Raw genomic sequence first — 44993 nt, 5'->3', positions numbered from 1 at the left:
GGGGGGGGGGGGGGGGTTGGGGGGGTTTGGGGGCGGGGGTCGGGGGGGCCCCGCGGCCGGCCCCCCCCGGGGGGGGGCCCCGCCCCGCGGGCGCGCGGGCCGGGACCGCCTGGCCGGGCCCGGCGGTCCAGCGCGCCGGGCCCGGTGCCCGTGTCCGCCCCCGAGCGGCCACGGACGTGTGCATCCAGGCCCGGCTGGAACCCCCCAGCTCGTGCCGGGCCTGGACGTGAAGGGCCTGCCCCGCCCTGACCCCCCGGAGAGAGCGAGGCAGGCCGCCGGACGGCTGGTCAGGGCCGTCCGGCCTGGCCCACGCAGCCGGATCCCCGGCCGGCCGGTGGGCGTCGCCGCAGGAGCGGTGCTCGACCGCGGCGAGTCTGGTGGTAGTGGTGGTCATCGCGCGGCCTTCACGGCGTCGAGGGCGCGCCGCATGGCGATGGCCGTCGCGCTCCCGGGCCCGCGCCGTCCGTTCTCGACGTCGGTGATGGCGGCCCTGGGGACGCGGGCGAGCCGCGCGAGGCTGCGCTGGCTGAGTCCGAGCTGGTTGCGCCGCTGGTTGAGCATGCGTCCTTCGGCGATGGCTTGGGCGCGGGCGGCGGACACGATCTCGGGCTCGTCGGTGGCGGTGGCCCGGATCCGCTTGGGCCGGGGCAGCCGCTCGTCCTCGCTGTTGAGTTCGCCGGCGGCCCATCGTTCGGCCAGGGCGGCGGCCCGCTCGGCGGTGAGGCCGGGCGGGATCTCCCAGGTGATGGTGAGGATCATCGCCGCCCCCTCAGGAGTGCGCCGAGCAGGCTGGGCCGGCGTGCGGGCTGGGTGGCGCGCACGAGCGCCTCCATCTCGTCGGCGGGGATCTTGCGCTCGGGCGCGGGCACGCCCGCGGTGGCGCTCTCCTCGATTTCTCGGGCGAGACGGAGCAGCTCGTGCGTGATGTAGGTGGGCTCGCGGTCGGCGATGTCGCGGATGCGGCGGACGATCTCCGTGTGGGTCATGGCCGGTCTCCGTTGACGGCGCGGGCGATGGCGAGGGCGTGCTGGAGGTCGTCGGGCAGCGGGCCGCTCTCGGTGAAGGGCACGCCGCTCCAGGACTCCAGCCAGTCGGCGAGCGGCCGGTCCATGGGCCGGTTGGGCTGTTCGCGGAGCTTGGCGGCGGCCTGGGCGATCTCCTGCTCGGGGCTCACGACTCGCTCCGGGTGTATCCGGCGGCCAGAACGGCGCGGGCGTTGGCCTCGACGGTCGCCCATGGGTCGAGCAGCGCGACGAGCTGCTTGAGCTGCTCAGGATCGGGCTCAACCTGGGCCACGTCGGCAGCGGCGGCAAGGCAGGCGGCGAGCTCACGCGCCACGCCAGGCGTGGTCGTTCCGGCGACGCGGCCCGCGTCAGCGTTGACGCGGTTGCCGTCGATCCAGCCGTGAGCGCGGAGGTCCTCCGTGCTCGGGCGCGGCAGGATGATGGGCGCTTCCTGCCCGGCCGCCTGATACAGCGCGGCGACCAGCTCTGGCAGGTCCTCGGGGGCGAAGTGCCAGCCGGAGAAGTCCGGCTCGCCGAGCCACACGCCCGTGAAGTGTTTGCCGGAGGCGGCGATCATCAGCTTCCGGTCATTGAGACTGGTCATGGTGTGGCTCACGCTGCCTCCCGAGGCAGGATGCGGGCGGTGTGGGTGGCGCTGACCGGGAGGCCCCAGTCGCCCGAGCAGGCGACGCGGGCGTGCTCGCCGAGAACGGCGTCCAGCGACCCCTCGTAGGGCTCGAACCGGTCGATCGGGTAGTGCCTGCCGAGGTGGACGATGACGTCGCCCACGGTGAGCTCGGGGCCGGTGACGCGCACGCCCCAGGCCGGGTCCTCCCAGCCGATCGGGTGCGGGCTGTACGGCCGCGTGTACATGCGCGGCATCGGCTCACCCGGAGCCTGCCTGCGGGCGCGCTGCCTCTGGTGGGCGTCCGCCATCTCGTCAGGGCTCATCGTGCCGCCGTACCAGGCCGCCTGAGCGTCGGACCGGAAGCGGGCGCCCGGGATCACTGGAGGCTTGCCACGGCGGCGGGCCTGGTCTTCCCGCTTCGCCCCCTTGCACGGCTCGCACGCCTCGACCTGCCGGTACTTGTGCTGCCGGTAGCCGCGGATGGTGCCGTGCTCGATACCTTCGGCCTGGCCGTGGACGCTCATCGCTCACCTCGCCGGGACTGCTCGTCGAGGTCGGCCGCGCTCTTCGCCTCGTGGGCGCGGACCTTCCGACGGAAGCGCCACACCGTGAAGTCCTCGCGGGCCTCGCGCACGGCGCGGGCGAACGCCTTCGCCATGGCGATCTCCAGCAGGCCGATCGCGCTCGACACGAACAGGAAGGCGATCATGCGGGGCAGTTCCTCACGCATCGGCCACCCCCGCAGCCTCACGCCACGCGCGGATCTCCGGGTCGTCGAGGTAGCCGGCCCCGTGCCCGGTCAGCGCCGTGGCGGCGGCCTGGGCGGCGGTGAAGTGCGCCAGGGCGTGCGTCGCCTGTGCCTGGTAGACGGCGCATGCCTCACGCCGCTCCTCCAGTGACAGGTTCGTGTCCAGCGCCGCTTCCCACGGGATGTCCAGCGAGGCGAGCAGGCGCTCGCCCACGCGGTAGTGAGCCGGGCCGTTCACTTCTTGCCTCCCTTCGGATCCTTCGGCATGGGGGTGGTGCGGACGGTGCGGCCGGTCCGGATGGCCTCGCGCCGCACGTCGGCCGCGAGCTGCTCCGCCAGGCGGGCCGCCGCCTCGATCAGGTCGTTGCGGTCGCTCATCGCTTCCCCGGCTTCCTGGCCAGCGAGGGATGGCCGGTCACGAGCTGCACGGCCGCGACGTGGGCGCACTCGGCAGGCCGACGGCAGGTACACGACCACGTGTTGTCGACCAGGTGCACGAGGTAGGTCGAGGAGTGACCGTCGACGTGAGCTCGAACGACGTCGGCGCGGCGCTGGCCGTCGTGTTCGGTGGCCGCCGCCGCAGTGACCGTGACCCTGCCAGCCCGGAGGTAGGAGCACGCCTGGGCACGCACGTCCATCGCCATCAGGACGCACCGCCCTTGCACTCGTCCTCGAAGTGGTCGCCGCGGACTCCGCACGTCTCGCACAGGTAGTCCGCCGCCGGCCGCTCCGGCGCGGCCGGGTCCTCAGCCGTCGCGGGGGCCGGGCCGCTCCCCGCCTTGGCCTTCTCCTTCGACTTCGCGGCCTTGCCGACCACTTCGTCGACGCTCACCCGCGGCGGCGGGAACTCCTCCTCGATGGAGAGCTCGCCCCGGCGCAGGCTGTTGAACGTGATGCCGAGCTGGGCGACGTCGTACTCGGTCCACTTCGCCGCCGGTCGGCCGACCTTGTCGGCGAGCTGGTCGGTGGTGATGCCGAGGCTCTCGAACATGGCGACGGCGTCGGCGATGCGCTGCGGGAGGGGCTTGCCGCCCCCGTCCGCCAGTGTCTTGTGCGCGATCTCCTTGGCTTCCTCGACGAACCACGGCGGGAGGATGGAGAAGATGACCTCGCGCAGGCGGCGGGCACCCATGTTGGCGTTGTTCTCGTAGATGTCGCGCATGTCCGTGAGCGCCTTCGGGCCGCCGGCCACGTCGCGCTTGTGCGGCACGATGAACGTCGTCGACGACCGCGAGTTGGTCTGGACGTCCCAGGCCCACGCCTGCATCTCGGACTGGTGGTAGTCGTCGTCGCGGCGCAGCTCGACGATCCCGTACTGGACGTTGCCCCAGCAGCGGGCCAGCTCGCGCGCCATGTGCACGCTCGGGCCGTTCACGGTGGTGCCGCCCCGCTTGTAGCTGTAGAACGCCCGGGCTGCCAGCCCCTTCTGCTTGCAGGACTGCCGCATCTCGAACTGCGCGGCCTGAATATCGCGCGGGCACTGCTGGGCGACGATCACGGCCGCCTGGACTTCGGCGACGGCGCGGGACTGCTCGACCGCGGTGCCCTGCCCGACACGGCCGGGCGCGGCCGTGCGGGTGATGGCGGGCTCGATGTCGCGGCGCGTGGTCACGAAGCCTCCTGGAGGTAGTCGTTCTCCACCCATGCGGGCAGGGAGATGAGCTCGATTTCGTCGCTGTGCGCGGGCCAGTGGCAGGTGGCCACGCACTCCGCGTAGACCTCCAGCGCCTGGCGGTTGCGCTCCCGGCCGACGCGCAGCGCGGTGCGCCTCAGCTCGACGACGGTGATCAGGTAGGGGGCGTCCTTGGACTGGACGACGAACAGGAACGCGAGGTCCTCGCCGAGCCCGAGCGCCTCGGCGCCGTCGAGGTACCAGGCGGCCTGCTGGTAGTAGCCGTACTGGTAGACGGTGCGGGCGATGGCGCCCGGGTCGGCGGAGTGGCTGGTCTTGTAGTCGGGGATGATGAGCCGCCCCTCGGTGACGTCGGGCAGCCAGTCGAAGCGGGCGCGCCGCCACACCTTGGTCGGCCCGTCCTGCCAGATGAGGCTCTGCTCGGGCTGGCCGTGCTCGGGGTCGAACAGGGCGCCGGCGATCCGGTGCTTGCGGATCGCGTCGGCCATGTCGTGCACCTGCTGGTACTCGCCCGGCTTGAGCGGGATGGCGCCGTCGGCGCGGACGGCGGCCACCTCGGCCTTGACCTTGTTGGTGTCCCAGCGTTCGGCGTCGATGCGCACGAGCTCGGGGCCGCTGCCGAGCACGAGCTTGTGCGCGGCGTGCCCGATGTCGAAGTGCTTCTTCGGTGCGGGCGGGTTGTCGCGCTCGTGCTTGTAGATGGCGGGGCAGTGCGGTGGGAGGAGCTTGCGGGCGCCGCTGGAGGACAGGGAGCCGCCTTCAACGGGGTCGAGGTGGTAGAGCTCGTCGGGCATGTCGTAGACGCCGGGCTCGCTGATCTTCTCCGCCCATTCGGGCCAGGTGGCGATCTCGCTCATGCCGCACCGCCGAACAGGTGACTGGCCAGCGCCGTCTTGAACTCCATCTCGGTGGCCGGGCGGATCGTCGGCTGATGCTCCGCGTACTCGTCGGCGGCGCTGAGCGTCAGGAACAGATCAGCCGCCTCCTCCGCGTCCAGCAGGCCGGACGGAACCTTCGAGGCGAAGAACGGGGCGCGCTGCCCGTCCACCTCGACCACCCACTTGCCGTGGCCGGTCGAGCGGGGCATCAGGGCCAGGCCCTCGTCCAGGAGGCAGTCCTCCAGCGCCGTGGCATCGCCCAGCTCGTGGCCGGAGTCGCTGCCGTCGCCCTGCTGCCAGGTCCTGAGGGCGCGGGCGATGGCCTCTCGGCGGGCCTTGTACGGGTTCTTCTTCTGGGGAGCGTTCTCGCTCATCGACGGCCGCCCTTCGCGAGGGCGGCGCGCAGCCGCTTGGCCTGGTCGCTGACCCGCCTGGCGAGCAGCTGGCCGCGCTCGCGCATGGTGGCGCGCATCCGCCGCTCGGTGCGCGTGCCGCCGTGGCGGAGCGGCTCCAGCCACTCCTCGGGGCTCATCGCCTTGCGGCGCTGCTCCCACTCGGCCACGTCGGCCGCCGTGATCTTCAGCATGCTGGCCGTCTTCGGCGCCGGGTCGATCGGCGGCGACAGCTCCTGCCGCACAATCTGGATGGGCTCGGTGACGGCGCCGGGAGCGGCGCGGTGGCGGCCGGCCATCACTTCCCCTTCCCGGGTGTCCGGCGGGCGGGAGCGCGGCGCGTCTCCGGCAGGGTGGCGACCTTCTCCACGGCCTTGTCGAGCGCCGGGTCGTCGCCGCCGTACGGCTCGTCGACGGCGACGGGGGGCTCCGGAGCCGCAGGGAGGTCCGGCTCCGGAGCGCTCGTGGGGGCCAGCACCTCTTCGAGCGCGGCCAGCTCCTTGTCCCACATAGCGGCCTGGCCGGCCAGCGTTTGGGCGAACTGGCGGCGGGCGCGGATGCCGTCCAGGTCACCGCGGTGCACGCCGTACTGCCGGAGGCCGATGTGGAAGGTGGACCAGTTTTCGTCGAGGGTGTGGCGGATCTGGTCGATCGGGATCTCGCCCCAGTCGGTGAACGGCACGCTGGTCATCGGGTCTCCTGGCATGTGGTCGAGTGGGGGCCGTCGGGGGTGGGACACGAGCAGAGCGAGACGCCGCGGCGGGCGAGCTCGGCGCGGATCGCGGGCTCGAACACCTCCTCGTGCAGCTGCACGGCGCTGCCGAGGGCGGCGTAGCGGCGGATCTCGCGGTACCTGGCGAGCAGCTCGGGCGTCTGCTGGGTGCGGATCGCGGCGCGGGTCGGCTCCCATGGGTCAGGAGCGGGCTCGTCCTCCGGCAGGAGGAGCACGCCCGTGACCACCCCGGCCAGGATGACGGCGGCGATGATGACGCCGCCGAGTGCGCGATCGACGTCGGCGAGCAGGACGCCAGCCATGGTGACGCAGGCTGGCACGATCATGATGGCGAGCGCGAGCCAGTTGCGGCCGGTGATCATGTGCGCCTCCTTCGGCCCGGCACCGGCAGGTCCTGCGGCCGGTACAGGCGGCGGCCGCCGCGCACGAGGTACGGAAGGCGGCCGGCTCGCACCGCGCGGCGGAAGCCCTGCCACGACAGCCCGGCCTCGCGCATCGCTTCCTTGCGCGTGAGGAGGGGCATCACGCACCCCCGTCCACGGCGGCCAGGAGCGTGGCCAGCTCCGGCGAGTCCCAGCCCGCGTAGCGCTGCTCGCGCTGCGCGCGGGACACCGCCGCCTCCAGGTCCTGGTCGCGCCCGGCCAGCGGCCGCCACACGCCCTGGTCGCGCCGGAACGCGATGTAGGCCATCGCGCGGTGGTCGTGCGGGGTGGCCGACACGACCACGTCGAGGTCGCCGCCGGGCCTGTGACCGACGTGCTCGACGGCGTACGTCTCGTGCTCGCCGGCGACGATGCGCCAGTGCGGCAGCGCCAGCGGCACGACGCGCTCGTCGAAGCTGATGCCCTTCGGCAGCTCGTAGAAGTGGGCGGGCTGCGGCTTGTAGACCCGGAGCCGCCGCTGCTTGTCGCGGATGACCTCGACCGCCTCGCCGCGCCGGAGCGCGGCCGTCGCCTCTTTGAGGACGCTCACGCCGCCTCCTCGATCAGCTCGCTGACGATGAGGTGGATGAGGGGCAGGTCGTTGCCGGGCAGGAACAGCCGCTCCGCCTGCGCCTCGCTCAGGCCCAGGACGCGGGCCGCGCGGGCGGCGACGGGCACGCCGCGCACCTGCCGCCCGTCGACGTCGGCCACGACCACGCTGGCCGCCGCGTCGCCGCTGTCCGGCTTGAGAAGGAAGTCCACCGGGCCGCCGGGCTCGGTCGCCCACCGGCCGCCCGCCAGGAGCGCGGCGTGCGCGGCGAAGCACATCCGCCAGTTGCTCTGCCGCCACTCGGCGCGGTTGGCGTCGATGTGCGCGAGCGTGTCGCGCAGCAGCTCGGTGTTCACGCCGCCACCTCGCACAGGTCGTGGATGGTCTGGCGGAGCTCGTCGAGCGTGTTCGTGGGCGCGAACAGCTGCCGCCCCTGGCGGTCGGTGATGCCCAGCAGACGGCACGCCCGCTCCCACACCCACACGCCCTCGACGACGTGGCCGGACGGCAGGCGCAGGTAGTGCGCCTGGCACACCTCGCGCTCGTCGGCGGTGGCGACGACGGCGAGCGACGGCTCCTCGGTGACGTCGTCGGTGACCCACCGGCCGCCGGCCTGGGTGACGACGTGGGCGGCGAGGCAGCGCCGCCAGTCGCCCTGGTCCCACTGCTCGGGGTGGGCGGCGACGTGGTGGAACGCGGACTTGAGCAGGGGGACGTTCGGCATCACGCGGCCTCCGCCCTGGTCAGGCGCTCCATGGCGGCGGGGTCGATCGGGTCGATGTACGGGACGCCGAGCCGGTCGGCGACGTCGCGGGCGTGGTCGCGCAGGCGGTGGGCGGGGATGCCGCGCTCGCCGCCGTGGAACATCGGCTGGTCGTCGGGCCGGTGCTCGACGATCTCCAGCGGGGAGCGGCCGTCGGGCATCCGCTCGCCCAGGACCAGCTCGGAGTCCGGCACGATCCGGACCGTCACGTGGTGGACCTCGGCGGCCAGCTCGGTCACGGCGTCGCGGATGTCGGAGAGGTCGTTGCCGCCGTGGAACAGGCTGTCGGCCTGCCGCATGTCCAGGCCCAGCACCCGCTTGGCACGGTCCTCCACGTCGACGACGGAACCGATCTCGTCACGCTCGACGACGTCGTCGGGGCGGTCGTCCGCCTCGGGGGTCAGGTAGCGGGACAGCCAGTGGTCGGCGTCGGTCGCCCACCGGCCGCCGGACAGGTCGGCGGCCCAGCCGGCGAAGCACATGCCGGTGCGGCAGCGCCACTCCTTCTGCACCCACGTCTTGGGGTGCTGCTCGATGTGCGCGAGGACCTGGCGCAGCAAGACCACGTTGGTCGTGGGGTGCGTCGTGGCCGCCTCGGCGGTGATCGTCTGGTGGCCCATCACGCACTCGCCTTCTGGTCGCCGTCGATGAGGGCGCGGATGCCGTCCTCGGGGAAGCGCCAGTGGCCGCCCGGCGTGCGGATCGCGGGGACCTTGCCCGCCTTGGCCCAGGACGCCGCGGTGCCGGGGTTGACGCGGAACATCGCCGCGACCTCCGCCGTGGTGAACGGCTGCTTCTGAGTCATCGGTTGTCCTTCCGGTTGCAGGTGGAGCGGTAGGGTTGGGATCGCCGGTGTCCTTCCGGCGCGGCCTGGCCAGTTGCACCTGGCCAGGTCTTTTGCTTGCTCGGCGTGCTACGGCTCAGTGGCCGTAGACGTGGTAGCCGCCGTTCCAGTCCCAGCTCTTCTTGGCGAGCTCGACGCCAGCGGCCGTGGTCACCCAGGCCGTGTCGGCGTCGTTGTTGTAGAACTGGCCGGCGGTGCCGCAGTCGACGTCCGAGTCGGCGTACAGCCGGTACTCGCTGCCGGCCTTGTGGTCGCCGCCCGCGCGGACGCCGTTGAAGACGGTCACGTACTCGCCGGCCGCCAGCTCGGTGGTGCTGTTGTCCGGCAGGTCGGTGATCTTGTACGTGTTGCAGGAGTGCGATCTGTTGGCCAGCGTGCGGCCGTGCGCCCAGTTGTCCTCGACCAGGACGTTCGCGATGTCGACGGCGTGGTCGGAGACGTTCTTGAACGTGACGTACTCCCGGTTCCTGTTGCTGTAGGAGTCCGCGCCCATGGCGTCGGTGCCGACGCGAACGATCCGCAGGTCGTCGCTGTCGGGAGCCACCGCAGCGGCGGACGTGGCGGCGGACGCCGGCGAGGCGGCCAGGCCGCTGAACGCCAGCGCGAACGCGGCGAGCGAGATGAGGATCTTCTTCATCGTGATCTTTCTGTGAGGTTGGGGCCGGTGACCCGGCCTTGTGCCGCCCCAGTCCGGAGCGGACGCGGTGAGCCCTAAGCGGGCAGGGGGTCGTGGCGTCGACGGCGGGCCGCGAGGGCGAAGAGGCGGTCCCGCGCGACGCTGTCGCGACGGTTCTGCGCCTCGACCGACCGGTGGCGGAGCTTCCTGTTCACCCGCCGACGCTGCGCGGGGGTGAGCGTGGCCCGGCCGGTCTGGGTCAGGTAGCGGGACGCACGCTGGTCGGAGTCGAGCATCGGGGAGTCCTCTCGGGGTCAGGCCGCAAGCTGGCGGGAGGTCGTGCCGCCGAAGATCCGCCGGATCTTGACGATCTGCTCGGCGGTGAGCGGGGGCGCGGCGGCGACGATCGCGGCGACGGCCGCGATGCGCTCGGGGTCGCACTGGTCGATGCCGGCAGCGGTCTGGCAGTTGCGGCAGATGCGCCGCCACGCCTCGTTGCGGGTGCCGCACTCGTCGCACGTCCACATCGGCCGGGCCGGCGGCTGGGGCTGGCGCTGAGGTTTCATGCCGCCGCCTCCGGCATCAGGTCGGCGACCGTGCAGTCCAGGACGGTGGCGAGCTTGTGAAGGACCTCCGGCGACGCCCCGTACTTGCCGCTCTCGATGTGCGACATGTGCTGAGGCGAGATGCCCGCGAGGTGTGCCAGCTCGCCCTGCTTCAGGCGCTTCTCGATGCGGCGTTTGTAGATGCGATCACCGTCCTGGGGGACCTTCTTCGACGGCGGTCGGCTCCCTTCCCGTTGCGGGCCGGGTCGCCGACGCCACGGTTTGGGCGTTTCATCCGTCTTCACATCCACGAGAGTACGACTGAGTGTGAGAGAGTACAAGTTTTTCTTGGACTTTTACGGACATGAAGGTGACGAGGACCGAACCTGACTAGCGCTCTATTGCAAAATCTCGTATTCTCTGACTGGTCTATCGAGAGGTCAGACAGGTGATGAGTGAAGCGCCGGAGCCACCACCGGAGGCAAAGCTCATCCGCCTCGCACGCAAGGCGAAGGGCCTGAGCCCCGAAGAAGCAGCCCCGCTCACCAGAGGCTTGATCGGCGCCAGCCGGTGGAGGCAGATCGAGAACGGCTACGCCGTGCGCAGCGGCGAGCGCATCCCCACCACCGCAACACCCAAAGTCCTGGCCCGCATGGCGTTCGTAGTCGACGTGACACCCGACCGGCTCAGGGGCATCCAATGCGACGAAGCCGCAGAGATCCTGGACGAGATCATCTACCAGGAGCGGGGACAGAAGCCGGCACAGCCCGCGCCCGAGCCGGCACCTGAGCCGGCCGACGCCCAACTGCGCCACCTTCTCGACCTATGGATGCAGCTGAGCCCCGTCGAGCGGCGTGCCGCGATCGGCGTGCTGGAAGAGATGGTCAGCGAATCCACAGAAACGGTCAGTAAACCCGATCAAGGGCTAGAACGTCGCACGGGGTGACGCGAGATAACGAATCCGCCACAAGCGCCGCAATTAGTTGAAAGTTTCCTTCGTTGAGCGTGCTATTGGTGACGACGCCTGGGACGCACATCGCACCTCAACGGGGAGGTCCCCTGTCTCATGCACCAAGCGCACCACGAGCCCGATGGGGACGGGCCGGACTCAAGCTTGATCAACACCCTCCAGGTCCGCACCCGGCGGATCACCACCATGGCGCGCTGGGCCGCCCGCTCAGCCGAGATCATCGCCCAGCTGCGCGCCGAAATCGCCCAGCTGCGCGCTGAGGGTGCCCAGTCGATCATCGAGCGCGCCGAGCTTCACGAGGAGGTCGTCTACTGGCGGCGGCGCGCCGCGCGCCGCGAAGGCCTCAACCCTGACGAGACGCCGCCAGCGCAGTACGTGGAGGCGCTGCGCACCACCCAGTGGGAGCCGACCCGCGAGCTACTGGTCGACGTCGACGGCATGCCCGCGTGGATCCAGATCGACCGCCACCCTGCCGCCGCCCCGGACCCGCTCGGAGAGATGCGGGCCTGGCAGCTCGTCGTGGCCGCCGTGCGGCAGGCCCGCGGGACCCGGGCGGTGCTCGCATGATCCGCTTACCACGCATCACGTACGCACGCCTGCCCGAGGGGCAACGGTGGATCTTCCAGAAGGACGGCGACGACGAGCAAGCCATCATCGTCATCAACGAGGCACTCGACGAGCGCCGCCGCCGCGCCGCCCGCAGGGAGGCGCTGGCCCGCTACTTCCGGGAGACCCAGCCGGCGTTCCTGCCGATCGTGTTAGTTCTCGCCGTGCTCGACTGGCTCCGGATGGGTGCCCGCCATCCGCTGGGGGCGGCAACGATGGGAAGCGCCCTCACCGTGGCAGGCCTCGCTCTCCTGACGGGCGACCCTCCGCGGATCGCCGCCCCGCCGCCGCCTGTCATCACCGTCACGCCTTCGCCGCCGCCAGCCACGAGCCCTACCGCGGCGAGCACCACCAGCGCACCCCCGGGATGGGAGCGCTCCACGCGGCGGCCCGGGCCCGCCGACACGGTGCGAGCCGTACGTCCGACCCGGACCCGGCCGCCGCACACGCCGGCGCCCCGCACCCGCACCGCCAGGCCCACACCCCGGGCCAGCGCCGCCGAGCGGGAACCCACCATCGCCGCGATCAACGGCCCCGCCACACCACCGCCCGGTCCGGCCGACACCGCGCCGCCCGGTCCGGAGACCACCTCGGCGCCCAGCCCGGACGATCCGGGCCCAGTACCGGAGGGGCCCGAGATCGTTGATGAGCAGGCGGCCGCAGGGCCGGTGTGCGACGGCCTCGTACACGTCGACGTTGGGCTCGACCCGCTACTCGGCATCGACGCCTGTCTGCTCGGCTGACTGGCCGCGCCAGATGATGCGGGTGTACTCCCAGTCGGCGTAGTTCTTACGGCCTGGGCCGACCGGGAGTACCTCGATCCGCTCGCACATGGCGCGCAGCAGTTCGCGCTGCTGGGGCATCGTCAGCGCCATCCAGCGATCCACGACGACCTGGAAGTCGGGGTCGGCGACGGCGTGCACCAGCGGCGCGGACCGCATCGAGCGGGCCCGTGCTTCCAGCCGGTCGATGCGCGGCTGGATCTCCTTCTCCATGTGCGCCACCGCCATCGGCGACAGATCCCCGGACGCGCCCTGGGAGTAGATCACCAGGAGCCGGTCCCGGAGAGTCGCGATCTCTGCGAGCACACCGGACAGCTCAGGATCGTCGTCACCAGCCTGCGCGAGACTCTTCTGCATCTCGTCGCTCGCCAGTCGGCTCAGGACGACCTCGACAACGAATTCCTCCAGGCGGTCCTTGCCCCGTCCGACATGGCCCATACCGCTCGCTCCGGCCTGCCGGGGCCGGCAGATGTAGGTCAGCCGGCCCCGGGAGGGCTGCACGCGCAGGTCGGAGCCGCACACGCCGCAGAGCGCGATCCCGGACAGTAGATGTTTGATGGCTACGTCCCGGCTCGTGCGCCGTTCCGGCGCGGTCAGCAGTGCTACGAGGGAGTAGTGCTGCTCGGGCCTGATGATCGGGTCCCAGTCCGCCGGTCCCACGATCGCGCCCTGGTGCACGCGTAGCGCCGCGTAGCCGGGGTTCAGAAGAAGGTCACGCACCTGCGAGTGCGACCATCCAGTTAGCGAGCGGCGCGGCGTGGGGATGCCACGCTGGTTGAGCTCGGCGGCCAGGGCGTGCGGTGCGACGCTCTTCAGCGCCCGCGTGGCAAGGCTGTCGACCAGGCCTGCCCGGGTGTACACCTCGACCGGCATCGGCGGCGTGCTGCGCACCAGGCACGCTGAGCGGATGGCGAACTGGCGGCGGACGTCGAGCACCTGGCGCACGAGCTGACCGGTGCGCACGTCGTACTCGCGGCGATAGCCGTACAGGACGCGGCCGTGAGGCTTGCCCTCGATGGCCATCGCCGCCTTGTCCCGGAGCACGCGCAGGCTCGTCTCCTCCGACGCGTAGGCGGCCGCCACCCCCTCATCTGCGAGCGCCTTCCAGTCGCGTGGTTTACGGACGTCGTAGGTGTGGTCGTGGCTGGTGATGTGGATCAGGGTGCCGCGGCGGCGGCAGGCGTTGAGCAGCCGGGCCCACATCTCCAGCTCGCGATTGCCGCGGCTGGGCTCCCACATGACCAGGACGTCGATGCGGCGGGGCTCCAGGTCGGCGAGGAGGCGTTCCCAGTCGGGGCGGTCTCCTCGCGCGAATCGCGACGCGCTGAGGTCGTTGTCCTCGTAGACTCCGGCCACGACCCAGCCGTTGGCGGAGCAGGCCGCCCGGTTGGCGGTGTTCTGCTGGCCGACGGATCGGCGCTCCCGCGTGCGGTCGTCGCTGACTCGGTCGTAGATCGCAGCCTCAAGCGCCTTGCTCATAGCCGGATCGTAATCTACTTTCATGTGTATAGCGAAGGTTGTTCGTGCTCAACCTGTTCATGGCGGTCGTGGTGAGCGCCATGGACGAGGAGTCGGCCGCCGAGCTGGCCGAGCTGGAGGACGTCTCGGCGGCCTCCACGCAGCGCATCCTGGACGAGCTGACGGCGCTGCGCCAGGAGGTGGCCGAGCTGCGCGGCCGGCTCACGCCGGACCGCGGCTAGACCGGCCCGGCGCGGCAGGCGCGTCAGCGGGAGTAGAACTCGACGACGAGCTGCTCGTCGACCGGGACGGCGATCTGCTCACGTTCGGGGCGGGAGACCAGCGTGAACGTGAGGTTCGCCAGGTCCGCCGACAGGTAGGCGGCGGTCCGCTCGTCGGCGTGCACGCCCTCGGCGGCGGCGACGAACGGCTGCATCCGGCGCGAGCGCTCGCGCACCGAGACGACCTGGCCCGGCTTGACCAGGTAGCTGGGGATGTCGACCTTGCGGCCGTCGACGGCGATGTGGCCGTGCGCGATGTACTGGCGGGCGGCGTAGATCGACGGCGCGAGCCCGGACCGCAGCACGAGCGAGGCCAGCCTGGTCTCCAGGATCGTGACCAGCTCGGCGCCCGAGGCGCCCGGCTTGCGGACGGCCAGATCCCAGTAGCGGCGCAGCTGCCGCTCCGACACGTCGTAGTACCAGCGCAGCTTCTGCTTCTCCATCAGCCGCAGCCCGTAGTCGCCGCTGCTGCGGCGGTTGGTCTTGCGGCCGTGCTCGCCCGGCGGGTAGGGGCGCTGCTCGAAGTAGCGGACGGCTTTCCTGGTCAGCGGCACGCCCGCACGACGTGACAGTCGCACCTTGGGACCGGTGTAGCGCACGTTCACCTCAATGTGGTTAGGTAGTCCTTACTTAGGTGAGCCTAACCTACTATTCAGTGTGATCTCAAGGAGGCGTCATGCTCCCGATCCCGGAGCGGATCCGCACCCTCGCCGCGACCGCCAGCGTCGCCCGGCTGTCCGTCGACGGCGCCCCCTCCCCCGCCCGCGGCGGCGTGGACGAGCGTGGCCGCCCGGTGCTCCTGGTCCGCCCCGGCGAGGCGCTGCACGGGCTGCGCGACGACGCCGTGGTGGCCGTGAACCTGACCTCGATGCGCCGCCTGGGCGACGTCGAGCACCCGCGCGGCCTGCTGGAGGTGCAGGGATGGGCGCAGCCCGTGCCCGAGCGCGAGGCCCGCGCGGCGGCGGTCGCGGTGGCGGCCGCCGACCCGGACGAGGCCCTGTTCGACGCCCTTGAGCAGTACGGCAGGCCCGGCGCGCCCCGGCTGCTGCGGCTGGACGTGGGCCAGGTCGTCTACCTGACGGGCCAGGAGTCGGGCGTGCTCGACGCCGACGAGTACCTGGACGCCCGGCCCGACCCGCTGGCGGAGACGGCCGAGCGGGTGCTCGCGCACGTCAACGCCTGCCACCGGCCGCAGCTCGCCAGCGGCGTGTCACGGCAGCTCGGCGAGCCGGCCGCCGACGTGTGGCTGTGGGAGCTCGACGCCTTCGGCGCCACCGTACGGGCCGACGGGGCGCTCATCCGCTTCCCCTGGCCCGCCCCGGCGTCCGGCGTCCGCGCCCTGGAGACGGCGCTGAACGGGCTGCTGTGCGCCTGCTGATCGAGTGCGTACTTGATCACGATTGTCACGTACGGGCACTGCCGGCCCCCAGGCGTGACTATCATCTGCCCCTGTGGGACAGACGGAACGGCGCGGGCGAGCCCTGCAGATCGCCGCGGCGCTGACCGGGACGGTCATGGTCGCGCTCGCGGGCGTCCTGGCGGGCGGCGGGCTGACCGGCGCCTCGCTCACCCAGGCGGGCATGCCCGACCTCGGCGGCGACGTCCCGGCGCACCGGAGCGGGATGCTCGTGTCGGTGCCCACGCGGGTCCCGGCGGCGCAGCCGACGCGGCGCGCCCCGGCCGGCAGCACGCCGCCCCACGCCCGCGTGGCGGCCACGCCCGCCTCGCCCGACGCCGGCCCCACCGAGCGGGTCCCGGCGCGGGTGCGCCGCTCCGGCGAGCCGACCCGGCGGCCGTCCGTCCGCCCCACGGCCGTGGCCCCGGCGCCGGACCGCTCCGGCCCGGTCACCGAGGCCGACCGCTCCGGCTTCCCGGCGGCCCAGCCGCCGACCGGCGTCACGACCCCGCGGCCCGGCCGCCGCACCCGCACGCCCGCTCCCCCGCAGCCGCCCCAGGACCGCGGCGACATGCGGTTGCGCGGTCACCGCTAGCGACCCGCCCCGGACGGGCACGGTCCATTGACCATTACGGTCAAAATTCGTTATTTCGGTCAGCCAGAAATACCGGTAAAGCGCCACTTGTGCCCTCTGCGGCGTGGGAGGGTGATCGCGATCTTCCACCCCCTCCGAGGAGAGCCCTTGCCATCCCATCGACGGGCGGCGCTCGCCGCCTTCGTGGCGGTCGCCTGCGCCGCCACGACCGGCGTGGCCACAGCGTCGGTCGCGCCGGTGAACATCACGGCGCCCGCGACCGGCGACGTGTTCATCAGCCAGGCCGCGCCCGCCACCGTTTACGGCGACGCCGAATGGATGTCCGTGTGCGTGAAGACGTGCAACGGCAAGACGGACGGCGAACGCCGGGCGCTCACCGCGTTCAAGGTGTCCGGCATTCCGGAGAACGCCAGGAATGTCACCATGACCCTCCAGGTGCGCGCCACCCGGACGACCAACACCACGGTCTCGGCGCACCGGGTCACCGGCGACTGGGCCGAGACCCGCACCACCTGGGACACCCGGCCCACGTTCGGCCCGGCCCTGGCCACGCGTACGGGCTTCACCGCCGGTCAGGTCGCCACGCTGGACGTCTCGAAGGCGTTCACCGGCAACGGCGCCTACTCCTTCGGGCTGACGGCCTCCGAGGGGCCGGTGGCGGTCCTGTACTCGTCCAGGACCACGGGCAAGGGCCCGACGCTCAAGATCACCTACATCCCGGCGGCGGCCACACCGTCCCCCTCACCGACGAGCAGCCCCACGGGCAGCCCGGCGCCCACCACGCCGCCCACGTCGCCGGACGGCGTGTGCCTGCCGTTCGACAAGCCGGCGGCCTCGGCGCTGCGCTCGTACGACCGGAAGGTCTTCGCCTTCTACTTCCCGCCCTACCCGCTGTCGATCGACGACAAGGACCCGTCGAAGGACCAGTACGCCTCCTGGCTGAACCCGCTCGGCTCCAACGGCATGTACGCCGCGCAGGGCGGCCACTCGCGCGACCGGCCGCTGACCCGCCCCGTGCGCGGCGGCGACTGGCGCACGGCCGACTTCGAGGTGGAGGTGCGTCAGGCCATCGCGGCCGGGCTGGACGGCTTCGTCTACGAGCACCACACCTCGGCTTCCGACCAGCGCTTCAACCAGTTCCCCAAGCTGCTGGCCGCGGCCAGGAACGTGGACCCCGGCTTCCGGATCATGCTGAGCCCGGACTTCCCCACGGCCAAGGACGCCCCGCACGACAAGGTCATCGCCGACATCCTGATGGCCAAGGGGCACCCGTCGCTCTATCACCTGCCCGACGGCACGATCCCGCTCGCCCCGTTCTACCCCGAGCGTCAGCCCCCGGCCTGGTGGGACGAGCTGCGCGCGAAACTGGCCGGCAAGGGCATGAAGACCGTCCTGGTGCCGATCTTCCTGGACTGGCAGGGCACCGGCAAGACCGAGTGGAACGACCACGTCGCCGGCTACTCCTCCTGGGGCGTGCGCTGGCAGAGCTCGACCGAGGGCTACAAGCGGGCGGGCCTCGAAGCGGCCGAGCGCGGCAGGTTCTACATGGCCCCCGCCTCGCTGGAGGACGTGCGCCCGCGCGACAAGCGCTACTGGGAGCCGTCCAACAGCGGCACGCTCCGGCAGTCGTTCGTCAAGGCCGACGAGGGCGGCGCGGCCATGATCTCGCTCATGACCTGGAACGACTACGCCGAGTCCTGGGTGGCGCCGTCGGTCGAGCGCGGCTACGCGCCGATGGACCTGATCGCGTACTACACGACCTGGTTCAAGACCGGCAAGTGGCCGGCGGTGAAGCGTGACGCGCTGTACTACTTCCACCGCAGCCACCACACCGACGCGCCGTTCGACAAGACGAAGCAGACGATCGGCCCGATCACGGTCCCGTACGGCGACGCGCCCAGGAACGAGGTGGAGCTGGTCGCCTTCCTCAAGGAGCCCGGCGTCGTCAGCATCAGGCAGGGCTCGGACGTGCGGACCAAGGAGGTGACCTCGGCCGGCATGGTGTCGTTCAAGGCGCCGCTGAAGCCGGGCACGACGCCGGTGTTCGAGCTGAAGCGGGGCGGCAGGCTGGTGCAGACGGTCAAGAGCCACACGCCGATCAAGGAGAGCGTGGTCTACCAGGACCTGATCAACCACGCGGGTGGCGGCCTGTCCTGCGAGCGGCCCCTGTGAGACGCCCGGTCAGCGGACCGCGAGGCTCTCGTCGACCGCTTCCGGCGACAGGACGTGGTCGAGGACCATCACCGCGCAGCCGCTGATGCCGGCGCTCGCGCCGAGGCGGCTGGGCTCGATGCGCAGCCGCCGGGTGGCCAGCGCGGTGGAGCGGCGGTAGACGACCTCGCGGATGCTCGACACGAGCGGCCCGAACGCCTCGGCCATGTCGCCGCCGAGCACCACGACCGACGGGTTGAGGATGTTGACCGCCCCCGCGAGCACCTCGCCGATGCGCCGCCCGGCCTCGCGCACGATGGCCATCGTCTCGGCGTCCCCGGCCCGGACCAGGGCCGTGACGTCGGCGATGGCCTTGACGTCCTTCCCGGCCGCGCGCAGCTCGCGCAGCAGCGCGGTGCCGCTGGCCACCGAGTCGACGCAGTCGATGTTGCCGCACCGGCACAGCACGCCGCCGCCGTCGCGGACCGGGATGTGGCCGATCTCGCCGGCGGCGCCGAGCGCGCCGCGCAGGATGCCGCCGCCCGCGATGACGCCGGCGCCGATGCGGGTGGAGATCTTGACGAACATGAGGTCGCCGAGCTCGGGGTAGACGCCCCGGTGCTCGCCGATGGCCAGCACGTTCACGTCGTTGTCGACCAGCACCGGGACCGGGAAGCGGGCCCGTACCAGGGGCGGGATGACCACGCCTGTCCACGACGCCATGACCCGCGCGCTCTCGGTGCGGCCCTGGGCGAACTCGACCGTGGCGGGCATGCCCATGCCGACGCCCCGGACGCACTCGCGCGGCCGGTCGCCGAGCAGGTCGTCCCAGGTGTCCATGACCAGCGGCAGCACCACGTCGGGGCCCTGCTCGACGTCGATGGCGAAGTCCTGTCCGGCCAGCTCGCGGCCGGCCAGGTCGCAGACGGCGACGCGGGTGCGGCTCGCGCCGAGCGCGGCGGCCAGCACGACGCCGCCGGAGGCGTTGAACTCCAGCCGCACGGGCGGCCGCCCGCCGGTGGAGGGGGCGTCGGTGCGCTCGACGACCAGGCCGCGTTCGAGCAGCTCGCCGACGCGGAGCTGCACCGCGGGCCGGGACAGGCCGGTCACCCGGCCGAGGTCGGCCCGGGTGACGGCCTCACCGGTGCGGATGAGGCGCAGCACCTCGCCACTCGTGGCGAGGCTAGCGGCGGTACGTCGTGCCATCGGCCAAGTGAACCACAGAGCCTTGTGTCATGAAAAGTCACGACTTTTTCATCTCGAATACCAAAACTACGGTTGTGCACGACCCAAACTCTGGCTAGTGTCCGTTCTGTCCATTGCTTGGTAGATCATCGGAGTTCTCCTCGTGTCCCCCCTTGCGTCCTCCCCGGCCTCTTCTGCCTCCCACACGGCCGATCTCGTCGTGTTCGGCGGCACCGGCGACCTGTCCATGCGCAAGCTGCTGCCCGCGCTCTACCACAGCGACCGGGACGGCCGGCTCTCCCCCGAGACCCGCATCATCGCCCTGTCCCGGGGCGGGCTGACCGACGCCGACTTCCGCGGCAAGGTGGACGCCGAGGTACGTGACCAGGTGCCGGCCGACGACGACGCCGGGTGGCAGCGCTTTCTCGGCCGGTTGCACCACCTGACGGTCGACGTGGGCGGTGACGACCGGTCCGGCTGGGCCGCGCTGGGCGCCATGCTGGCCGGGTTCGAGGGCCGTGACCGGGTGTTCTACCTGGCCAGCCCGCCGATGACGTTCGGCCCCTTCTGCCGGGAGCTGGAGCGCGAGGGCCTGGTCACGCCGCAGTCGCGGGTGGTGCTGGAGAAGCCGCTGGGCCGCGACCTGCCGAGCGCGCAGCGGATCAACGACGAGGTCGGCGCGATCTTCGACGAGCGGCAGATTTACCGCATCGACCACTACCTGGGCAAGGAGACCGTGCAGAACCTGCTCGTGCTCCGCTTCGCCAACGCCTTCCTGGAGCCGATCTGGAACTCGCTGTGGATCGACCACGTCCAGATCACGGCCGCCGAGACCGTCGGCACGCCGGGCCGGCGCGGCTACTACGACCAGGCCGGCGCGCTGCGTGACATGGTGCAGAACCACCTGCTGCAGCTCCTGACGCTGACCGCGATGGAGCCGCCCGCCCGCAACGACCGCGAGGCGATCCGCGACGAGAAGGTCAAGGTGCTGCAGTCGCTGCGCCCGATCGCGGGCACCGAGGTCGACCGCTTCACCGTGCGCGGCCAGTACACCGAGGCCGCCGGCATGCCCGGCTACCTGGACGAGCCCGGCTCCACCCCGCCCACCGAGGCGTCGGCCCGGGTCGAGACGTTCACCGCGATCCGCGCCGAGGTGAAGAACTGGCGCTGGGCCGGGGTGCCGTTCTACCTGCGCACCGGCAAGCGGATGCCGCAGCGGCGCTCGGAGATCGTGGTGCAGTTCAAGGACGTGCCGCACTCCATCTTCCCCGGCGGCACGCCGAACCGGCTGGTGCTGCGGCTGCAGCCGGAAGAGGGCATCGAGCTGCACATCATGGCCAAGGAGCCCGGCGCGGGCGAGGTCATGCTGAAGCCGGTGCCGCTCAGCCTCAGCTTCGGCAAGACGTTCACCGCGCGCGTGCCCGAGGCGTACGAGCGGCTGCTCACCGACGTGCTGGCCGGTAACCCGACGCTGTTCATGCGCCGGGACGAGGTGGAGGCCGCCTGGCGCTTCATCGACCCGATCCTGCAGGCGTGGGAGGCGTCCGCCGCCCTGCCCGAGCCCTACCCCGCCGGGTCCACCGGACCCGCGGGCGCCCACGAACTGCTCGGCCGCAGCGGTCGCGCCTGGCACGAGGAGGAAGCGTGAACACCGTCATCCAGGAGATCACCGACCGGATAGCGGCGCGGAGCGCCCGCAGCCGCGCCACGTACCTCGAGCGCATCCGCCGCGACGGCGAGGCCGCCCGCGCCAAGGGCCCGGCCCGCGCCCACCTGGGGTGCGCGAACCTGGCGCACGGCTTCGCCGCCGCGCCCGCCGAGGACAAGCCCGCCCTGATGGGCTCGGCCAAGCCCGGCGTCGCGATCGTGACGAGCTACAACGACATGCTGTCGGCTCATCAGCCGTACGAGACGTACCCGCAGGAGCTGAAGGCGGCGGTGCGCCGGGCGGGCGGCGTGGCGCAGGTGGCGGGCGGCGTGCCGGCCATGTGCGACGGCATCACGCAGGGCCGTGCCGGCATGGAGCTGTCGCTCTACAGCCGTGACGTGATCGCCATGTCGACGGCGATCGCGCTGTCGCACGACATGTTCGACTCGACGCTGCTGCTGGGCGTCTGCGACAAGATCGTGCCGGGCCTGTTCATCGGCGCGCTGCACTTCGGCCACCTGCCGGCGATCTTCGTGCCGGCCGGGCCGATGACCTCCGGGCTGCCGAACAAGGCCAAGGCGCGCACCCGCCAGCTGTTCGCCGAGGGCAAGGTGGGCCGGGTGGAGCTGCTGGAGTCGGAGTCGAAGTCCTACCACTCCCCCGGCACCTGCACCTTCTACGGCACCGCGAACTCCAACCAGGCGCTGATGGAGGTCATGGGCCTGCACCTGCCCGGCTCGACGTTCGTCAACCCGCACACCGAGCTGCGCCACGCGCTGACGGAGGCGGCGGGCCGCCGCGCCGTGGAGATCACCGCGCACGGCTCGGAGTACACGCCGATCGGCGAGCTCGTCGACGAGAAGGCCGTGGTGAACGCCTGCGTCGCGCTGCTGGCCACCGGCGGCTCCACCAACCACACCATGCACCTGGTGGCCATGGCCGCCGCCGCGGGCATCGTGCTGACCTGGGACGACCTGGCCGACCTGTCGAAGGTGGTGCCGTCGCTGACCAAGGTCTACCCCAACGGCCAGGCGGACGTGAACCACTTCCGCGACGCGGGCGGCATGCAGGTGCTCATCGGCGAGCTGCTGGACGCGGGGCTGCTGCACGCCGACGTGCTGACCGTGGCCGGGCCCGGCCTGGACCGCTACCGCTCGGCGCCCGCGCTGGAGGACGGCGAGCTGGTCTGGTCGGAGCTGACCGAGAGCACCGACCTGGACGTGCTGCGGCCGGTGTCGGCGCCGTTCTCCTCCGACGGCGGCATCCACATGGTCTGCGGCAACCTGGGCAGGGCCGTGAGCAAGGTGTCGGCGGTCAAGCCCGAGCACCTGGTGATCGAGGCGCCCGCCAAGGTCTTCGACGACCAGCTCGACCTGCTGCGCGCCTTCGAGGCGGGCGAGCTGGACGGGCAGGACTTCGTCGCCGTCATCCGCTACCAGGGGCCGAGCGCCAACGGCATGCCGGAGCTGCACAAGCTGACACCGCCGATGGCGGTGCTGCTGGACCGGGGGCAGCGGGTGGCGATCGTCACCGACGGCCGCATGTCGGGCGCGTCCGGCAAGGTGCCGGCGGCGATCCACCTGTCGCCGGAGGCGGCGGACGGCGGGCCGATCGCGCTGGTGCGCGACGGCGACGTCATCCGGCTCGACTCGGCGGCGGGCACGCTGGAGCTGCAGGTCCCGGCCGAGGAGCTGGCGCGGCGGACGCCCGGCGGCCGCCCGCTGAGCGACGCGCAGTGGGTCGGCACCGGCCGCGAGCTGTTCGCCGCGTTCCGGCGCATGGCCGGGCACGCCGAGCAAGGCGCGGGGATCTTCGGCGTCAGCGGCGCCGAGTCCCCCGACCACGGCCCCGGCCTGGGCTTCCCGGCCGGGTCCGGCAACTCGCACCTGGAGTCCGGCGTGGCGACGTGGCCCGCGGCGGCCGGCCGGTGAAGGCGTTCGACCTGCCCTGGCTGGTCGCCGACATCGGCGGGACCAACGCCAGGTTCGGCCTGGTGACCGAGGTGGGCGCGCCGCCGTCGCGGGTCGCTGTGCTGCCCGGGTCCGCGTACGCCACGCTGCCCGAGGCCGTGGACGCCTATCTCGCCGAGCACGGCGAGGGCCTGCGGCCGGGGGCGGCGTGCCTGGCCGTGGCGGGCCCGATCGACGGGGACCGCTACCGGCTGACGAACTCGCCGTGGGCCGGTTCCGTACGCGATCTGGGGGTGCCGTTCGCGGCGCTGCTCAACGACTTCGAGGCGCTGGCCGTGTCGCTGCCCCGCCTGGGCGGCGCCGACCTGGTGCCGCTCGGCGGGCCGGAGCCCGCGCACGGGGTCAAGGCGGTGCTCGGCCCGGGGACGGGCCTGGGCGTCGGCGCCCTCGTGCCGTCGGGCGACGGGTGGATCCCGCTGCCGGGCGAGGGCGGGCACGTGACGGTGCCGGTGTCCGGCGAGCGGGAGCTGGAGATCGTCCGCGTGCTGCGCGCCGAGGGGCTGGAGCAGGTGGTCGCCGAGCACGTGCTGTCGGGGCCCGGCCTGGTCCGGCTGCACCGGGCGCTGGCCCGGGTGAACGGGGTGCCCGCCGTGGAGGCGACGGCGTCCGGGATCGTGGCGCGGCTCGACGACCCGCTGTGCGCGGAGACGGTCGAGGTGTTCTGCGGGATGCTGGGCAGCTTCGCCGCCAACACGGCGCTGACGCTCGGCGCCCGGGGCGGGGTCTACCTGGGCGGCGGAGTGCTGCCCCGTATCGTGGAACGGGTGTGCGCCAGCAGCTTCCGCACCCGGTTCACGACGAATCCTGACATGTCCGCATATCTGGAAGCCATCGCGACCACGCTCATCGTCGCGCCGCAACCGGCGCTGACCGGCGCGGCCGCCTGGCTCGCCCAGCGCGCCGCCGTCGACCTGGCCGCGTGAACGACAGGCCCGCGTGCGGGCCGTGAGCCCGGGGCCGCCGCCCCGGGGAGGGGAAACCAATCCAATGAGCCTGCTCGATCTCGCCCCCGTGATCCCCGTCGTGGTGATCGACGACGCGGACACGGCCGTGCCGATGGCCCGGGCGCTCGTCGCCGGCGGCCTGCCGGTCATCGAGGTGACGCTGCGTACGGCTCCCGCGCTGGAGGCCATCGCCCGGATCGCCGCCGAGGTGCCCGAGGCCCGCGTCGGCGCCGGCACGATCCGCACGTCCGACGACATCGCGGCGTCGCTGGAGGCCGGGGCGAAGTTCCTGGTCTCGCCCGGCACGACGCTCACCCTGGTGGAGGCCCTGGACGCCAGCGGCCTGCCGTACCTGCCGGGTGCGGCCACCGCCACCGAGGCGATGGCGCTGGCCGAGCGCGGCCTCAAGGAGCTGAAGTTCTTCCCGGCCGAGGCCGCGGGCGGCGTGCCGTACCTGAAGTCGCTGGCCGGGCCGCTGCCGGACGTCCGGTTCTGCCCGACGGGCGGCATCCAGCCGTCGACCGCCGCCGCCTACCTGGCGCTGCCGAACGTCGGCTGCGTCGGCGGCAGCTGGCTCACCCCGGCCGACGCCCTCGCCTCGGGTGACTGGGCGCGCGTCGAGAAGCTCGCCGCCGAGGCCGCGGCCCTGCGATAACGGGCCCCGTTTCCTGTCGGTGGCGGCTGGGAGGATCGCGGTCATGACCCGACTCATAACCGCGATCACCGGCTACTGGGACGCCGCCGCCGGGGCGTTCGACGACGAGCCCGACCACGGCCTGCGCGCCGGCCGCACGCGGGCGGCCTGGGACCGGCTGCTGCGCGCCTGGACGCCCGCCGCGCCGGGAGGCGCGCTCGACGTGCTGGACGTGGGCTGCGGGACCGGCTCGCTGTCGGCCCTGCTGGCGGCGGCCGGGCACCGGGTGACCGGCGTGGACGTGGCGCCGCGGATGGTCGAGCTGGCCCGCGCCAAGCTGGCCGCCGCCGGGCTCACCGGCCGGTTCGTGGTGGGCGACGCGGCGTCGCCGCCGACCGGCGACGAGCGCTTCGACCTGGTGCTCTGCCGCCATCTGGTGTGGACGCTGCCCGACCCGCACGCGGCGCTGCGCGCCTGGGCCGGCCGGCTGCGGCCGGGCGGGCGGCTGCTCCTGATCGAGGGCCGCTGGGGCGGCGGCGGCGACGGCTACGTGGGCGGCGCCGAGGCACTCCCCTGGAACGGCGGGGTCACCGCCGCCGACCTGGCCGCCGCCGTACGACCGCTGGCCGGCGACGTGCACGTGGTGCCGCTCAGCGGTGACCCCGACCTGTGGGGCGGACCGGTGAGCGACGAGCGCTACGCCCTCGTCGCCGACATCCGGGGCGACGACGAAGACAGCGTGTGAGAGGGCCGGGCGGGTCATAATGTCCGGGTGGCCCTGGAAACAGCCGCCCTCGGGCTGGGCAAGGCGGTCGGCACCCGCGCTCTGCACACCTGGCTCACCTCCCGGGCCGGCGCCGAGAGCCGGGGCAAGGACCTGGTCGAGCTCATGCGGTCGCGCTTCCCCGACCAGCTCGTCCGCCGCAAGGCCGAGCGCCAGATCGAGGACGTCGCCGACGCGGTGACCGCCCGGGTGCTCAAGGTGTGCGCGCACGAGTTCGCGGGGCTGGGCGACGACGACCGCGTGCTCGTGCTCGCCGAGGTCACCGCCACCCTGGCCCGCGCCGACCTGTTCCCCTGATGGATCTGCCCCAGCTGCGCCGCTTGTCGCTGGTGGAAGCCGCCCCGGCTCGGACCTCGCGCCCCTGGCCCGACTCAGGCACCTGACCGTCTACGTCTGCTCGACCACTACGGCATCCGGCGTCCCCAGCCGTAGGTCCGCTGCCTGCGAGAAGCCCCCGATGCGTCGGGGGCTTCCGCTGTGCCGTGCCACGCGACCTGGCTACGCTCACCGATCGGACTGCGACCCTTCCTCGCCTCACTGACGCGGCCACGTCGCCGTCGCACGACCCGGCCATGGCTCGATCCCACTACTGCGGGTGGCTTCCCTCCCCGACCTGATCCGACCGTCTCTCCCTCTCCCCGATCCGGCAAGGCCGTTCCGTGGGCAGGCGGCCAACAGGGCGACGATCGGCGGAGCCGCGCCCAGGGAAGGCGACCGAGCGGAGCGAGGGCCTTGGCGGGGTCGGGCGGGGCCCGCTGAGGGGGAACGGCCGGGCGGCGGTGAGGCCCTTCGGCGCGGGGAAGCGCCCGAGCCTGGCGGAGGAGGCGACAGCCCCGGCGAGGTGGGCGTTTTCGTGTACGCGCAGATCATCGAGCCGGGTGTGCCGCGCCCGCCCGGCAGCCGGTGATACCGAGGCCGCCGCACCGCCACCGAGCGGTCGCTTCCTCCGTTAGAGTCTGGGGTGACATGGTCGGTTGGTCGGCAGGGATGACGACGGCGAGAGGACAGCGACGTTGGGGCAGCAGGGTCGCTCCGGCACTCCGCTGACGCCGGAGGATCCGCCGGCGATCGGCCCGTACGAGTTGCTCAGCCGGCTCGGCTCGGGCGGCATGGGCACCGTCTACCTGGCCCGTGGCGGCGACGGCGAGCAGGTGGCGCTCAAGGCGATCCGCCGTGACTTCACCGCCGACGCGGTCTACCGGGCGCGCTTCCACGAAGAGGTGTCCAACGCCCGCAAGGTCGCCTCGTTCTGCACCGCCCGCGTGCTCGACCACGGCGAGCACGACGGCGTCCTCTACCTCGTCACCGAGTACATCGACGGCGTCTCGCTGGAGGACCACCTCATCGAGCACGGCAGCCTGTCGTCGTCGATGCTCCACTCGGCCGCCGTCGGGGTCGCCGCCGCGCTCACCGCCATCCACGCCGCCGGGCTGGTGCACCGCGACCTCAAGCCCGCCAACGTGATGCTGACGCTGGCCGGGCCGCGGGTCATCGACTTCGGCCTGGCCCGCTCGACGCACGTCGGCTCCCGGCACACCAACGCCGGCATGGTGATGGGCACGCCCGGCTGGATCGCGCCCGAGCAGGTCTTCGAGGGCCGTACGAGCCCTGCGGGCGACGTGTTCGCGTGGGGGTCGCTGATCGCTTACGCGGGGCTCGGCGGGCATCCGTTCGGCGAGGGCGACGCGTACGTGATGGCGGCCCGTGCCCGCACCGCGCCGCCTGACCTGCGCGGGCTGCCCGCGCCGCTCGACCGGCTGGTCGCCGCGGCCATCCACCCCGACCCGGCGCGCCGGCCCACGGCCAAGCAGCTGCTGCTGGAGCTGGTGAGCGCGACGGACGAGCCGGCCGCGCAGCTCGCCGCCACCCGCCACCTCACCGACTCGTGGAACCCGGCCGAGTTCCCCCCCCTGGCCGCCGGGTCACGCCGTCCGGGTCCCCGCCCCGCGCCTCCGGGGCCGCAGCCGTCCCGCGGCCCGCAGCCCGCCGCCGCCCCGCACCGCCCACCGGGCCCGCAGGCGGCCCAGGGGCCGCAGGGGTCGTCGCAGGCGCCGCACGGCCCGCAGGGGCATCCGCCTGGGGCGCAGTCGTCGTCGCGGCACGGGGCCGCGCCGCCGCCACCGCCGCCCGGGCACGGGTCCGCGCGGGGGCACGCGCCCCACCCGGAGCGCACCGGCCCCGTCCCGGCGTCCCATCCGGAGCGTACGGGCCCGGCACCCGTGCCCCCTGCCGAGCGCAGCGGGCCCACGCCCATGCCCCACGCCGAGCGCACCGGCCCCACGGCCATGCCCCACGCCGACCGTACGGGCCCGGTCCCGGGAGGGCAGCCGCGTGGCGACCGGACGCGGCAGGGGCCGATGCCGCACGCCGAGCGCACCGGCCCCGTACCGTCGTCCCTGCCGCACCCCGAGCGGACCGGCCCGGTGCCGATGGCGCCGCACCGTACGGGCCAGGGCCCGCTCCCGCCGCGCCCCTTCCCCAAGGCCGCGCGGACGGGCCGGAACGTGTTCACCGGCTGCATGACCGCCCTGGTGATCACGCTGGTGCTCATCGCGGTGCTGATCACGGTGCTCATCTGGATGTCACGCGGCCCCGCCGTGGGCGAGGACGGCGAGCCGGTGCGCGACGGCAAGCTGAGCTTCGCCGTCACGGCCGCCAAGTGCCCCGAACCGGCCAGGTCCGCCAAGCGGCGCACCTGCCGGATCGCCCTGAAGGTGAGCAACGTCGGCCAGGACGCCCGCGTCCTCTACCCGGCGCAGCAGAAGCTCCTCGACGCCGACGACGGCGCCCACGACGGCTCCCGCCTGCTCGACAAGGAGGGCGCCGAGATCTCCCCGATCAGCATCGGCCCCGGCAAGTCGTTCACCGGCACCCTCGTGTTCGAGCTGCCGCGCGACGCCGAGCCCGCGGGCCTGGAGCTGCACGACTCCGCCCTGAGCGACGGCGTCCGCATCAGCCTCGGTTAGTCCGGGCGCCGCCGGCCCAGGTCGCCGAGGACCCGGAGGAAGAGCTTGCCGTGCGCGCGGTCGTCGGGCAGCCAGCCGGTCGCCTGGGTGATTCCCTCGGCGCGCAGGTCGGCGGCGATGCGCTGGGCGAGCAGCCCGGCGGTGAGCCGCCCCTGGCGGCGCGGGTCGACGGAGTAGTGGGTGAGCTTCCAGGTGTCCGGCGCCGGTTGCCGGAGCTGCAGCTCGACGGTGGCGAGGACTCGCTGGGCGGGCGCGGGACGATCGGACGACCAGAGGTCCCCGAGGCCGTCCTCGTCCTGAGGGCCGGCGAGGCGCACGACAGGGCGGCCGTCGGGCCCGGCTACGGCGACGTAGCGGACGCGGTTGTCGGCGCAGGTCGTGAGCCTGCTGTGCGGGCGCGCGCAGGCCGGGTCCCAGTGGGCGGCGAACCACGTCAGCGAGGCGGCCAGGTCGGGGTGCGCTCCGGCCCACCGGTCGTCGAACAGGAACCACTGCCCGTACGTGTCGTTCCAGCCGGACAGGAACAGCTGCGCCAGGTGCTCGCCCACGTGGACGACGGTGCGCTCCCGATGCAAGGAGGGCGCCGGCGGGCGGGCCGCCGTCAGCCGGAGCGCGGCCTCGTGGGAGCCGGTGTGGCCGTCGGTCTCCGAGTCGAGGAAGTCGGGCCAGTCGTTGCAGCGCCGCAGCGCCGGGCCGATGCCGGTCTCCCCCGGCGCGACCATGGCGCGCAGCACCTCCAGCTCTCGCGGCCACGTGTCGCCGTCGGGGACGGCCTCGCGCAGCGCGGCGCCCAGCTCGGGAAGCCGCACGCCGGTCAGGGCATAGGGGCGATGCCGGCCGATGCTGTCGTGCTTGGCGACGCACTCCATGAAGATCGCGTACACGGTGCCGTCGCCGGAAGACAGCGGCCCCAGGTGGGTGACCGGGCAGGGCGGGTCGAACGGCGCGTCACCGGAGCCGTCGGGCAGCGGGCCGTCGTGCACGGCGTACGCCCAGCGGCGTGGCTCGGCCTCGGCCACGGCGTCGTCCAGCAGGTAGTAGGCCACCTCGTGGTCGAGGCCGTTGGCCAGGCCGCGCAGGCTGTGGTCGTCGACGTTGCACTGGTGGGAGTCGGACAGCCGGGACCTGGCGAGCGTGCGTAACCCGGCCATGTCCGCCGGGGGCGGACCGCCCTCGCCGGGGATGTGGCCGAGCCCGTGCACGCCCAGGTCGTGGACGGCCTCCGGGGTGGCCCAGATGGAGCGGAACCAGTCGAGCACCGCCGGCTCCGGGAAGCGCCGCACCGACTTGCCGAGGACGCCTTCGCCCCACGAGCGGTAGATCAGGTACATGTCGTTCCCCTCCTGGCCGGTCTTCGGGCCGCCGTACGGGCTTCTATGTTCGAGAGCGTTCGAGGAGGGTGGCTTCGGTGATGGGGGATTCGTGGGTGCCCGGGGTGGTGCAGGCGTGGGCTCCGGCGATGGCGCCGAGCCGGGCGCAGGTGTCGACGGGCAGGCCGCGCAGGGTGCCGTACAGGAAGCCGGAGACGAAGGCGTCGCCGGCGCCGTTGGTGTCGGCGACCGGGCCGGGCAGCGAGGCGGCGGGGAAGGCGCGCAGGTCGCCGTCGCGGGTGAGGACGAGGCAGCCGTCGGCGCCGCGGGTGCACACGACGGTGTGGGCGCGGCCCCTGGCGAGGATGGCGCGCATGGTGGCGGGCGGGTCGGGCAGCGCGGTGGCCGAGAGGAAGACCAGGTCGGAGCGGTGGGCGAAGTCCTCGTGGTAGGGGTTGACGCCGTCCCAGTCGTGCAGGTCGGTGGAGGTGGGGGTGCCGGCGAGGTCGGGGTAGACGTGGCGGCAGAAGTCGGTGATGGACACGTGGGCGTGGCGGGCGCGGATACCGGTGTAGAGGTGGCGCGGCAGCCGTTCGCCGGGGGTGGCCTTGGGGTCGAACAGGGAGGTGCGGCGGCCGTCGGGGCCGACGAGCAGGACGCTGCGCCGGGTGCCGGCCTCGGCGTGGCCCCAGGCGCAGTCGACGCCGCGCAGCGCGTCGCGGACGAGCGCGCCCTGCGGGTCGTCGCCGATCAGGTCGGCGAAGGCGACGTCGAGGCCGAGCGCGGCGCAGCCGAGCGTCACGCCGGCGCCGGTGTTGCCGATCCGGTCGACGACGGGCGGCACGTGGTAGGTGTCGCGGTAGGGCAGCGGCAGCTCGGGCACGTAGACGGTGGAGTCGACGCCGGCGCCGCCGAGGACGAGGACGTCCTTCACCGGTTGACCAGGGGGCCGGAGCCGGTGGAGCCGCGTACGACGAGCTCGGGCTGGAACATCAGCTCGACGTGCTTGGCCGGGGCGCCGTTGACCTCTTCGAGCAGGGTCTGCACGGCGGCCTGGGCCATCGCCATGATGGGCTTGCGCACGGTGGTGAGCGGCGGGTCGGTGAAGGCGATCAGCGGCGAGTCGTCGAAGCCGACGACCGACACCTCCCCCGGCACCGACAGCCCTCTCTCGCGGCAGGCGCGGATCGCGCCGAGCGCCATGAGGTCGCTGGCGCACACGATGCCGGTGCAGCCGAGCGTGAGGAGCTGGGCGCCGGCGGCCTGGCCGCCTTCGACGGAGAACAGCGAGTGCGTGATGAGCTCGTCGGCGGCGGAGGCGCCGAGGAGCTGGGCCATCGCCTGCCGGTAGCCCTCGATCTTGCGGATCACCGGCACGAACCGGCGCGGCCCGAGCGCGAGGCCGATCCGCTCGTGGCCGAGGTCGACCAGGTGCTGGACGGCCAGCCGGGCGGCCATGCGGTCGTCGGGCGAGATGAACGGCGCGGCGATGTGCTCGCTGTAGCCGTCGACGAGGACGATCGGCAGCCCCCGGTCGGTGAGGCGGGTGTAGCGGTCCATCCGGGCGGTGGTGTCGGCGTGCAGGCCGGAGACGAACACGATGCCGCTGACGCCCCGGTCGACCAGCAGCTCGGTGAACTCGTCCTCGGGCGCGCCGCCGGGCAGCTGGGTGCACAGCACCGGCGTGTAGCCGTGCTGGGTGAGGGCCTTCTCGATGGCTTGCGCGAACGCGGGGAAGATCGGGTTGTCCAGCTCGGGGGTGACCAGGCCGATCAGCCCGTTGCTGCGCTGGCGCAGGCGGGGCGGGCGTTCGTAGCCCATGAGGTCGAGCGCGGTCATGACGGCCTGCCGGGTGGCCGCGGAGACGCCGGGCTTGCCGTTGAGCACACGGCTGACCGTGGCCTCGCTCACCCCGGCCTGGGCGGCGATGTCGGCTAGGCGAGCGTGACCGTTCATGGCCGCTACTTTACTTTCCACCAGGCGGCCGAATCGGCGGCTCCGGGGACGTCCGAGGAGAGCAGCAGCTCGGCGCCGGGCGCGAGGTCGGCGGGTTCGCCGGTCAGGTTGACCGTGCACAGCAGGTCGCCGCGGGAGAAGACGAGCGTGCCCTCGGGCGAGTCGTGCCAGACGAGGTCGCCGGAGAAGGTGCGGCGCAGCCGGAGCGCCTGCCGGTAGAGCTCCAGCGTGGAGCGGTGGTCGCCGTCCTGGGCCTCGACGCTGAGCTCCGACCAGGCGGGCGGGACGGGCAGCCACGGGTCGCGCCAGCCGGAATCGCGCGTCCACGGCAGGGGCACGCGGCAGCCGTCGCGGCCGCTGTCGGGGTCGCGCAGCCGCTGCGGGTCGCGCTGCAGCTCCGCGGGCAGGTCGAGCACTTCGGGCAGGCCGAGCTCGTCGCCCTGGTAGACGTAGGCGGAGCCGGGCAGCGCGAGCGTGAGCAGGGCGGCGGCGCGGGCCCGGGCGAGGCTGCCGTAGCGGGTGACGTGCCGTTTGACGTCGTGGTTGGACAGCACCCAGGTGGAGGGCGCGCCGACGGAGCCGGCGGTGGCGAGCGAGGAGTCGATCACCTCGCGCAGCGCGGCGGCGTCCCAGGGCGCGAACAGGAAGTGGAAGTTGAACGCCTGGTGCAGCTCGTCCGGCCGCACGTACAGGGCCAGCCGTTCCGGCGTCGGCGCCCACGCCTCCGCGACGCCGATGCGCTCGCCGGGGTAGGAGTCGAGGACGCGCCGCCAGGCACGGTGGATCTCGTGCACGCCGTCGTTGTCGAAGTACGGGACGACGTCGTTGCCGATGAGCCGGGTCTGCCCGGTGTGGCCGATGTCGGGCAGGCCGGCGGGCTTGACCATGCCGTGCGCCACGTCGACGCGGAAGCCGTCGACGCCCAGGTCGAGCCAGAAGCGCAGGATCGACTCGAACTCGGCGCGCACCTCGGGGTGCTCCCAGTTGAGGTCGGGCTGGGAGGAGTCGAACAGGTGCAGGTACCACTGCCCGTCGTCCACCTGGGTCCAGGCGGGGCCGCCGAAGATCGACTCCCAGTCGTTGGGGGCGTCGCGGAAGATGTAGCGGTCGCGGTTGTGGCCGCGCAGCGCCTCCTGGAACCAGGGGTGGGCCGAGGAGGTGTGGTTCGGCACGATGTCCACGATGATCCGCAGGCCGTGCCCGTGCGCCTCGTCGATGAGCGCCTTGGCGTCGGCCAGTGTCCCGAACAGCGGGTCGACGTCGCGGTAGTCGGCGACGTCGTAGCCGAAATCGGCCATGGGCGAGGTGTAGAAAGGGGTCAGCCAGATCGCGTCGACGCCGAGCCCGGCGAGGTAGGGCAGGCGATCGCGCACGCCTATCAGGTCGCCGACGCCGTCTCCGTCGCCATCGGCGAAGCTGCGCACGTACACCTGGTAGATCACGGCGTCACGCCACCACGCGGTCATGGTTTACCCCCCGTAAGTTCTCGACCATTGAAAGGCTTGCGGCAAGTTTTCGCAAGCCCTTCCAGGGCCGCGCATCCGGAAATATAGGTGTTCGGATGCACAAAACCCCCGTCCGAAACCCCCGCGAGCGAGATCTTTTATGTCAAGGGTGGACACGCGGCGTTAAGGCACGATGTACTACCTCTTCAATCAGCCCCGTCACAGGTGACACGTGCGCAAGGTGTGGGCCCATGAGCTCGGTCGTTCTCGACAAAGTGACCAAGGTGTATCCGGGTGACCACCTCGCGGTCGATCGCCTGAGCCTCAAGGCTGAGGACGGCGAGTTCCTCGTCCTCCTCGGCCCGTCAGGCTGCGGCAAGTCCACCCTGCTCCGCATGATCGCAGGGCTGGAGGAGATCACCGACGGCGAGCTGTGGCTCGACGGCCAGATGGCCAACCACCTGGCGCCGCGCGACCGCGACGTCGCCATGGTGTTCCAGAACGGCGCCCTCTACCCGCACCGCACCGTGCGCGGGAACATCGCCTTCCCCCTGGAGATCGCCAAGTCGGACCCCGCGATGGTCCGCGAGCGCGTCACCGAGCTGTCCAAGGCGCTGCACATCGACGAGACCCTGGAGCGCCGCCCCGGCACGCTGTCCGGTGGCCAGCGCCAGCGCGTCGCCATGGGCCGGGCGATCGTCCGCCAGCCCAAGCTGTTCCTCATGGACGAGCCGCTGTCCAACCTGGACGCCGGCATGCGCACCGAACTGCGCATGGAGATCTCCGCCCTGGTCAGGTCGCTCGGCGTCACCACCATCTACGTGACGCACGACCAGGTCGAGGCCCTCACGCTGGCCGACCGGATCGCCATCCTGAACCGCGGCGTCCTCCAGGACGTCGGCACTCCGGCCCAGATTTACAACGATCCAGCAACGGCGTTCGTAGCGGCGTTCCTCAACTCGCAGCAGCTGAACCTGCTGGCAGCGACGGTGCGCACGCCGCAGAACCAGTACGTGCTGCTCGACTTCGGGCCGCACCGGCTGACGATCCCGTGGAGCGATCCGCGCGCGTACGCCATCTCGCAGTACACCGGCGGGCAGGTGCTGGTCGGCATGCGGCCCGACGGGCTCGCGCCGGTGCCCGAGTCGTACGACGGGCCGTCGTTCTTCGGGCGGGTGCGGGCGCTGGAGTATCACGGGCACGAATGGCTCGCCTACATCGAGTGCGGCGTGCCCGCGGTGCCCGTGCCCGAGCCCCCGGACCGCACCGCGCTGCGCAACGGCCAGCGCAGCGGCTCCGGCGGCATCGCCGGGCTCGTCCGCCGCCTGCTGCCCAACCGGGGCGAGCCGGAGCAGCAGGAGCAGGAGCAGGTCGGGCAGCACCCGGGCAGCGGCATCCACCGCCGCGCCGACCTCATCGTCCGCCTCGGCAACCGGCCCGTCTGGCGCGCGGGCGACGCCGCGAAGGTCGGCGTGGACCCCAACCGCCTGATGCTCTTCACGACCGACGGCGCCCGCATCGACAAGCCGCGCCGCTGACCCGTCCCTCCGCTCAGGAGGCCGGGGTCCAGCGGGGGCCGTCCGGGGTGTCCTCGACCTGGACGCCGCCCGCCAGCAGAGCGGCGCGCAGCGCGTCCGCCACCTCGTAGCCGCCCAGGCCACCCTGCCCGCCCTGACCACCCTGCCCGCCCAGGCCACCCCGCCCGCCCTGCTTGCCCTGGCCGCCCTGGCCGCCCTGGCCGCCCTGGCCGCGCAGCGTGGCGCGCAGCGCCAGCAGCGGCTCCACGAGCGCGCGGACGCCGGCCGTGGCGGCCAGCTCGCCGAGCCGGGCGATGAGCAGCCGCATCAGCTCCCTCGCCTGCTCGACGCCGCCCGCGTCCTCCTCCGTGTCGGCCGCCCACCTGGCGATCTCCGCCTCCAGCGCGAGCACCGCGCGGGCCGCCGCGGGCGCGTCACCCTCGGCGGCGGCCCGCTCGAAGTCCCGCTCGCACGCGCGGGCGCTCTCCTCCAGCGTCACCTCGGGCGCCGCCCGCCCGGCGGCCGGCCGCGCGGCGCGGGCCGCGGCGGCGGCGCCCCGCCGCCCCTCGGCGAGCCGCCGCAGCTCGTCCAGATCGGTACGCGTCCCCGCGGGCAGCTCGGTCACCGCCGCTCCGGCCCCCGCCGGGCGGCGGACGGTGACGACGCCCCGGCCCGCCACCTCGGCCGACTCGCTCTCCAGGTCGATGACGAGCGCGGTGTGCTCGTCGACGCCGAGCACGGCCGAGCCCGGCGGCAGCTCGCGTTCCATGCGCGACAGCCGCCGCTCGCCCAGGTAGCAGTAGCGGGTGTCGTGGGTGCCGCCCTCGGCGTTGTCGAAGTGCGGGATCACCACGGCCCGCAGCCCGAGCGCCGCCAGCAGGTCGAGCCCGTCGCGCCAGTGCGGGTCGGCGCCGGCCTTGTAGATCTCGTACACGGGCACGGTGGCGAGCCCGGCGGTGCAGGCGGCGGCGGAGGCGAGCACGGTGACGCCGGTGCGGGCGCGGACGCGGGCGCGCAGGTCGGCGGCCACGCCGGAGCCGGTCCACCGGTCGAGCGCGTAGGTGGGGCTGCCGGGCCCGGAGAAGACCCAGACGGCGCCGGTCACGTCGCCGGACACCTCGACGTCCAGGCCGACGCTGCGGGCGAAGTAGCCGCGCGCGCGGGCGGAGATGTCGGCGCGGTTCTCCTGGAAGGCGTACGGGGTGTCGAGCAGCACGGCCCGCGCGCCGGGCGGCAGCGCGCGGGCGGCGGCCCGGTGGACCTCCACCATGGTCGGGCTCGTCTCGCCCGATCCCATCAGCACCAGCGTCCCCGGCATGGCCCCCGCCTCTCTCTGTCCCGTCCTCGACTACTGCCACGGGCGGGCCGCTCGCGCAAGAGCGGGACACACATGCGAGATGGGCGTTCCTGCACAGGGGTGGCAGTAGGCTGCTGGCGGTGACGGCAAGACACGTGGTCTCGGTCGAGACGCTCCTGCTGCGGACGGGCGACGGCTGGTCCTATCGGCGCGTGGTGGTCTCCCCCGCCGCTGGTGAGAGCCCCGACGAGGCGGCGCGCCGGGCGGCCGGGGTGGAGCCGGGCACGGACGAGGTGGTGGTGCACTCGACGAGCTGGCGCCACCGGCCGGGCGAGATCGTGCTGACCTACGCGGTGTGTCCCGATCCGGAGCCGTGGCTGCCCGCCGACGGGCGGCCGGCGGCGGAGCCGGCCCGGGGCGCGGCGCCCGCGACGCCGTCGCCGGAGCGGGTGGAGGTGGCGCAGGTGGCGGCGCACGCGATCCGGCACCTGGCGTTCCTCATGGTGGAGGACCCGGTGGTGCGCGAGGCGCTGTCCCGCCACCCGGAGGTCGCTATCGCGCTGTCGCCCAGCGCCGGGACAGGCGGCGGCCGAGCTCCTGCATGGGCCGTTCCACCCAGCGGTACGTCAGCGCGCTGACGGCCACGATCAGCGCCGTGACCAGCACGGTCGCGGTGAGCTGGACCGGCAGCGAGGCGGCGCGCAGGTCACCGGCGACCGCGCTGACGTACTTGAGCACCGGGTGGTGCACGAGGTAGAGCGAGTAGCTGATCAGGCCGAGCCAGGTGAGCGCCTTCGGCAGCCGCCTGCCGCGCAGCGCCATGGCGCCGCCGAACACCGCGGCCGACAGCGCGATCGTGGTCACCCACACGTCGGGCTGGACCCACCACCAGCCGTTCTGGACGGCCCAGAAGGGCGAGACGGCGACGAGCGCGGTGGTGAGGGCGACGGGCCAGAGGCTGCCCCGGCCGCGTTCCCACCGGTGGACGGCGGTGCCGGCGAACATGAGCGCCACGATGGCCGCGCCGAGCCACGGCACCCGGCTGTTGAGGACCAGCAGGACGAGCGCCATCACGCCCATGCTCAGCGCCGCCGCCCTGCGGAACCGGCCGCCGATCACGCAGGCGAGCCCGGCGACGAACACCGCGCAGGACGCGTACGCCACCCAGGCGCCGCCGAACAGGGCGCGGCTCATCACCAGCCCGGTCACCACGCCGGTGGCGGCGAACAGGACCGACAGCAGCGCGCTGCGCTCGTGCAGCCTCAGCAGGAACAGCGCGGTGACGAGCAGGTAGAAGACCATCTCGTACGAGAGCGTCCACATGGTGTCGGCGAGCCCGCCCACGCCCACGACGTCGAGCAGCATGGTGGCGTGCCCGGCGACGGACCCGCCGTCGCGCGGCACGGCCTCGCGGACCGGCACCCACCAGGCCAGGGCGAGCACCAGGACGGAGACGGCCAGGTAGAGCGGGTAGAGGCGGAAGACGCGGCTCAGCCAGAAGGCCCGCACGTCGCCGTGCCGCTCCAGGGAGGCCGGGATGATGTAGCCGCTGACCAGGAAGAACACGAAGATGCCGAAGACCCCGAAGCTGAACCAGTAGGGCCGTGCCGACGGCAGGTACCACGGCAGCATGTGCTCGGCCACGACGGCCAGGGCGCCGATTCCGCGGAGCGCGTCGAGCCAGGCGAGCCTGGAGTGGGAGCCGGCGGAATCGGACGCGGTGCCGCTGGATGCGGCTGGGGCGATCGACACCCGGCCAAACCTACCCTGACTTGCCCGGTCGATGCCGCTTGTTCCCTATGTGCGGACAAAGGACGGTAATGGTAGTCGTGCGCCCGATCTGAGCTCCGGCTACCAGCCGATGCGGCCCTTCCCGGAGACGAGCGCCCGGGCGATGACCAGCCGCTGCACGTCGTTGGTGCCCTCGCCGATCGCCATCAGCGGCGCGTCCCGGTAGAGCCGCTCGACCACGTACTCCTGGGAGTAGCCGTAGCCGCCGTGGATGCGCATCGACTCCAGCGACGCCTTGAGCGCGACCTCGGAGGCGAAGTACTTGGCCATGCCCGCCTCCATGTCGATCCGCTGCCCGCTGTCGGCGCGGGAGGCGGCCCAGTAGGTGAGCAGCCGGGCGGCCTGGATCTCGGTGGCCAGGTCGGCGAGCTTGAGCTGGATGGCCTGGAAGTCGGCGATCGGCTGCCCGAACGCGGTGCGCTCGCGGGCGTAGCCGAGGGCGGCGTCGTAGGCGGCCTGGGCGACGCCGACGGCGCGGGCGGCGATGTTGACGCGGCCGATCTCCAGCGCGCCGAGGACCTGCTGCATGCCGCGCCCTTCGACGCCGCCGAGCAGCGCGCCCACGGGGACGCGGACGCCGTCGAGCGCCACCTCGCACGTCTCGGTGCCCTTGTAGCCGAGCTTGGGCAGGTCGCGGCTGACGGCGAAGCCCTCGGCCGACGGGTCGACGAGCAGCACGGACATGCCCTTGTGGGCGGGCTCGGTGATCGAGGTCTTGACGAGCACGGGCAGCGGGTCGGCGTGACGGGCGTTGGTGATCCACGTCTTGGTGCCGGTGACGACGTAGTGGTCGCCGTCGCGGACCGCGCGGGTGCGGATGCCCTGCAGGTCGGTGCCGGCGCCGGGCTCGGTGAGCGCGATGCCGGTGCGGCGGGCGCCGGTGGCCAGCTCGGGCAGCAGGCGCTTCTGCTCGCCGGTGCCGTGGCGGGCGATCATCGAGCAGGCCATGGAGTGGGAGCCGATGGTGCCGGCCACGCCCATCCAGCCGCGCGCGATCTCCTCGAAGACGAGCGCGAAGGTGACCATGTCGGCGCCGAGCCCGCCGTGCTCCTCGGGCACCGACAGGCCGAACAGGCCCATCGTCTTCATCTTCTCGACGATCTCGGTGGGGTAGCGGCCGGAGTGCTCCCACTCGGTGGCGACCGGCACGATCTCCTTGTCGACGAAGGCGCGCAGCGTCTCGCGGAAGGCCCGCTGTTCGTCGGTCAGCTCGAAGTCCATCGCTCAGCCTTCCAGAGGGCCGGTCTTGGCCTGGGGGAAATAGCCCTTGTCGTGCGGGGCGTCGCGTTTGTAGACCATGACCGTGCGGGTCCACGACATGATCTCGTCGCCGTCCTGGTTGAGGCCGCGGGTGCGGCAGGTGACGATCCCGGCGTACGGCCGCGACTTCGACTCGCGCTTGGCCGTGACCAGGGACTCGGCGTAGAGGGTGTCGCCGATGAACACCGGGTGGGTGAGGCGGATCTCCTCCCATCCGAGGTTCATCAGCGCGGTCTGGCTGACGTCCATGACCGACAGGCCGAGCACGATGGCGACGGTCAGCCCCGAGTTCACGATGATCTTCCCGGCCGGGGCCTTCGCGGCGAAGTGCGCGTTGAAGTGGTTCTGGTTGGTGTTCATCGTGAGCAGCGTGAACCAGGTGTTGTCGGCCTCGCTGATGGTGCGGCCCAGCGGGTGCTGGTAGACGTCGCCGATCACGAAGTCCTCGTAGTGACGGCCGATGCGCGCTTCGTGGACGGTCATCCGGCCACGTTAGTCATCGTCCGTTTCGCCGGTCAACGATCACTTACGCGCGGCCAGCGCAGACACCACGTCCACGATCCGCACGGCCCGCTCCAGCTCGGCGCGGTGGAACACCGGCCCGTCGGCGCGCGCCACCAGCAGGTGCAGGTTCTGCGTGGTGACCGGCAGCAGCATCAGCCGCAGCTTCTCGGTGTCGAGGCAGGCGGCCCGCGGCGGCGGTTCCGGCAGGTCGACGTAGTCGGGCGCGGCCAGCGAGGCGTGCCGCACCGCGCCGTCGGCGTAGGCGACCGACCACTCGGCGCCGCACAGCCCCGGCAGCGCGTCGACGAGCGTCGCCAGCCCGCGCCCCGGCTCGGCGGCGACGTGCATGAGCAGGTCGTAGTCGGGCGCGGAGCCGGGTGCCTCGCGCGTCGGCCACACGCCCTCGATCCGCACGCCCGGCACGTCGGTGAACCGCTGGCGCACCTCCTGCGGGCTCGCCGCGCCGGGCCAGGAGACGGTGAAGTCGTCCACGGCCCGGCCCTTCTCCCGTTCCAGCACGGTGACCTGCAGGATGTCGGCGCCGAGCGTCCCGAGCACCTTGGCGACCTGCCCGAGGCCACCGGGCCGGTCCGGCAGCGACACCCTCAGTCTCAGCAGCATTGCCGCCCTCCCTTCCCGAGGCTTCTCACAGTGCCGTGGACAGGTTTCCGGAAGGTTCCACGGATATGTCGCACATGATGCGCGAATCGCCCCCCTGCCCTCTTCCCTCGCGGGAGGCACCTCATACCGGCGTCAGGCGAAGACGTCCTGCTGGTAGCGGCCGGATTCCTCCAGCCCGGCCAGCCAGGTCTCCGCCTCGCCCGCGCCGCCGCCGGTGCGCTCGCGGTACAGGGCGGACAGGGCGGCCCGGACGGCGGGCGCCATCCGCAGGCCGTCGCCGCACACGTACACGTACGCGCCCCGTTCGAGCAGGTCCCACACGGCGTCGCCCGCGGCGGCGAGCGCGTCCTGGACGTAGCGGTGCGGGTGGCCGGGCACGGCCGAGAACGCGGTGTGCACGCGCACGCCGCCCTGCCGGGCCCACGCCTCCACCTCGTCGCGGTAGAGCCAGTCGTGCTCGGGGTGGCGGCAGCCGGTGAACACCTCGGCGGGGCCGGTGGCGCCGGTCAGCGCCCGGTGCTCCAGGAAGCCGCGCAGCGGGGCGAACCCGGTGCCGGGGCCCACCATGATCACCGGGGTCGCGGGGTCCTCCGGCAGCCGGAACGGCGGCGCGGGCTCGCGCACGTAGCCGTAGAAGACCTCGCCCTCGCCGAGGCCGGCCAGGTAGGCCGAGCACATGCCCCGGTACTCGCCGCTGCCGGACCAGGCCGGGCCCTCCACCAGGCCGACGGTGATCCGGACCAGGCCGGGGGCGGCCAGCGGCGAGGAGGAGATCGAGTAGTAGCGCGGCTTGATCGGCCCGGCCATCTCCAGGAAGGCGGGCAGCGGCAGCTCGATCGCCGGGAACCGCTCCAGCAGCGCCAGCGGCGAGACCCGCTTGGCCAGGATCTCGTCGGCGTACGCGTCGGTCAGGGCGGCGAGCTGGCCCTTGGTCCACGGGCAGCCGGTGTGGGCGGCCAGCGCCTCCAGGTCGGCGCGGGTGGCGACCTCCTGCAGCTCGGCGAACTCGGTGAGCAGCAGCCCGGCGGTCACCGGCGTGTCCAGCGGCAGGTGGCTGGAGGTGCGGGCGCGCAGCCGGACGACCTGCTCGCGGGGCACGCGCAGCAGCCGCAGCGCCCACTCCACCAGCTCGGGGTCGTTCTTGGCGAAGACGGCCAGGTGGTCGCCCGCGGTGTAGGTGACGCCCTCGGGCAGCCGGGCGACGATCGAGCGGACGCCGGGGCGCGGCGCCTCCCGGGAGAAGTCCCACAGCCCGGCCGGGTCGCCCGTCAGCTCCTCGTTGGACACGACGGTCAGCGGCACGGCGCGGGCGGAGACGACGGCGGGCCTGACCTCGGCCTCGCTCAGCACCTCCAGCTCGTAGCGGGGGCCGGCGTCGGCGGCCGAGGCGCTGTAGACGTCGGCGACGGCCGCCCACAGCTTGCCGGTCCAGGCGGTGACGTCGCCGTCGAGGTCGCCGTCGGCGTCCGCCTCGCCCCGCTCGACCAGCGGCTCCGCGCCCGCCGCCGTGAGCTTGGCGTACGCGCGGCGCGGGAAGTCCTGGTAGGTGGGCCACTGGGTGTTGCCGACGCCGAGCACCGCGAGCCGCACGCCGGTCAGCGGCGGCAGGCTCTCCAGCGCGTCGAAGCGCTGGGCGTTGTCGGGCGCCTTGCCGTTGTAAGAGGAGGCGACCACGACGAGCAGCCCGCCCTCGGGCGGCTCCAGCTCGTCGAGCGTGACGAGCGTGGTGGCGAAGCCGGCCCGGCCGGCCCGCTCGGCCAGCCGCTCGGCGATGTCGGCGCAGGTGCCGAGGTTGGAGCCGTAGGCGACGGTGAGGGGGACGCCGCTCACGGTGACGTCCTGCCGCTCGTCGCCGTGCACGTCTCCGTGCTCGGCCGGCCGCTCGGGCACGGCGACGCTGCGCTCGTGCGGCCGGCGCTCGCGCACCCGCACGGTGAAGCCGTCGGGCTTGACGGTGAGGGTCTGCTTGATCCGCATCCGGTAGACGGCCGGGTCGGACACGGCGAAGCGGCGCAGGATCATGGCCAGCGCGAGCCGGGCCTCGGTGAGCGCGAACTGGCGGCCGATGCAGGCCCGCTCGCCGTTGCCGAACGGCTTGTAGGCGGCCGGGTGGTGGCTCTTCCTGCCCTCGGGCAGCCAGCGGTCGATGTCGAACTCCTCGGGCCGCTCCCACGCCTTGGGGCTGCGGTGCAGCGGGCCCAGCAGGACGCCGATCCGGGTGCCCGCCGGGATGGGGTGGCCGCCGATCGTGGTGTCGGCGACGGCGTTGACGCCGAAGGCCGGGATGGGCGACCACAGCCGCAGCGTCTCGTCGAGGATGCGCGGGATCACGTCCAGCTTCATGATCGTCTCGTACGTGGGCGGCTCGTCGCCCGGCAGCAGCCTGTCGACCTCGTCGTAGGCGCGGGCGAGCACGTGCGGCTCGCGCAGCAGGTTGTACAGCGCGAAGGAGAGCAGCCCGCTGGTGGTCTCGTGGCCGGCGATGAGGAAGGTGAGCACCTGGTCGCGGATGTTGTCGTCGGGCAGGCGCTCGCCGGTGCGCGGGTCGGCGGCCTCCAGCATGAGGCCGAGCAGGTCCTGCGACTTCTCCGTGCCGCCCCGGCGCTGCTTGATCACCTCGTCGACGAGCTCGCGCATGACGGCGATGTCGCGCCGGTATGCCTCCTCCTCGCGCCACTTGAGCCGCGTGAGGAGCGGGAGCTGCTGGTTGCGGTGCATGGCCTCGGTCAGCGCGCCGCCCATCGCCCGCAGGAAGGGATGCAGCTCCGGGGTGTCGAAGGAGCCGAACCGGTAGCCGAAGCCGGTCAGCGAGATCGTGTCGAGCGTGAGCCGGGTCATGTCGTCGGCGACGGGCAGGTCCTCGCCCTGGCGGCGGGCCCACGAGGCGACGAGCTGCTCGGCGACCTCCAGCATCTGCGGGAAGTACGCCTTCATCGAGCGCTGGCTGAAGGCCGGCATGAGGATGCGGTGCGCCTGGCCCCACAGGGGCTCGTCCTGCTCGGCGGTGAACAGGCCGTCGCCGCCGAAGTCGCGCACGATCGACAGCGGCGGGTCGATCCGCTTGACGAACCTGCTCTCGTCGCACGCCTCGGCCACCAGGTCGGGGTCGTAGACGAACAGGACCTTCCGGCCGGCCAGGTCCACCTGGTAGAGCCCCTGGTCGTAGCGGCCGGCCAGCTCCTCGAAGTAGGCCGACGGCGAGTGTGAGGGGATCTGCAGCGCGTTGCCGAGGATCGGCAGGCCCTTGGGGGCCGGGATCTCCGTCATGAGCACTCCCAATGCTTGTTGCCATACACCGTATGGCTGCTACCATACACCGTATGGCTACCAGTGCGCGAAGGGGCGCTCCTCTGACCCTCGGCGAGATCCACGCCGCCGCCCTGCGCATGGTGGACGAGGGCGGCGTCGACGCCCTGTCGATGCGCAAGCTGGCCGCCGAGCTCGACGTGAACCCGATGTCGCTCTACCACCACGTGCCGAGCAAGGAAGCGCTCATCCAGCAGATCTGCGTCGGCATGGCCAACCGGCTGGAGCTGCCGCCCGACGACGGCACGCCGTGGCAGGAGCAGCTGCGCGCGCTGGCGCTGGCCTACCACGCGCTCGCCCGCGCCTACCCGGCCCTGTTCGCCTACGCCTACGCCCACCAGCAGCCGGGCATCGCCCACGAGGGCGGCATCTGGGGCGTGCTGCACCGCATCCTGCGCGCGGCCGGCGTGCCCGGGCCCGACGTCGAGCGCACCGGCGACGTGCTGCACGCCTTCATGTCGGGGTTCGTGCTGGCCGAGACGAAGGGCCTGATCGCCGAGCCGGGCCCGGCGTTCGACACCGTCCTCGACCTGATCGTCCACGGGCTGGCCCACCGCCCGGCCTGACCCCCGGCCTGACCTCCTGGGCGCTCTCGCTCAGGCGGGCCCGGGGCCGCTGAAAGATGAGGTCATTTTTCGGGCCAAGCATGTCGTTGGCGCGATCAGCCGCTCCTCACCGGTAAATAGGCAATCATGGAATCCGGCCGCGGAGGGCGGCCACCGGAAAGACGTGCTGAGAGCGCGGAGAGAGCGCGGTGTGGTGAGGCCCAGCAGAGCATGGCCCGGGTGGCTCCATGTCGGTGTCCTGGAACACCGCCTGACCCGGATGTGGGTGCCCGGCGCCTTCCCGCCGGCCGAGTCGCTGCTGGCCGTCATGACGCTGGCGGCGGTCCCCCGGCGGCTGGCGGGGCGGCTGGCCGAGCACCTGAGCGGCGGCCTGGTCGTCGGCCCTGGAGCCGTTCCCGACCTGCCGGCCTTCGAGAAGCTGCGCGCGCTGCCGCTCCCCCAGCAGGAGGGCACGTGGGAGCGCAGCGCCGGCGTCTACGACCCGGCGCTGCGCCGCATCGCGGTCGGCAGCGTCCCCTCGCCCTCGGTGAACGTGTGCGGCCACGAGCTCGGTCACGCGCTGGACGACTCCGACGGGCGCCCGTCGGCGGAGCCGTGGTGGGTGGTGCTGCACGCGCTGCGCCGCGCCCACCTGGCCCCGCCGTACCGGGAGGACGTCTCGGAGCTGTTCGCCGAGAGCTTCGCCTGCGTGCTGACCCGCCGCACGTCGCGGCTGATCCACCTGCTGGGCGACGAGCGGGCCGCCCGGCAGGTCTACGCGTGGATGGCCGATCGCTACGGGATCGGCTGAGCCGCCCGGGGCGGGGTCAGCGCTGGTAGGCGCCGGCGTGCGGGTCGGCCGGGATGGGCCTGCCGGTGAAGTCCCTGGCCAGCTCGGCGCCCCCGTACCAGGCGGCCGGCAGGCGGACGGCCCGGCCGCGCGCCGGGGAGCCGGGCCGCAGCCGCAGGTTCGTCGCGGAGACGAATCTCGGGTCGGCCATGACCGAGCCGGCGCCGAGCTTGAAGCGGGCGCTGCGCGCCCGGTAGACGCTGCCCGCCTCGTCGGCGCCGGAGCCGTCCTCGAAGCCCGCCTGGCCGCCGACGACGACGACGTTGTTGCGGAGCTTGAGGATCGACGGGGAGCAGCCGTCGTGGCAGGACCAGCCGATGGTCTTCCTGGCCGGCATGTAGACCGAGTTGTGCACCGCGATCGTGCCCTTGACCGGGCCGACGATGTGCCGGGGGCCGCGCGTGACCAGGAACGAGCCGCTCCTGAGCGTGGAGGTGACGACGTTGAAGGCGATCACGTTGCCGG

Annotated in this window: 57 protein-coding genes (1 of these 57 only partly in view); 18 read left to right on the top strand and 39 right to left on the bottom strand. The window is 72.9% G+C overall.

Translation table 11 applies throughout. The annotated features are described in order from the left end of the window. Positions 1–390: 390 nt before the first annotated feature. The 25 genes from AB0G11_RS33555 to AB0G11_RS33435 form a co-directional block, all read right to left on the bottom strand. Positions 391–759 (bottom strand): helix-turn-helix transcriptional regulator, encoded by a 369-nt coding sequence (locus AB0G11_RS33555; protein WP_357590698.1) that lies wholly within the window; start codon positions 757–759, stop codon positions 391–393. Beyond that, a complete protein-coding gene (locus AB0G11_RS33550) occupies positions 756–986 on the bottom strand; it encodes a hypothetical protein (RefSeq protein WP_357590697.1) in 231 nt (76 codons plus the stop codon). Before AB0G11_RS33550 ends, AB0G11_RS33555 begins: the two co-directional genes overlap by 4 nt. Next, on the bottom strand, positions 983–1174 hold the full coding sequence (locus AB0G11_RS33545; RefSeq protein WP_357590695.1) for a hypothetical protein: 192 nt from the start codon (positions 1172–1174) through the stop codon (positions 983–985). The genes AB0G11_RS33550 and AB0G11_RS33545 overlap by 4 nt, the downstream gene beginning before the upstream one ends. Beyond that, positions 1171–1608, bottom strand: a complete 438-nt coding sequence (locus tag AB0G11_RS33540; RefSeq protein ID WP_357590693.1) for a hypothetical protein — start codon at positions 1606–1608, stop codon at positions 1171–1173. The genes AB0G11_RS33545 and AB0G11_RS33540 overlap by 4 nt, the downstream gene beginning before the upstream one ends. An 8-nt stretch (positions 1609–1616) precedes the next feature. Further along, complete coding sequence (locus AB0G11_RS33535) at positions 1617–2156, bottom strand: hypothetical protein (protein ID WP_357590691.1); 540 nt, start codon at positions 2154–2156, stop codon at positions 1617–1619. Beyond that, complete coding sequence (locus tag AB0G11_RS33530; RefSeq protein ID WP_357590689.1) at positions 2153–2362, bottom strand: hypothetical protein; 210 nt, start codon at positions 2360–2362, stop codon at positions 2153–2155. Before AB0G11_RS33530 ends, AB0G11_RS33535 begins: the two co-directional genes overlap by 4 nt. Beyond that, complete coding sequence (locus AB0G11_RS33525) at positions 2355–2618, bottom strand: hypothetical protein (RefSeq protein ID WP_357590687.1); 264 nt, start codon at positions 2616–2618, stop codon at positions 2355–2357. The genes AB0G11_RS33530 and AB0G11_RS33525 overlap by 8 nt, the downstream gene beginning before the upstream one ends. Continuing rightward, positions 2615–2758, bottom strand: a complete 144-nt coding sequence (locus tag AB0G11_RS33520; protein ID WP_357590685.1) for a hypothetical protein — start codon at positions 2756–2758, stop codon at positions 2615–2617. The genes AB0G11_RS33525 and AB0G11_RS33520 overlap by 4 nt, the downstream gene beginning before the upstream one ends. Continuing rightward, entirely contained in the window at positions 2755–3018 is a 264-nt protein-coding gene (locus tag AB0G11_RS33515) for a hypothetical protein (protein ID WP_357590683.1), read from the bottom strand. Before AB0G11_RS33515 ends, AB0G11_RS33520 begins: the two co-directional genes overlap by 4 nt. Before the next feature lie 5 nt (positions 3019–3023). After that, entirely contained in the window at positions 3024–3992 is a 969-nt protein-coding gene (locus AB0G11_RS33510; protein ID WP_357590681.1) for a hypothetical protein, read from the bottom strand. Beyond that, positions 3989–4870, bottom strand: coding sequence for a PD-(D/E)XK nuclease-like domain-containing protein (locus AB0G11_RS33505; protein WP_357590679.1), 882 nt, complete (start codon positions 4868–4870; stop codon positions 3989–3991). The genes AB0G11_RS33510 and AB0G11_RS33505 overlap by 4 nt, the downstream gene beginning before the upstream one ends. Beyond that, complete coding sequence (locus AB0G11_RS33500) at positions 4867–5265, bottom strand: hypothetical protein (RefSeq protein WP_357590677.1); 399 nt, start codon at positions 5263–5265, stop codon at positions 4867–4869. Before AB0G11_RS33500 ends, AB0G11_RS33505 begins: the two co-directional genes overlap by 4 nt. Continuing rightward, positions 5262–5582 (bottom strand): hypothetical protein, encoded by a 321-nt coding sequence (locus AB0G11_RS33495; RefSeq protein ID WP_357590675.1) that lies wholly within the window; start codon positions 5580–5582, stop codon positions 5262–5264. The genes AB0G11_RS33500 and AB0G11_RS33495 overlap by 4 nt, the downstream gene beginning before the upstream one ends. Beyond that, positions 5582–5974: a hypothetical protein gene (locus tag AB0G11_RS33490; RefSeq protein WP_357590673.1), complete on the bottom strand. Its 393-nt coding sequence runs from the start codon at positions 5972–5974 to the stop codon at positions 5582–5584. Before AB0G11_RS33490 ends, AB0G11_RS33495 begins: the two co-directional genes overlap by 1 nt. Beyond that, complete coding sequence (locus AB0G11_RS33485) at positions 5971–6378, bottom strand: hypothetical protein (protein WP_357590671.1); 408 nt, start codon at positions 6376–6378, stop codon at positions 5971–5973. The genes AB0G11_RS33490 and AB0G11_RS33485 overlap by 4 nt, the downstream gene beginning before the upstream one ends. Continuing rightward, positions 6375–6539 (bottom strand): hypothetical protein, encoded by a 165-nt coding sequence (locus AB0G11_RS33480; protein WP_357590669.1) that lies wholly within the window; start codon positions 6537–6539, stop codon positions 6375–6377. Before AB0G11_RS33480 ends, AB0G11_RS33485 begins: the two co-directional genes overlap by 4 nt. Further along, positions 6539–6988, bottom strand: a complete 450-nt coding sequence (locus AB0G11_RS33475; protein ID WP_357590667.1) for a hypothetical protein — start codon at positions 6986–6988, stop codon at positions 6539–6541. The genes AB0G11_RS33480 and AB0G11_RS33475 overlap by 1 nt, the downstream gene beginning before the upstream one ends. Further along, a complete protein-coding gene (locus tag AB0G11_RS33470; RefSeq protein WP_357590665.1) occupies positions 6985–7344 on the bottom strand; it encodes a hypothetical protein in 360 nt (119 codons plus the stop codon). Before AB0G11_RS33470 ends, AB0G11_RS33475 begins: the two co-directional genes overlap by 4 nt. Next, the gene (locus AB0G11_RS33465) at positions 7341–7712 is read right to left on the bottom strand and encodes a hypothetical protein (protein ID WP_357590663.1); all 372 of its coding nucleotides are present in this window, start codon (positions 7710–7712) and stop codon (positions 7341–7343) included. The genes AB0G11_RS33470 and AB0G11_RS33465 overlap by 4 nt, the downstream gene beginning before the upstream one ends. After that, on the bottom strand, positions 7712–8374 hold the full coding sequence (locus AB0G11_RS33460) for an SGNH/GDSL hydrolase family protein (protein ID WP_357590661.1): 663 nt from the start codon (positions 8372–8374) through the stop codon (positions 7712–7714). Before AB0G11_RS33460 ends, AB0G11_RS33465 begins: the two co-directional genes overlap by 1 nt. Then, positions 8371–8556, bottom strand: a complete 186-nt coding sequence (locus AB0G11_RS33455; protein WP_357590660.1) for a helix-turn-helix domain-containing protein — start codon at positions 8554–8556, stop codon at positions 8371–8373. Before AB0G11_RS33455 ends, AB0G11_RS33460 begins: the two co-directional genes overlap by 4 nt. Positions 8557–8671: 115 nt before the next feature. Further along, a complete protein-coding gene (locus AB0G11_RS33450) occupies positions 8672–9232 on the bottom strand; it encodes a hypothetical protein (RefSeq protein WP_357590658.1) in 561 nt (186 codons plus the stop codon). Between the two features lie 74 nt (positions 9233–9306). Next, positions 9307–9507: a hypothetical protein gene (locus tag AB0G11_RS33445; protein WP_357590656.1), complete on the bottom strand. Its 201-nt coding sequence runs from the start codon at positions 9505–9507 to the stop codon at positions 9307–9309. Positions 9508–9525: 18 nt separating this feature from the next. Beyond that, a complete protein-coding gene (locus AB0G11_RS33440) occupies positions 9526–9777 on the bottom strand; it encodes a zinc finger protein (protein WP_357590654.1) in 252 nt (83 codons plus the stop codon). Then, on the bottom strand, positions 9774–10061 hold the full coding sequence (locus AB0G11_RS33435; protein WP_357590652.1) for a helix-turn-helix transcriptional regulator: 288 nt from the start codon (positions 10059–10061) through the stop codon (positions 9774–9776). Before AB0G11_RS33435 ends, AB0G11_RS33440 begins: the two co-directional genes overlap by 4 nt. 146 nt (positions 10062–10207) lie before the next feature. On the opposite strand from AB0G11_RS33435, the gene AB0G11_RS33430 reads away from it, so the two are divergent. The 3 genes from AB0G11_RS33430 (at position 10208) to AB0G11_RS33420 (ending at position 12075) form a co-directional block, all read left to right on the top strand. Beyond that, a complete protein-coding gene (locus AB0G11_RS33430; RefSeq protein ID WP_357590650.1) occupies positions 10208–10702 on the top strand; it encodes a helix-turn-helix transcriptional regulator in 495 nt (164 codons plus the stop codon). Positions 10703–10870: 168 nt separating this feature from the next. After that, the gene (locus AB0G11_RS33425; RefSeq protein ID WP_357590648.1) at positions 10871–11293 is read left to right on the top strand and encodes a hypothetical protein; all 423 of its coding nucleotides are present in this window, start codon (positions 10871–10873) and stop codon (positions 11291–11293) included. Further along, entirely contained in the window at positions 11290–12075 is a 786-nt protein-coding gene (locus tag AB0G11_RS33420; protein ID WP_357590647.1) for a hypothetical protein, read from the top strand. Before AB0G11_RS33425 ends, AB0G11_RS33420 begins: the two co-directional genes overlap by 4 nt. On the opposite strand, the gene AB0G11_RS33415 is transcribed toward AB0G11_RS33420, so the two are convergent. Continuing rightward, positions 12043–13593 (bottom strand): recombinase family protein, encoded by a 1551-nt coding sequence (locus AB0G11_RS33415; protein WP_357590645.1) that lies wholly within the window; start codon positions 13591–13593, stop codon positions 12043–12045. The genes AB0G11_RS33420 and AB0G11_RS33415 overlap by 33 nt on opposite strands. A 44-nt stretch (positions 13594–13637) precedes the next feature. Between AB0G11_RS33415 and AB0G11_RS33410 the strand changes: the two genes are divergently transcribed. Beyond that, positions 13638–13814: a hypothetical protein gene (locus AB0G11_RS33410; RefSeq protein ID WP_357590643.1), complete on the top strand. Its 177-nt coding sequence runs from the start codon at positions 13638–13640 to the stop codon at positions 13812–13814. A gap of 23 nt (positions 13815–13837) precedes the next feature. On the opposite strand, the gene rpsD is transcribed toward AB0G11_RS33410, so the two are convergent. Next, the gene (gene rpsD, locus AB0G11_RS33405; protein ID WP_219517313.1) at positions 13838–14452 is read right to left on the bottom strand and encodes a 30S ribosomal protein S4; all 615 of its coding nucleotides are present in this window, start codon (positions 14450–14452) and stop codon (positions 13838–13840) included. A gap of 77 nt (positions 14453–14529) precedes the next feature. Here rpsD and AB0G11_RS33400 point away from each other — a divergent pair, with 77 nt between their 5' ends. The 3 genes from AB0G11_RS33400 (at position 14530) to AB0G11_RS33390 (ending at position 18016) form a co-directional block, all read left to right on the top strand. Further along, positions 14530–15231 carry a DUF2470 domain-containing protein gene (locus AB0G11_RS33400; protein ID WP_219517305.1) on the top strand — a complete coding sequence of 234 codons (702 nt, stop codon included), beginning with the start codon at positions 14530–14532 and terminating at the stop codon, positions 15229–15231. A gap of 73 nt (positions 15232–15304) precedes the next feature. Beyond that, on the top strand, positions 15305–15844 hold the full coding sequence (locus AB0G11_RS33395; RefSeq protein WP_357590641.1) for a hypothetical protein: 540 nt from the start codon (positions 15305–15307) through the stop codon (positions 15842–15844). A gap of 147 nt (positions 15845–15991) precedes the next feature. Further along, positions 15992–18016 (top strand): endo-1,3-alpha-glucanase family glycosylhydrolase, encoded by a 2025-nt coding sequence (locus tag AB0G11_RS33390; RefSeq protein WP_357590639.1) that lies wholly within the window; start codon positions 15992–15994, stop codon positions 18014–18016. A 9-nt stretch (positions 18017–18025) separates the two neighbouring features. Here the strand turns inward: AB0G11_RS33390 and AB0G11_RS33385 are convergent, their stop codons facing one another. Further along, entirely contained in the window at positions 18026–19201 is a 1176-nt protein-coding gene (locus tag AB0G11_RS33385) for an ROK family transcriptional regulator (protein ID WP_357590637.1), read from the bottom strand. A gap of 142 nt (positions 19202–19343) precedes the next feature. On the opposite strand from AB0G11_RS33385, the gene zwf reads away from it, so the two are divergent. From zwf to AB0G11_RS33350, 7 genes are all read left to right on the top strand, one after another. Beyond that, on the top strand, positions 19344–20828 hold the full coding sequence (gene zwf / locus AB0G11_RS33380) for a glucose-6-phosphate dehydrogenase (protein WP_219517378.1): 1485 nt from the start codon (positions 19344–19346) through the stop codon (positions 20826–20828). Next, positions 20825–22759, top strand: a complete 1935-nt coding sequence (gene edd / locus AB0G11_RS33375) for a phosphogluconate dehydratase (RefSeq protein WP_219517379.1) — start codon at positions 20825–20827, stop codon at positions 22757–22759. The genes zwf and edd overlap by 4 nt, the downstream gene beginning before the upstream one ends. Continuing rightward, positions 22735–23721 carry a glucokinase gene (glk, locus tag AB0G11_RS33370; RefSeq protein ID WP_357590635.1) on the top strand — a complete coding sequence of 329 codons (987 nt, stop codon included), beginning with the start codon at positions 22735–22737 and terminating at the stop codon, positions 23719–23721. Before edd ends, glk begins: the two co-directional genes overlap by 25 nt. A gap of 64 nt (positions 23722–23785) precedes the next feature. Further along, entirely contained in the window at positions 23786–24397 is a 612-nt protein-coding gene (eda, locus tag AB0G11_RS33365) for a bifunctional 4-hydroxy-2-oxoglutarate aldolase/2-dehydro-3-deoxy-phosphogluconate aldolase (protein WP_357590633.1), read from the top strand. 43 nt (positions 24398–24440) lie between these two features. Next, positions 24441–25121: a class I SAM-dependent methyltransferase gene (locus AB0G11_RS33360; protein ID WP_357590631.1), complete on the top strand. Its 681-nt coding sequence runs from the start codon at positions 24441–24443 to the stop codon at positions 25119–25121. Between the two features lie 27 nt (positions 25122–25148). Continuing rightward, a complete protein-coding gene (locus AB0G11_RS33355) occupies positions 25149–25457 on the top strand; it encodes a hypothetical protein (protein ID WP_357590629.1) in 309 nt (102 codons plus the stop codon). Positions 25458–26173: 716 nt separating this feature from the next. Further along, positions 26174–28126, top strand: coding sequence for a protein kinase (locus AB0G11_RS33350; protein ID WP_357590628.1), 1953 nt, complete (start codon positions 26174–26176; stop codon positions 28124–28126). Here AB0G11_RS33350 and AB0G11_RS33345 read toward each other — a convergent pair. From AB0G11_RS33345 to AB0G11_RS33330, 4 genes are read right to left on the bottom strand one after another with little or no spacing between them, the layout of a single operon-like run. After that, positions 28123–29457 (bottom strand): hypothetical protein, encoded by a 1335-nt coding sequence (locus AB0G11_RS33345; protein ID WP_357590626.1) that lies wholly within the window; start codon positions 29455–29457, stop codon positions 28123–28125. The genes AB0G11_RS33350 and AB0G11_RS33345 overlap by 4 nt on opposite strands. A gap of 43 nt (positions 29458–29500) precedes the next feature. Then, positions 29501–30370 carry an adenosine kinase gene (locus AB0G11_RS33340; RefSeq protein ID WP_357590624.1) on the bottom strand — a complete coding sequence of 290 codons (870 nt, stop codon included), beginning with the start codon at positions 30368–30370 and terminating at the stop codon, positions 29501–29503. Further along, positions 30367–31392: a LacI family DNA-binding transcriptional regulator gene (locus AB0G11_RS33335; protein ID WP_219517393.1), complete on the bottom strand. Its 1026-nt coding sequence runs from the start codon at positions 31390–31392 to the stop codon at positions 30367–30369. Before AB0G11_RS33335 ends, AB0G11_RS33340 begins: the two co-directional genes overlap by 4 nt. Positions 31393–31397: 5 nt before the next feature. After that, complete coding sequence (locus tag AB0G11_RS33330; RefSeq protein ID WP_219517395.1) at positions 31398–32858, bottom strand: glycoside hydrolase family 13 protein; 1461 nt, start codon at positions 32856–32858, stop codon at positions 31398–31400. A gap of 230 nt (positions 32859–33088) precedes the next feature. On the opposite strand from AB0G11_RS33330, the gene AB0G11_RS33325 reads away from it, so the two are divergent. Beyond that, the gene (locus tag AB0G11_RS33325) at positions 33089–34375 is read left to right on the top strand and encodes an ATP-binding cassette domain-containing protein (protein ID WP_219517397.1); all 1287 of its coding nucleotides are present in this window, start codon (positions 33089–33091) and stop codon (positions 34373–34375) included. A gap of 13 nt (positions 34376–34388) precedes the next feature. Here AB0G11_RS33325 and AB0G11_RS33320 read toward each other — a convergent pair whose 3' ends face one another. Continuing rightward, a complete protein-coding gene (locus tag AB0G11_RS33320; protein ID WP_357590622.1) occupies positions 34389–35672 on the bottom strand; it encodes a hypothetical protein in 1284 nt (427 codons plus the stop codon). Between the two features lie 119 nt (positions 35673–35791). Between AB0G11_RS33320 and AB0G11_RS33315 the strand changes: the two genes are divergently transcribed. Continuing rightward, positions 35792–36289: a hypothetical protein gene (locus AB0G11_RS33315; protein ID WP_357590620.1), complete on the top strand. Its 498-nt coding sequence runs from the start codon at positions 35792–35794 to the stop codon at positions 36287–36289. On the opposite strand, the gene AB0G11_RS33310 is transcribed toward AB0G11_RS33315, so the two are convergent. The 5 genes from AB0G11_RS33310 to AB0G11_RS33290 form a co-directional block, all read right to left on the bottom strand. Further along, entirely contained in the window at positions 36204–37403 is a 1200-nt protein-coding gene (locus tag AB0G11_RS33310) for an acyltransferase (protein WP_357590619.1), read from the bottom strand. The two genes, AB0G11_RS33315 and AB0G11_RS33310, sit on opposite strands and share 86 nt — an antisense overlap. A gap of 99 nt (positions 37404–37502) precedes the next feature. Further along, a complete protein-coding gene (locus AB0G11_RS33305; RefSeq protein WP_219509430.1) occupies positions 37503–38663 on the bottom strand; it encodes an acyl-CoA dehydrogenase family protein in 1161 nt (386 codons plus the stop codon). A 3-nt stretch (positions 38664–38666) separates the two neighbouring features. Continuing rightward, the gene (locus AB0G11_RS33300; protein WP_219509429.1) at positions 38667–39185 is read right to left on the bottom strand and encodes a MaoC family dehydratase; all 519 of its coding nucleotides are present in this window, start codon (positions 39183–39185) and stop codon (positions 38667–38669) included. Between the two features lie 39 nt (positions 39186–39224). Beyond that, the gene (locus tag AB0G11_RS33295; protein ID WP_219509428.1) at positions 39225–39827 is read right to left on the bottom strand and encodes an ACT domain-containing protein; all 603 of its coding nucleotides are present in this window, start codon (positions 39825–39827) and stop codon (positions 39225–39227) included. A gap of 132 nt (positions 39828–39959) precedes the next feature. After that, a complete protein-coding gene (locus tag AB0G11_RS33290) occupies positions 39960–43094 on the bottom strand; it encodes a cytochrome P450 (protein ID WP_357590617.1) in 3135 nt (1044 codons plus the stop codon). Positions 43095–43147: 53 nt separating this feature from the next. Between AB0G11_RS33290 and AB0G11_RS33285 the strand changes: the two genes are divergently transcribed. Together AB0G11_RS33285 and AB0G11_RS33280 are read left to right on the top strand one after the other, a co-directional pair. Beyond that, positions 43148–43699 (top strand): TetR/AcrR family transcriptional regulator, encoded by a 552-nt coding sequence (locus tag AB0G11_RS33285; RefSeq protein WP_219509426.1) that lies wholly within the window; start codon positions 43148–43150, stop codon positions 43697–43699. Positions 43700–43958: 259 nt separating this feature from the next. After that, a complete protein-coding gene (locus tag AB0G11_RS33280) occupies positions 43959–44489 on the top strand; it encodes a hypothetical protein (protein WP_219509425.1) in 531 nt (176 codons plus the stop codon). A gap of 16 nt (positions 44490–44505) precedes the next feature. Here AB0G11_RS33280 and AB0G11_RS33275 read toward each other — a convergent pair whose 3' ends face one another. Further along, positions 44506–44993, bottom strand: partial view of a right-handed parallel beta-helix repeat-containing protein gene (locus tag AB0G11_RS33275; RefSeq protein WP_219509424.1) — the final stretch only. The gene runs 763 nt beyond the window's last position; 488 of the gene's 1251 nt are visible here — the last part of the coding sequence; the start codon falls outside the window, past its right edge; it ends in the stop codon at positions 44506–44508.

Source organism: Nonomuraea sp. NPDC023979 (assembly GCF_040639085.1).
Taxonomy (GTDB): Bacteria; Actinomycetota; Actinomycetes; order Streptosporangiales; family Streptosporangiaceae; genus Nonomuraea; species Nonomuraea ceibae.
The sequence above is the reverse complement of the archived record's forward strand: the minus strand, read 5'-3'. Positions and strand labels throughout refer to the sequence as shown.

Bases quoted from the DNA above. Each gene is read 5' to 3' on its own strand.
- AB0G11_RS33445 (WP_357590656.1), bottom strand. From the start codon at position 9,507: ATGCTCGACTCCGACCAGCGTGCGTCCCGCTACCTGACCCAGACCGGC.
- AB0G11_RS33535 (WP_357590691.1), bottom strand. From the start codon at position 2,156: ATGAGCGTCCACGGCCAGGCCGAAGGTATCGAGCACGGCACCATCCGC.
- AB0G11_RS33480 (WP_357590669.1), bottom strand. From the start codon at position 6,539: ATGCCCCTCCTCACGCGCAAGGAAGCGATGCGCGAGGCCGGGCTGTCG.
- AB0G11_RS33490 (WP_357590673.1), bottom strand. From the start codon at position 5,974: ATGACCAGCGTGCCGTTCACCGACTGGGGCGAGATCCCGATCGACCAG.
- AB0G11_RS33400 (WP_219517305.1), top strand. From the start codon at position 14,530: ATGCTCCCGATCCCGGAGCGGATCCGCACCCTCGCCGCGACCGCCAGC.
- AB0G11_RS33305 (WP_219509430.1), bottom strand. From the start codon at position 38,663: ATGGACTTCGAGCTGACCGACGAACAGCGGGCCTTCCGCGAGACGCTG.
- AB0G11_RS33540 (WP_357590693.1), bottom strand. From the start codon at position 1,608: ATGACCAGTCTCAATGACCGGAAGCTGATGATCGCCGCCTCCGGCAAA.
- AB0G11_RS33520 (WP_357590685.1), bottom strand. From the start codon at position 2,758: ATGAGCGACCGCAACGACCTGATCGAGGCGGCGGCCCGCCTGGCGGAG.
- AB0G11_RS33515 (WP_357590683.1), bottom strand. From the start codon at position 3,018: ATGGACGTGCGTGCCCAGGCGTGCTCCTACCTCCGGGCTGGCAGGGTC.
- AB0G11_RS33500 (WP_357590677.1), bottom strand. From the start codon at position 5,265: ATGAGCGAGAACGCTCCCCAGAAGAAGAACCCGTACAAGGCCCGCCGA.
- AB0G11_RS33360 (WP_357590631.1), top strand. From the start codon at position 24,441: ATGACCCGACTCATAACCGCGATCACCGGCTACTGGGACGCCGCCGCC.
- AB0G11_RS33385 (WP_357590637.1), bottom strand. From the start codon at position 19,201: ATGGCACGACGTACCGCCGCTAGCCTCGCCACGAGTGGCGAGGTGCTG.
- AB0G11_RS33280 (WP_219509425.1), top strand. From the start codon at position 43,959: ATGTGGGTGCCCGGCGCCTTCCCGCCGGCCGAGTCGCTGCTGGCCGTC.
- AB0G11_RS33440 (WP_357590654.1), bottom strand. From the start codon at position 9,777: ATGAAACCTCAGCGCCAGCCCCAGCCGCCGGCCCGGCCGATGTGGACG.
- AB0G11_RS33420 (WP_357590647.1), top strand. From the start codon at position 11,290: ATGATCCGCTTACCACGCATCACGTACGCACGCCTGCCCGAGGGGCAA.
- AB0G11_RS33455 (WP_357590660.1), bottom strand. From the start codon at position 8,556: ATGACTCAGAAGCAGCCGTTCACCACGGCGGAGGTCGCGGCGATGTTC.
- AB0G11_RS33325 (WP_219517397.1), top strand. From the start codon at position 33,089: ATGAGCTCGGTCGTTCTCGACAAAGTGACCAAGGTGTATCCGGGTGAC.
- AB0G11_RS33450 (WP_357590658.1), bottom strand. From the start codon at position 9,232: ATGAAGAAGATCCTCATCTCGCTCGCCGCGTTCGCGCTGGCGTTCAGC.
- eda (WP_357590633.1), top strand. From the start codon at position 23,786: ATGAGCCTGCTCGATCTCGCCCCCGTGATCCCCGTCGTGGTGATCGAC.
- AB0G11_RS33320 (WP_357590622.1), bottom strand. From the start codon at position 35,672: ATGCCGGGGACGCTGGTGCTGATGGGATCGGGCGAGACGAGCCCGACC.
- AB0G11_RS33430 (WP_357590650.1), top strand. From the start codon at position 10,208: ATGAGTGAAGCGCCGGAGCCACCACCGGAGGCAAAGCTCATCCGCCTC.
- AB0G11_RS33295 (WP_219509428.1), bottom strand. From the start codon at position 39,827: ATGCTGCTGAGACTGAGGGTGTCGCTGCCGGACCGGCCCGGTGGCCTC.
- AB0G11_RS33555 (WP_357590698.1), bottom strand. From the start codon at position 759: ATGATCCTCACCATCACCTGGGAGATCCCGCCCGGCCTCACCGCCGAG.
- AB0G11_RS33485 (WP_357590671.1), bottom strand. From the start codon at position 6,378: ATGATCACCGGCCGCAACTGGCTCGCGCTCGCCATCATGATCGTGCCA.
- AB0G11_RS33335 (WP_219517393.1), bottom strand. From the start codon at position 31,392: ATGAACGGTCACGCTCGCCTAGCCGACATCGCCGCCCAGGCCGGGGTG.
- AB0G11_RS33415 (WP_357590645.1), bottom strand. From the start codon at position 13,593: ATGAGCAAGGCGCTTGAGGCTGCGATCTACGACCGAGTCAGCGACGAC.
- AB0G11_RS33505 (WP_357590679.1), bottom strand. From the start codon at position 4,870: ATGAGCGAGATCGCCACCTGGCCCGAATGGGCGGAGAAGATCAGCGAG.
- AB0G11_RS33550 (WP_357590697.1), bottom strand. From the start codon at position 986: ATGACCCACACGGAGATCGTCCGCCGCATCCGCGACATCGCCGACCGC.
- AB0G11_RS33345 (WP_357590626.1), bottom strand. From the start codon at position 29,457: ATGTACCTGATCTACCGCTCGTGGGGCGAAGGCGTCCTCGGCAAGTCG.
- AB0G11_RS33465 (WP_357590663.1), bottom strand. From the start codon at position 7,712: ATGCCGAACGTCCCCCTGCTCAAGTCCGCGTTCCACCACGTCGCCGCC.
- AB0G11_RS33530 (WP_357590689.1), bottom strand. From the start codon at position 2,362: ATGCGTGAGGAACTGCCCCGCATGATCGCCTTCCTGTTCGTGTCGAGC.
- AB0G11_RS33285 (WP_219509426.1), top strand. From the start codon at position 43,148: ATGGCTACCAGTGCGCGAAGGGGCGCTCCTCTGACCCTCGGCGAGATC.
- AB0G11_RS33290 (WP_357590617.1), bottom strand. From the start codon at position 43,094: ATGACGGAGATCCCGGCCCCCAAGGGCCTGCCGATCCTCGGCAACGCG.
- AB0G11_RS33495 (WP_357590675.1), bottom strand. From the start codon at position 5,582: ATGGCCGGCCGCCACCGCGCCGCTCCCGGCGCCGTCACCGAGCCCATC.
- AB0G11_RS33330 (WP_219517395.1), bottom strand. From the start codon at position 32,858: ATGACCGCGTGGTGGCGTGACGCCGTGATCTACCAGGTGTACGTGCGC.
- AB0G11_RS33300 (WP_219509429.1), bottom strand. From the start codon at position 39,185: ATGACCGTCCACGAAGCGCGCATCGGCCGTCACTACGAGGACTTCGTG.